Annotated in this window: 59 protein-coding genes and 1 tRNA gene (2 of these 60 cut by a window edge); 30 read left to right on the top strand and 30 right to left on the bottom strand. The window is 67.2% G+C overall.

What is annotated here, in order from left to right:
• Positions 1-432, top strand: the 3' portion of a protein-coding gene (locus tag BGO82_RS10760; RefSeq protein WP_291305550.1) for a MarR family transcriptional regulator. 168 nt of this gene lie to the left of the window's left edge; only the last 432 of its 600 coding nucleotides appear in the window; its start codon lies off the left edge, out of view; it ends in the stop codon at positions 430-432.
• 89 nt (positions 433-521) lie between these two features.
• Entirely contained in the window at positions 522-1,523 is a 1,002-nt protein-coding gene (locus BGO82_RS10755; RefSeq protein WP_291305549.1) for an alpha/beta hydrolase, read from the top strand.
• Between the two features lie 23 nt (positions 1,524-1,546).
• Here the strand turns inward: BGO82_RS10755 and BGO82_RS10750 are convergent.
• A tRNA-Pro gene (locus BGO82_RS10750) sits at positions 1,547-1,623 on the bottom strand.
• Positions 1,624-1,823: 200 nt separating this feature from the next.
• On the opposite strand from BGO82_RS10750, the gene BGO82_RS10745 reads away from it, so the two are divergent.
• Positions 1,824-3,119 (top strand): Gfo/Idh/MocA family oxidoreductase, encoded by a 1,296-nt coding sequence (locus BGO82_RS10745; protein WP_291305548.1) that lies wholly within the window; start codon positions 1,824-1,826, stop codon positions 3,117-3,119.
• A 156-nt stretch (positions 3,120-3,275) separates the two neighbouring features.
• Here the strand turns inward: BGO82_RS10745 and BGO82_RS10740 are convergent, their stop codons facing one another.
• From BGO82_RS10740 to BGO82_RS10710, 7 genes are all read right to left on the bottom strand, one after another.
• Positions 3,276-3,608 (bottom strand): cupin domain-containing protein, encoded by a 333-nt coding sequence (locus BGO82_RS10740; RefSeq protein ID WP_291305547.1) that lies wholly within the window; start codon positions 3,606-3,608, stop codon positions 3,276-3,278.
• On the bottom strand, positions 3,605-4,690 hold the full coding sequence (gene ugpC, locus BGO82_RS10735; protein WP_291305546.1) for a sn-glycerol-3-phosphate ABC transporter ATP-binding protein UgpC: 1,086 nt from the start codon (positions 4,688-4,690) through the stop codon (positions 3,605-3,607). The genes BGO82_RS10740 and ugpC overlap by 4 nt, the downstream gene beginning before the upstream one ends.
• Positions 4,687-5,766 (bottom strand): Gfo/Idh/MocA family oxidoreductase, encoded by a 1,080-nt coding sequence (locus BGO82_RS10730; protein ID WP_291305545.1) that lies wholly within the window; start codon positions 5,764-5,766, stop codon positions 4,687-4,689. The genes ugpC and BGO82_RS10730 overlap by 4 nt, the downstream gene beginning before the upstream one ends.
• On the bottom strand, positions 5,763-6,779 hold the full coding sequence (locus tag BGO82_RS10725; RefSeq protein ID WP_291305544.1) for a Gfo/Idh/MocA family oxidoreductase: 1,017 nt from the start codon (positions 6,777-6,779) through the stop codon (positions 5,763-5,765). The genes BGO82_RS10730 and BGO82_RS10725 overlap by 4 nt, the downstream gene beginning before the upstream one ends.
• Before the next feature lie 4 nt (positions 6,780-6,783).
• Positions 6,784-7,665 carry a carbohydrate ABC transporter permease gene (locus BGO82_RS10720; protein WP_291305543.1) on the bottom strand — a complete coding sequence of 294 codons (882 nt, stop codon included), beginning with the start codon at positions 7,663-7,665 and terminating at the stop codon, positions 6,784-6,786.
• Entirely contained in the window at positions 7,655-8,530 is an 876-nt protein-coding gene (locus BGO82_RS10715; RefSeq protein ID WP_291305711.1) for a sugar ABC transporter permease, read from the bottom strand. The genes BGO82_RS10720 and BGO82_RS10715 overlap by 11 nt, the downstream gene beginning before the upstream one ends.
• A 77-nt stretch (positions 8,531-8,607) precedes the next feature.
• Positions 8,608-9,912: an extracellular solute-binding protein gene (locus BGO82_RS10710; RefSeq protein WP_291305542.1), complete on the bottom strand. Its 1,305-nt coding sequence runs from the start codon at positions 9,910-9,912 to the stop codon at positions 8,608-8,610.
• Between the two features lie 225 nt (positions 9,913-10,137).
• On the opposite strand from BGO82_RS10710, the gene BGO82_RS10705 reads away from it, so the two are divergent.
• Positions 10,138-10,650, top strand: coding sequence for a hypothetical protein (locus BGO82_RS10705; protein ID WP_291305541.1), 513 nt, complete (start codon positions 10,138-10,140; stop codon positions 10,648-10,650).
• Position 10,651: 1 nt separating this feature from the next.
• Here the strand turns inward: BGO82_RS10705 and BGO82_RS10700 are convergent, their stop codons facing one another.
• From BGO82_RS10700 to BGO82_RS10685, 4 genes are all read right to left on the bottom strand, one after another.
• Entirely contained in the window at positions 10,652-11,935 is a 1,284-nt protein-coding gene (locus tag BGO82_RS10700; RefSeq protein WP_291305540.1) for an O-antigen ligase family protein, read from the bottom strand.
• A gap of 7 nt (positions 11,936-11,942) precedes the next feature.
• Positions 11,943-13,460: an undecaprenyl-phosphate glucose phosphotransferase gene (locus BGO82_RS10695; protein WP_291305539.1), complete on the bottom strand. Its 1,518-nt coding sequence runs from the start codon at positions 13,458-13,460 to the stop codon at positions 11,943-11,945.
• Between the two features lie 116 nt (positions 13,461-13,576).
• Positions 13,577-14,689 (bottom strand): glycosyltransferase, encoded by a 1,113-nt coding sequence (locus tag BGO82_RS10690; protein WP_291305538.1) that lies wholly within the window; start codon positions 14,687-14,689, stop codon positions 13,577-13,579.
• A 28-nt stretch (positions 14,690-14,717) separates the two neighbouring features.
• Entirely contained in the window at positions 14,718-15,269 is a 552-nt protein-coding gene (locus BGO82_RS10685) for a polysaccharide biosynthesis/export family protein (RefSeq protein ID WP_291305537.1), read from the bottom strand.
• A 155-nt stretch (positions 15,270-15,424) separates the two neighbouring features.
• On the opposite strand from BGO82_RS10685, the gene BGO82_RS10680 reads away from it, so the two are divergent.
• The 3 genes from BGO82_RS10680 (at position 15,425) to BGO82_RS10670 (ending at position 18,924) form a co-directional block, all read left to right on the top strand.
• Positions 15,425-17,683, top strand: a complete 2,259-nt coding sequence (locus BGO82_RS10680) for a GumC family protein (protein ID WP_291305536.1) — start codon at positions 15,425-15,427, stop codon at positions 17,681-17,683.
• Positions 17,683-18,720: a polysaccharide deacetylase family protein gene (locus BGO82_RS10675; protein ID WP_291305535.1), complete on the top strand. Its 1,038-nt coding sequence runs from the start codon at positions 17,683-17,685 to the stop codon at positions 18,718-18,720. The genes BGO82_RS10680 and BGO82_RS10675 overlap by 1 nt, the downstream gene beginning before the upstream one ends.
• Before the next feature lie 72 nt (positions 18,721-18,792).
• A complete protein-coding gene (locus BGO82_RS10670; protein WP_291305534.1) occupies positions 18,793-18,924 on the top strand; it encodes a hypothetical protein in 132 nt (43 codons plus the stop codon).
• Between the two features lie 351 nt (positions 18,925-19,275).
• On the opposite strand, the gene BGO82_RS10665 is transcribed toward BGO82_RS10670, so the two are convergent.
• Complete coding sequence (locus BGO82_RS10665) at positions 19,276-19,533, bottom strand: DUF2842 domain-containing protein (protein ID WP_291305533.1); 258 nt, start codon at positions 19,531-19,533, stop codon at positions 19,276-19,278.
• A gap of 72 nt (positions 19,534-19,605) precedes the next feature.
• Between BGO82_RS10665 and BGO82_RS10660 the strand changes: the two genes are divergently transcribed.
• From BGO82_RS10660 to BGO82_RS10620, 9 genes are all read left to right on the top strand, one after another.
• Positions 19,606-20,676, top strand: a complete 1,071-nt coding sequence (locus tag BGO82_RS10660; RefSeq protein ID WP_291305532.1) for a COX15/CtaA family protein — start codon at positions 19,606-19,608, stop codon at positions 20,674-20,676.
• Positions 20,677-20,731: 55 nt separating this feature from the next.
• The gene (locus tag BGO82_RS10655; RefSeq protein ID WP_291305531.1) at positions 20,732-21,061 is read left to right on the top strand and encodes a hypothetical protein; all 330 of its coding nucleotides are present in this window, start codon (positions 20,732-20,734) and stop codon (positions 21,059-21,061) included.
• The gene (locus BGO82_RS10650; RefSeq protein ID WP_291305530.1) at positions 21,058-21,636 is read left to right on the top strand and encodes a hypothetical protein; all 579 of its coding nucleotides are present in this window, start codon (positions 21,058-21,060) and stop codon (positions 21,634-21,636) included. The genes BGO82_RS10655 and BGO82_RS10650 overlap by 4 nt, the downstream gene beginning before the upstream one ends.
• A 152-nt stretch (positions 21,637-21,788) precedes the next feature.
• Positions 21,789-22,253: a 50S ribosomal protein L13 gene (gene rplM / locus BGO82_RS10645; protein WP_291305529.1), complete on the top strand. Its 465-nt coding sequence runs from the start codon at positions 21,789-21,791 to the stop codon at positions 22,251-22,253.
• Positions 22,253-22,735, top strand: coding sequence for a 30S ribosomal protein S9 (gene rpsI / locus BGO82_RS10640; protein ID WP_291305528.1), 483 nt, complete (start codon positions 22,253-22,255; stop codon positions 22,733-22,735). The genes rplM and rpsI overlap by 1 nt, the downstream gene beginning before the upstream one ends.
• A 180-nt stretch (positions 22,736-22,915) precedes the next feature.
• Positions 22,916-23,269 carry a hypothetical protein gene (locus BGO82_RS10635; RefSeq protein ID WP_291305527.1) on the top strand — a complete coding sequence of 118 codons (354 nt, stop codon included), beginning with the start codon at positions 22,916-22,918 and terminating at the stop codon, positions 23,267-23,269.
• 60 nt (positions 23,270-23,329) lie between these two features.
• Positions 23,330-23,599 carry a metalloregulator ArsR/SmtB family transcription factor gene (locus BGO82_RS10630; RefSeq protein WP_291305526.1) on the top strand — a complete coding sequence of 90 codons (270 nt, stop codon included), beginning with the start codon at positions 23,330-23,332 and terminating at the stop codon, positions 23,597-23,599.
• Positions 23,596-24,234 carry an SdpI family protein gene (locus BGO82_RS10625; protein WP_291305525.1) on the top strand — a complete coding sequence of 213 codons (639 nt, stop codon included), beginning with the start codon at positions 23,596-23,598 and terminating at the stop codon, positions 24,232-24,234. The genes BGO82_RS10630 and BGO82_RS10625 overlap by 4 nt, the downstream gene beginning before the upstream one ends.
• A 276-nt stretch (positions 24,235-24,510) precedes the next feature.
• Positions 24,511-25,731 (top strand): LL-diaminopimelate aminotransferase, encoded by a 1,221-nt coding sequence (locus tag BGO82_RS10620; RefSeq protein WP_291305524.1) that lies wholly within the window; start codon positions 24,511-24,513, stop codon positions 25,729-25,731.
• Here BGO82_RS10620 and BGO82_RS10615 read toward each other — a convergent pair whose 3' ends face one another.
• Both BGO82_RS10615 and BGO82_RS10610 read right to left on the bottom strand, forming a co-directional pair.
• On the bottom strand, positions 25,732-26,145 hold the full coding sequence (locus BGO82_RS10615; RefSeq protein ID WP_291305523.1) for a type II toxin-antitoxin system VapC family toxin: 414 nt from the start codon (positions 26,143-26,145) through the stop codon (positions 25,732-25,734).
• Positions 26,142-26,396 (bottom strand): plasmid stabilization protein, encoded by a 255-nt coding sequence (locus BGO82_RS10610; protein WP_291305522.1) that lies wholly within the window; start codon positions 26,394-26,396, stop codon positions 26,142-26,144. The genes BGO82_RS10615 and BGO82_RS10610 overlap by 4 nt, the downstream gene beginning before the upstream one ends.
• 290 nt (positions 26,397-26,686) lie before the next feature.
• Between BGO82_RS10610 and BGO82_RS10605 the strand changes: the two genes are divergently transcribed.
• Together BGO82_RS10605 and glpX are read left to right on the top strand one after the other, a co-directional pair.
• Complete coding sequence (locus BGO82_RS10605) at positions 26,687-28,027, top strand: homoserine dehydrogenase (RefSeq protein ID WP_291305710.1); 1,341 nt, start codon at positions 26,687-26,689, stop codon at positions 28,025-28,027.
• An 86-nt stretch (positions 28,028-28,113) separates the two neighbouring features.
• On the top strand, positions 28,114-29,091 hold the full coding sequence (gene glpX / locus BGO82_RS10600; RefSeq protein WP_291305709.1) for a class II fructose-bisphosphatase: 978 nt from the start codon (positions 28,114-28,116) through the stop codon (positions 29,089-29,091).
• A 99-nt stretch (positions 29,092-29,190) separates the two neighbouring features.
• Here glpX and BGO82_RS10595 read toward each other — a convergent pair whose 3' ends face one another.
• From BGO82_RS10595 to BGO82_RS10585, 3 genes are all read right to left on the bottom strand, one after another.
• A complete protein-coding gene (locus BGO82_RS10595; protein ID WP_291305521.1) occupies positions 29,191-29,586 on the bottom strand; it encodes a PIN domain-containing protein in 396 nt (131 codons plus the stop codon).
• Positions 29,576-29,806, bottom strand: a complete 231-nt coding sequence (locus tag BGO82_RS10590) for an AbrB/MazE/SpoVT family DNA-binding domain-containing protein (RefSeq protein WP_291305520.1) — start codon at positions 29,804-29,806, stop codon at positions 29,576-29,578. Before BGO82_RS10590 ends, BGO82_RS10595 begins: the two co-directional genes overlap by 11 nt.
• 107 nt (positions 29,807-29,913) lie before the next feature.
• The gene (locus tag BGO82_RS10585; protein ID WP_291305519.1) at positions 29,914-30,876 is read right to left on the bottom strand and encodes a TIM44-like domain-containing protein; all 963 of its coding nucleotides are present in this window, start codon (positions 30,874-30,876) and stop codon (positions 29,914-29,916) included.
• A 127-nt stretch (positions 30,877-31,003) separates the two neighbouring features.
• Here BGO82_RS10585 and recJ point away from each other — a divergent pair, with 127 nt between their 5' ends.
• Positions 31,004-32,791, top strand: coding sequence for a single-stranded-DNA-specific exonuclease RecJ (gene recJ, locus BGO82_RS10580; RefSeq protein ID WP_291305518.1), 1,788 nt, complete (start codon positions 31,004-31,006; stop codon positions 32,789-32,791).
• Positions 32,792-33,250: 459 nt separating this feature from the next.
• Positions 33,251-34,486, top strand: a complete 1,236-nt coding sequence (locus BGO82_RS10575) for a cyclopropane-fatty-acyl-phospholipid synthase family protein (RefSeq protein ID WP_291305517.1) — start codon at positions 33,251-33,253, stop codon at positions 34,484-34,486.
• 160 nt (positions 34,487-34,646) lie between these two features.
• Here the strand turns inward: BGO82_RS10575 and BGO82_RS10570 are convergent, their stop codons facing one another.
• The 4 genes from BGO82_RS10570 to araD1 are packed head-to-tail and all read right to left on the bottom strand — an operon-like array spanning position 34,647 to position 37,339.
• Positions 34,647-35,081, bottom strand: coding sequence for an EamA family transporter (locus BGO82_RS10570; protein WP_291305516.1), 435 nt, complete (start codon positions 35,079-35,081; stop codon positions 34,647-34,649).
• A 4-nt stretch (positions 35,082-35,085) separates the two neighbouring features.
• On the bottom strand, positions 35,086-35,379 hold the full coding sequence (locus BGO82_RS10565; RefSeq protein ID WP_291305515.1) for a putative quinol monooxygenase: 294 nt from the start codon (positions 35,377-35,379) through the stop codon (positions 35,086-35,088).
• Positions 35,379-36,347: a nucleoside hydrolase gene (locus BGO82_RS10560; RefSeq protein WP_291305514.1), complete on the bottom strand. Its 969-nt coding sequence runs from the start codon at positions 36,345-36,347 to the stop codon at positions 35,379-35,381. Before BGO82_RS10560 ends, BGO82_RS10565 begins: the two co-directional genes overlap by 1 nt.
• Positions 36,347-37,339: an AraD1 family protein gene (gene araD1 / locus BGO82_RS10555; RefSeq protein WP_291305513.1), complete on the bottom strand. Its 993-nt coding sequence runs from the start codon at positions 37,337-37,339 to the stop codon at positions 36,347-36,349. The genes BGO82_RS10560 and araD1 overlap by 1 nt, the downstream gene beginning before the upstream one ends.
• 307 nt (positions 37,340-37,646) lie before the next feature.
• On the opposite strand from araD1, the gene recA reads away from it, so the two are divergent.
• Positions 37,647-38,681, top strand: a complete 1,035-nt coding sequence (gene recA, locus BGO82_RS10550) for a recombinase RecA (protein WP_291305512.1) — start codon at positions 37,647-37,649, stop codon at positions 38,679-38,681.
• A 466-nt stretch (positions 38,682-39,147) separates the two neighbouring features.
• Positions 39,148-41,787 carry an alanine--tRNA ligase gene (gene alaS, locus BGO82_RS10545; RefSeq protein WP_291305511.1) on the top strand — a complete coding sequence of 880 codons (2,640 nt, stop codon included), beginning with the start codon at positions 39,148-39,150 and terminating at the stop codon, positions 41,785-41,787.
• 85 nt (positions 41,788-41,872) lie between these two features.
• Here the strand turns inward: alaS and BGO82_RS10540 are convergent, their stop codons facing one another.
• The 4 genes from BGO82_RS10540 to BGO82_RS10525 form a co-directional block, all read right to left on the bottom strand.
• Positions 41,873-42,871, bottom strand: a complete 999-nt coding sequence (locus BGO82_RS10540; protein ID WP_291305510.1) for a DMT family transporter — start codon at positions 42,869-42,871, stop codon at positions 41,873-41,875.
• A 75-nt stretch (positions 42,872-42,946) separates the two neighbouring features.
• A complete protein-coding gene (locus BGO82_RS10535) occupies positions 42,947-43,921 on the bottom strand; it encodes a glycerophosphodiester phosphodiesterase family protein (RefSeq protein ID WP_291305509.1) in 975 nt (324 codons plus the stop codon).
• Positions 43,922-43,982: 61 nt separating this feature from the next.
• Positions 43,983-44,720 carry a DUF2807 domain-containing protein gene (locus BGO82_RS10530; RefSeq protein WP_291305508.1) on the bottom strand — a complete coding sequence of 246 codons (738 nt, stop codon included), beginning with the start codon at positions 44,718-44,720 and terminating at the stop codon, positions 43,983-43,985.
• 1 nt (position 44,721) lies between these two features.
• Complete coding sequence (locus tag BGO82_RS10525; protein WP_291305507.1) at positions 44,722-45,933, bottom strand: NADP-dependent isocitrate dehydrogenase; 1,212 nt, start codon at positions 45,931-45,933, stop codon at positions 44,722-44,724.
• A 160-nt stretch (positions 45,934-46,093) separates the two neighbouring features.
• Between BGO82_RS10525 and BGO82_RS10520 the strand changes: the two genes are divergently transcribed.
• Positions 46,094-46,510: a MarR family winged helix-turn-helix transcriptional regulator gene (locus BGO82_RS10520; RefSeq protein ID WP_291305506.1), complete on the top strand. Its 417-nt coding sequence runs from the start codon at positions 46,094-46,096 to the stop codon at positions 46,508-46,510.
• 13 nt (positions 46,511-46,523) lie between these two features.
• The gene (fabF, locus tag BGO82_RS10515; RefSeq protein WP_291305505.1) at positions 46,524-47,792 is read left to right on the top strand and encodes a beta-ketoacyl-ACP synthase II; all 1,269 of its coding nucleotides are present in this window, start codon (positions 46,524-46,526) and stop codon (positions 47,790-47,792) included.
• On the opposite strand, the gene BGO82_RS10510 is transcribed toward fabF, so the two are convergent.
• Genes BGO82_RS10510 through BGO82_RS10500 form a run of 3 tightly spaced genes read right to left on the bottom strand, consistent with a single transcriptional unit; the run spans position 47,761 to position 48,937 of the window.
• The gene (locus BGO82_RS10510; protein ID WP_291305504.1) at positions 47,761-48,165 is read right to left on the bottom strand and encodes a TfoX/Sxy family protein; all 405 of its coding nucleotides are present in this window, start codon (positions 48,163-48,165) and stop codon (positions 47,761-47,763) included. The two genes, fabF and BGO82_RS10510, sit on opposite strands and share 32 nt — an antisense overlap.
• Positions 48,162-48,491 (bottom strand): TfoX/Sxy family protein, encoded by a 330-nt coding sequence (locus tag BGO82_RS10505; RefSeq protein ID WP_291305503.1) that lies wholly within the window; start codon positions 48,489-48,491, stop codon positions 48,162-48,164. Before BGO82_RS10505 ends, BGO82_RS10510 begins: the two co-directional genes overlap by 4 nt.
• Positions 48,488-48,937: a GFA family protein gene (locus BGO82_RS10500; RefSeq protein WP_291305502.1), complete on the bottom strand. Its 450-nt coding sequence runs from the start codon at positions 48,935-48,937 to the stop codon at positions 48,488-48,490. Before BGO82_RS10500 ends, BGO82_RS10505 begins: the two co-directional genes overlap by 4 nt.
• A gap of 78 nt (positions 48,938-49,015) precedes the next feature.
• Here BGO82_RS10500 and BGO82_RS10495 point away from each other — a divergent pair, with 78 nt between their 5' ends.
• The 6 genes from BGO82_RS10495 to BGO82_RS10470 all read left to right on the top strand — a co-directional run bounded on the left by BGO82_RS10495 (position 49,016) and on the right by BGO82_RS10470 (position 53,997).
• Positions 49,016-49,648: a GNAT family N-acetyltransferase gene (locus BGO82_RS10495; RefSeq protein ID WP_291305501.1), complete on the top strand. Its 633-nt coding sequence runs from the start codon at positions 49,016-49,018 to the stop codon at positions 49,646-49,648.
• 76 nt (positions 49,649-49,724) lie between these two features.
• Complete coding sequence (locus BGO82_RS10490) at positions 49,725-50,318, top strand: GNAT family protein (RefSeq protein ID WP_291305500.1); 594 nt, start codon at positions 49,725-49,727, stop codon at positions 50,316-50,318.
• Between the two features lie 32 nt (positions 50,319-50,350).
• Entirely contained in the window at positions 50,351-51,163 is an 813-nt protein-coding gene (locus BGO82_RS10485; protein ID WP_291305499.1) for an RNA methyltransferase, read from the top strand.
• Between the two features lie 35 nt (positions 51,164-51,198).
• Positions 51,199-52,443 carry an MFS transporter gene (locus tag BGO82_RS10480; RefSeq protein WP_291305498.1) on the top strand — a complete coding sequence of 415 codons (1,245 nt, stop codon included), beginning with the start codon at positions 51,199-51,201 and terminating at the stop codon, positions 52,441-52,443.
• 346 nt (positions 52,444-52,789) lie between these two features.
• Positions 52,790-53,407, top strand: a complete 618-nt coding sequence (rpsD, locus tag BGO82_RS10475; RefSeq protein ID WP_291305497.1) for a 30S ribosomal protein S4 — start codon at positions 52,790-52,792, stop codon at positions 53,405-53,407.
• Between the two features lie 185 nt (positions 53,408-53,592).
• Positions 53,593-53,997: a GFA family protein gene (locus BGO82_RS10470; RefSeq protein WP_291305496.1), complete on the top strand. Its 405-nt coding sequence runs from the start codon at positions 53,593-53,595 to the stop codon at positions 53,995-53,997.
• Between the two features lie 2 nt (positions 53,998-53,999).
• Here the strand turns inward: BGO82_RS10470 and sbmA are convergent, their stop codons facing one another.
• Positions 54,000-54,405, bottom strand: partial view of a peptide antibiotic transporter SbmA gene (gene sbmA, locus BGO82_RS10465; RefSeq protein WP_291305495.1) — the end only. 890 nt of this gene lie beyond the right edge of the window; only the last 406 of its 1,296 coding nucleotides appear in the window; its start codon lies off the right edge, out of view — the gene reads right to left on this strand; its stop codon occupies positions 54,000-54,002.

The following is a 54,405-nucleotide window of genomic DNA, read 5'->3' as shown; positions in this document are numbered from 1 at the left end:
GTCGCCGACGTGCTGCGCGAGATGGACGCCGGCATCGACCTGCAACTGCTCGACGTGATGGGCGCCGTCTCGCACTGGCACCCCGAGAACCTCGAGGACGCCGGCCGCGAAGTCACCGTGGGCACCGTGGCCGAACGGCTCCACATCGACCCGTCGCGGGCCAGCCGGCTGGTCTCCGAACTGGTCGACAAGGGCTATATCCGCCGCGTCGCCTCGCAGACGGATTCGCGCCGCATCGTGCTGGAGGCGACCGAGAAGGGCTGGGCCTTCGGCGAGGAATTCCGCCGTCGCAAGGGCGGCATGCTGGGCCGCGCCCTCAAATGCTGGACCGAGGACGAGCTTGTGACCTTCGACCGCCTGCTCGACCGCTACAGTCATTGGGGCAAGGAGGGCCTGAAGCCCACCCCGCCGCCGGACGCCGGCGAGGCCTGAGCCTCGCGGCGGCGCCGGCCTTTACTACACTTTGCATTAACCATCCTCGTCCGCCGCGCCCTGCGCTATGGGATTTTCGGGAAGCCGCAGTGCCGGCTTCGATGTGGCTCGAGGGTGCGGTGAACAGGCTCAAGCTTCTGGCGATCATCATTGCGGCCCTGGCGCTGGGCTTTGCCCTGCACGCCTCGGCCTCCGTCGCGGCCGACGGCGATGGCGGCGCGCTGGCGCCACCACCCGAGACCGAAACCTTCCGCCTGTGGGACGGGCGCGCGCCCGGCGCCACCGGCGACGACGCCGCGCAGAGTCCGACGCTGCGCATCGTTCGTCCGCCCGACGGCTGGGCCAACGGCACGGCGATCATCATCGCGCCGGGCGGCGCCTACGCCAGTCTGGCGGTGGCGCAGGAAGGCAGCGAGCCGGCGAGCTGGTTCGCCGCGCGCGGCGTCACCGCCTTCGTTCTCACCTATCGCGTCGGCAAGGCCGGCCGCCTGCCGCTGCCGCTCCTCGACGGCGCCCGCGCCATGCGTTTCGTGCGGGCGAAAGCCGGTGAGTTCGGCATCGATCCCGCGCGCATCGGCATGCTGGGATTTTCCGCCGGCGGACATCTTGCGGCGACCACCGCCGCCGAAGCCTCCGACGCTGCCGCCGAGCCGGCGGACGACATCGACAAGGTCAGCGACCGCCCCGATTTCCTGATCCTCGCCTATCCCTGGGTCGAAGGCCCCAAGCTCAACCCGAAGGGCAATTCCGACTACTGCATGTATTCGCAATTCCTGCTCGGCGGCCCATGCGAGCCGGCGGCCTATGCCGGCTATCTGCCGACCGGCAAGGTGGGCCCCGGCATGCCGCCGACCTTCCTGTTCAGCACCGACGAAGACACCATCGTGCCCGCCGACAGCGTCGTGCGCTTCTATACGGAACTGCACGCCAACGGCGTGCCGGCCGAGTTGCACATCTTCGAGAAAGGCCAGCACGGCAGCGGCCTCGGCGGCTCCAACCCGTCGCTGTCGCAATGGCCGCAATTGCTGCAGGAATGGCTGCGCAGCCACGGGCTGCTGCCCGATCCGGAACCCGGCGACAGCCGGCCGTAACCGCAAATCCAGATGGGGAGAGATGGTCGGAGTGGCCGGATTTGAACCGACGACCCTTTGTCCCCCAGACAAATGCGCTACCAGGCTGCGCTACACCCCGACATCGCCGGATGCCCTAGCGAACCGGGGGCCCGGAGGCAAGGGGTGATTTTGTGGCAGGGCCGCCGGGCCGAGCTCCGGCCCGTGCCTCAAACTCTTGATCGGAAAGCGCAAACTAGCGCTTGAGTTGGCCCGCCGCCTCGCGCCAGACTGGGCCTCGAGCGCCGCGCACGACCCCGGGGCGGCAAGGGAATTCTGTCAGTGAAATACGCAATCGTCGGCGTCGGCGGGCGCCACCAGATGTATCGCCGCGCGGTCACCGAGACCCATCCCAGGGACAACCGGCTGGTCGCGCTCTGCGACGTCAACGACAAGCGCCTGGCGCTGTCGGTGAGCGAGGCGCCGCCGCAGCCGGGCAACGGCATCGCCACCTACGAGGCCGCCGATTTCGACAGGATGATCGCCGAGCAGCGGCCCGATACGGTGATCGTCACCGTGCCCGACTATTTGCATCACGACTACATCGTCCGCGCCCTGCGCGCCGGCTGCAACGTGATGACCGAAAAGCCGATGACCATCGACCTCGGCAAGCTCAAGCAGGTGCTCGATGCGCAGCGCGCGAGCGGCAGGCACCTCACTGTCACCTTTAACTACCGCTACACGCCGGCGCGCACGCAACTGAAGGACATCCTGATGTCGGGCGCCATCGGCGACATCCAGGCGGTGGATTTCACCTGGTATCTCGACCGCGTGCACGGCGCCGACTATTTCCGCCGCTGGCACCGCTACAAGGACAAATCGGGCGGGCTGCTGGTGCACAAATCCACGCACCATTTCGACCTGATGAACTGGTGGGTCGCCTCGACGCCCAAGACCGTCAGCGCCAACGGCAAGCGCGTGTTCTACACGCCCGAAACGGCCAAAGAGCTCGGCCTCGAGAACCACGGGCCGCGCTGCCACGGCTGCCCGGTGTTCGACAAATGCGACTATCGGCTCGACCTCGAGGCTGACGAGAGCCTGCGCGACATGTACCTCGAGGCCGAGGACGCCGACGGCTACTACCGCGACAAATGCGTGTGGGCCGACGACATCACCATCGAGGACACCATGCAGGTGCAGGCGACCTACGCCAACGGCGTGTTCCTCAACTACACGCTGTGCGCCTATTCGCCCTGGGAGGGCCTCGAGATCACCTTCCACGGCTCCAAGGGCGAGCTCAGGCACAAGCATATCGAGGTGCACGGCGTGTTCGGCGGCAAGCGCGACAAGGCGCATGGCGACAACATGACCACGACGCTGCATCTCGCCGGCAGGCGGCCCGAGGACGTGCCGGTGTGGGCCGGCAGCGGCGACCATGGCGGCGCCGATCCGGTGATGCTGGGCTATCTGTTCGAGCCGGCCAGCATGCCCGCCGATAAATACAACCGTGCCTCGACGCAGAAGGAAGGCGCCTGGTCCATCCTCACCGGCATCGCCGCCAACGCCTCGATCGCCGGGGCCGGGCGGGTGGACGTCGACAAGATGCTGGCGAAGGCGGGGATCGTGCTGGAGCGATAGGCCGGGGCGGCGAACAGTAGAGCACTTTGCCCCCCCCCAGCCCCTCCCCGCAAGGGGGAGGGGAGCCCGACTGCAACACCGGAGAACGCGGTTCCATCGCTCCCCTCCCCCTTGCGGGGAGGGGCCGGGGGTGGGGGCCACAGCCGCCAGACTCGCTTACAGAAAATCCTCGCGCCGCGGCGTGAAGCAGTCGACCAGCCGGCCGGCGCTGAGCGCCCTGACGCCGTGCACCACATTGGGCGGCACGATGAAGCTGCCACCGGTGCCCAGCACCGTCACGCTGTCGCCGATGGTCACCTCGAACGTACCCTCGGCGACATAGCTCGCCTGCACATGCGGATGCGCGTGCAGCGCCCCGACGGCGCCTTCGTCGAAGGCGAACTCGACCTGCATCAGTTGCGGCTGGCTCACCAGCACGCGCCGCCGGTTGCCGGGCGCCACGGTCACCCACGGGTGGGCATCGGCCGCGGCAGTGAGGGCGTCGCTCATGTGAGCGCCAGCCCGTCCGGCCCGAACACGTGGTAGCGGTTGGGATCGATGTAGGTCGGCACCATGGTGCCCGGCGCGATGTGGCGCTGCCCCTCGAGCGCGATGGTGAGCGGCTGCCCGCGCAGCGTCGAGGCATAGACCATGGTGGTGTCGCCGAGCTGCTCGACCAGATCGACGCGCAGATCGGCGAGCTTGACGCCGGATGCTTCGGTCAGCCCGATATGCTCGGGCCGGATGCCGAAGGTCACCTTGTCGTCGACCTTGTAATTGGGCAGCGCCTGTCGCAGCCGGAACTCGCTGCCCGAGACATTGACCACGGCGCCGCCTTCCAGCGACTTCACCGTGCCCTCGACGAAATTCATCTTCGGCGAGCCGAGGAAGCCGGCGACGAATTTGTTGCGCGGGTTGTTGTAGAGCTCGAGCGGCGCGCCGACCTGCTCGATATTGCCCGCCGACAGCACCACGATCTTGTCGGCCATGGTCATCGCCTCGACCTGGTCGTGCGTCACGTAGATCATGGTGTTGCCCAGGTCGTTGTGCAGCTTGGCGATCTCGACGCGCATCTGCACGCGCAATTCTGCATCGAGGTTGCTGAGCGGCTCGTCGAACAGGAAGATGCGCGGCTCGCGCACGATGGCGCGGCCGATGGCGACGCGCTGCCGCTGGCCGCCCGAAAGCTGCTTGGGCTTGCGCTTCAGCAGCGGCTCGATGCGCAGGATCTCCGCCGCCCGCTGCACCCGCGGCTGGATCTCGGATTTCGGCACGCGCGCCGTCTCGAGCCCGAAGGCAAGGTTCTGGTACACCGTCATGTGCGGGTAGAGCGCATACGACTGGAACACCATCGCAATGCCGCGCTTGGCCGCCGGCACCTCGTTCATCGCCTGCCCGTCGATCAGCAGCGTGCCGCCGCTGATCGGCTCGAGCCCCGCGATCATGCGGAGCAGCGTGGACTTGCCGCAGCCCGATGGGCCGACGAACACCACGAACTCGCCTGGCTCGATGTCGAGGTCGACGCCGTGCACGACTTCGAAATCGCCGTAGCGCTTGACGATCTGCTTGAGACTGATGCTTGCCGCGCTCACACGAATCCCTCCGGCAGCCAGCTTTGATATTTCGGATGGTCGGTCCCGATCGGGAACACCACTTCCTGATGCGTCAGCGACGAATAGTAGAAGGCGGTGACGATCTCGAGCGCCTGCCGCGAATCCGCGGTGGTGACGGGCAGGGGGCCGCGCCCGAGCAGCGCATCGTAAAAGCGCGCCATCTGCGTGGTGAAGCGGGGCGGCACGTCTCGCCAGTCCTTCAGCAGGTCGGCGATGGCGCTTTTCGTGCCGTCGTTGCGCGGCAGGATTTTCCACAGCGCGGCGCCCGGATTGTACGGCGCATGGTCGCTCTCGATGGTGAGGTTGTCGAACACCAGCCGCAGCCGGGTGATCTCGTCGGCCGAGCCGAGCGAGGCGGTGAACGAGCCGAGCGCACCGGATTCGAGCTCCACCGAGGCCGAGATGCAGTCTTCCACCTCGATCGGGTTCACCCGCGTCGCCACCCGCCCGTAGAGCGATTTCAGCGGTCCCATCAGATAGCAGAACATGTCGTGCGGATGGATGGCGTGGCCCATCAGCACGCCGCCGAGCTCGGTCTTCCATTTGCCGCGCCAGGGGACGGCGTAATACTCGGCCTCGCGCCGCCACAGCGTTTCCACCGTGCCCACGAACGGCGTTCCCGCAAGGCCGGCGTCGATGATCGCCTTGGCCTGCTGGATGCCGTTGCCGAAGCGGTACTGGAACACCGGCATCAGCTTGCCCTTGGCGCGCTTTTCGACCGCGATCACCTCGTCGATCTGCTTGAGCGAGCCGACCAGCGGCTTTTCGCAGATGACGTGCTTGCCCGCGTCGAGCGCGGCCACGATCATCGGGTAGTGCACCATCGGCGGCGTGCAGATGTCGATGATGTCGAGATCGTCCATCGCCAGCAGGTCGTCGAAGCTGGCCGTGCGCCGCTCGACTCCGAATTCGTCGGCCAGCGCGTTCATCCGCGCCGGGTCGAGATCGCAGATCGCGATCACCTTGAACTTGTCGGCGTTGGGCACGTAGCCCTCGATCATGTGGCTGCGGCCGATACCGCCGCCGACGATCGCGACTGTAAAGATCTTGCTCATTGCGCCCATACCGTTCCGCGTTCCGCCATCCGCTGCGCCGTCAGCGCCAGCTCCATCGCCTTGTAGCACCGCGCCTGCGGCATCGCCGTCTCGGTGCGGTTCAGCACGTCGGCGATGAGCTGCCGGCCGTAGGGCAGGTCGACGTCCGAGCAGTCGATGTAGTGCGTGCCCTTGCCGTCGACGAGAAACAGATGGTCCTTGCCCGGCCGCCCGACGATGTCGATGTACTTCCTGAGCTCGATATAGCCTTCGCTGCCCACGATGGTCAGCCGCCCGTCGCCCCAGGTGCCGAGCCCCGCCGGCGTGAACCAGTCGACTCGGACATAGCCGGTCGCCGTCGGGCCCTCGATGTGCATGTCGCCCACGTCCTGCAGTCCCGGATATTGCGGATGCGTGCGGTTGGCGACGGAGGCGGAGACGATCTCGGCATCGTCGCTGCCGGAAAAGAACAGGAACTGCTCGACCTGGTGGCTGGCGATGTCGCACAGGATGCCGCCGTACTGTTGGCGGTCGAAGAAATACGGCGCCCGCTTGTTGTTGTTGAGCGCGTGCGGCCCGAGCCCCACCGTGTTCACCACCTGTCCGATGGCGCCTGCCTTGACCAGCTCGCCGGCTTTCACCGTCGAGCGCGTCTCGAAATGCTCGGAATAGCAGACGGAAAAGATGCGCTTCGTCGCGGCCTGCACGCGCTTGATCTCGTCGAGCTGGGCGAGGCTGGTCATTCCCGGCTTGTCGCTCATCACGTCCTTGCCCGCCTGCATCGCGGCGATGGCGATCTCGGCGCGCCTGGCCGGAATGGCCGAGGTGAGGATCAGCGCGATCGACGGATCGTCGAGCAGCTCGCGCCGGTCGGCGGCGCGCCTGGCCTGCGGATATTTCTCCGCGAAGGGGGCAGCGACGTCCTCCTCGTCCGACCAGAAGCCGGCGAGCGTCGCGCCTTCGCGCAGCAGGCAGTCCACCTGCCCGTAGATGTGATTGTGGGTCAGTCCGATGGCGGCGAATTTGATGGTCATTAGATCAGCGTTTCATGCCTGTCGTTGCGATACCCTCGATCAGGTAGCGCTGGAAGAAGAGGAAGATGACGAAGATCGGCACCAGTGACAGGATCGACATGGCGAAGAGCCCGCTCCAGTTCGATTCCGCCGTGGAGTCGACGAACGTCCGGAGGGCGATCGTCACGGTGTAGGTCGAGATGCTGTTGAGATAGATCAGCGGCCCGAAGAAGTCGTCCCAGGTGAAGATGAAGGTAAAGATGCCCGCCGTCGTCAGCACCGGCAGCGACAGCGGCAGCAGGATCTTGTAGTAGATGCGCCACGGCGAGCAGCCGTCCATCATTGCCGCCTCGTCCAGCTCGCGCGGCAGGCCGCGGAAGAACTGCACCATCAGGAAGATGAAGAAGCTGTCGGCGGCGAGGAATTTCGGCACCACCAGCGGCAGGAAGGTGTTCACCCAGCCGATGTTGAGGAACAGCACATATTGCGGGATCAGCGTCACCTGGTAGGGCAGCATCAGCGTGCCCAGCATCAGCGCGAACCACAAGTTCCTGCCCTTGAACTCGAGCCGCGCGAAGGCGAAAGCGGTCAGCGAGCAGGCCGCGAGATTGCCGGCCACGCACAACAGCGAGATGGTCAGCGAGTTGAGGAAGAAGGTGTCGAAGCTGCGGCTCAGCCCGAACCAGCCGCTGATGTAGCCGTGCAGGCTCACCGAGCTCGGGATCAGCGAATGCGAGTTGAAGATTTCGCTTTCGGGGCGGAACGACGCCGACAGCATCCACAGCAGCGGATAGAGCATCAGCACCGAGGCGCCGATCAGCAGCACATGCGCGATCACCGAACCGAGCCGCCGGCGCCAGGCCGGGGTCGCACTGCGCACCACCGTCAGGCCGGTGTCAGTTGTCATAGTGCACCCAGTAGCGGCTGGAGAGGAACGAAATGCCGGTGAACACGGCGACGATGATCAGCAGCACCCAGGCCAGCGCCGAGGCGTAGCCCATGCGGAAGAAGGCGAACGCCTCCTGGTAGAGATAGAGCGTGTAGAACAGCGTCGAGTTGACCGGGTTGCCGGTGCCGCCCGAGATGATGAAGGCCGGCGTGAAGCTCTTGAACCCCTCGATGGTCTGGATGATGGCGTTGAAGAACACCACCGGTGTCAGGAGCGGCAGCGTGATCTTCCAGAAGATGCGCCAGCGCCCGGCGCCTTCGAGGCTGGCGGCCTCGTACACGTCCTGCGGAATCTGCCTGAGCCCGGCGAGGAAGATGATCATCGGCGAGCCGAACTGCCACACCGCCAGCGCGACCAGCGTCCATAGCGAATAGCGCGGGTTGGAAATCCAGGCCGGCCCCTGGATGCCGATCAGCGCCAGGCCCTGGTTGACCAAGCCGTCGCCGGCGAACAGCGTCCGCCACAGCACCGCGATGGCCACCGAGGCGCCAAGCAGCGATGGCAGATAGAACACCGCGCGATAGATCGGCAGGCCCTTCATGCCGCGGTTGAGCAGCAGCGCCACCGCCAGCGCGAAGGCCAGCTTCAGCGGCACCGAGAAGGCCACGAACAGCAGCGTCACCCGCATCGACTGGTAGAATTTCGGGTCGTTCGTGAACATGCGGACGTAGTTGTCCATGCCCACCCATTGCGGTGGCGTCAGCATGTCGAAATTGGTGAAGCTCAGATACAGCGAGCTCAGGATCGGTGCGATCGTGAGCCCGAAGAAGCCGATGAACCAGGGCAAGAGGAACAGATAGCCCGGACCGTTCTCGGTCCAGATGCGGGACCAGAAAGAAGGAGTGACCGCGCGACCCGGCGGATCGCTCGCGGCGCCGACGGAGCGCGCGGTCACAGGGTTCAGGCCTTCTTGGCCGCGCGGTCGAGGATGTCCTGCGCTTCCTTGATGAAGGCGGCGCCGGCGTCCTCAGGCGTGGTCTGGCCGAAGGCGATCGACTGGGCGGTGGTGTTGAGCTGCGTGGCCACTTCGCCCGCCGCGGCGGGCGGGGAGGGCGGCAGCTTGCCCAGGAGGTCGCCGAGGTTCGACACGAAGTTGAGCGACAGCTGGTCCGGCGCGCTCAGCGTCGGCGCCAGCGCGTCGCGCACGTGCTTGGCGCACGGGATGCCGCGCTCGACGCCCAGGATCAGCCCCGACGGCACGTCGTTGATGAAGAAGCTCACATATTTGATCGACTCGTCGAGGTGCGCCGACTTCGGATTGACGCTCCAGAACTGGCTCGGCTTGCGGTAATGGCCGCCACCGACACCGGCCTTGGGGCGCGGGAAGTTGATCATCGTCAGCGGGTTCTTGTTGACCGCCTGGAAGCCGATGAGCTGGTTGGAGTTGGCATAGGTGGTCGCCGCCTTGCCCAGGGTGATCATCGTGGTGTCGATGGCCGCCGTGGCGTCGAGCGCCTGGTCGTCGGGGCCGACGCAGACATTGGCCTTGCGCAGATCGTCCCACATCTTGAACCATTCGATGAGGTCGTCCGCCTCGAAGGCGAGCTTGCCGTCGGCGGTATAGAGCGCCTTGCCGCGGGCGCGCAGCCAGTTCTCGAGCGGCGGATCGCCGCCCTGGCTGCCATCGGCCAGGAGCCGCATGCCGTTCGACTTGGAGTTGAAGGCGTCGGCCTTGGCCTTGTAGTCGTCATAGCTCCAGTCGCGGGTCGGCAGGTCCACGCCGGCGTCCTCGAACGCCTTGGTGTTGACCATCATGGCCACCGAATTGGCGCCCAGGCTGATCGCATAGAGCTTGCCGTCGACGCGTCCGCCTTCGATCTGGTCCTCGTCGAAATCGCTGAGGTCCAGCCCCTTGCCGATATACTCGTCGAGCGCCTGCACCGCACCGCGCTTGGCGTATTCGACGATATAGCGGTAATCCATCTGGAACACGTCAGGGGCGTTGCCGCCGGCCACCTGCGTGCCCAGCTTCGGCCAGTAGTCGTTGAAGGCGTTGAATTCCTTGTCGTAGGTGAAGCCCGGATTGGCCTTGGCGAACAGATCGCTCACCGCATTGGTGCGGTCGGCGCGGGCCTGGCCGCCCCACCAGTAGAGCCTGAGATGCACGTCGGCAGCCTGGGCCGGCGTGAGCCCGCCCATTGCGCCGGCGGCGGCGAGCGCGGTCGATCCCATCAGGAACTTCCGGCGGTCGAGGCTGATTGTCATGTTTAATCCTCCCTGCTGTGTCGGCTCGTCCTCCCGAGCCTGAGGCAACCCGTCCGTTCCGGAGCGCTAAGTCACCATCCGGTTACGAACGTCCACAATGGCGTCGCCGCTGTCAATACGATCGGCTTTTCGAGCAAACATGACGAAAAGTCTGTCTGACAGGTCCGGGAGAGGATTTTCCTCCGCCCGCCGTCATGGTCAAGTGACATCAGCGGGAGGATGGCGATGATCTGGCGGACGCTGATCGTGATACTGGGCGCGACCGTGGCCACGACGCCGGCCTGGGCGCAGGACGTTTCGTCGGCCAGTGCGTCTTCATTGTCGCCCGAGGCGCCGTCGTCCGAGCCGTCGCCCCTGCCGGCGGCGGGCCTGAGCGATGCCGAGCTCGAGCGCGCGGTGCGTGCCGCCTATACCGGGGCTGCTGCCTACGCCCTGGCGCACGGCAATTATTTCGCCCGCGACGGGGTGTTTCCACCGCTCCGCGATGCGATCGCCGCCGAACTGGCGGCCGAGGGGTTTTCCACCGTCGCGGTGCCCGAGCAGGCGGCCGCCGACCTCGCGGCGGCGCGCGTCTGCCTCGCGGCGCCGGCCACCGAACTCCGGATCGCGCCCAACCTCTTCGGCGACGGCGTCACCCTGGTGGCGGTGACCGACGCCCGCTATTTCGCCTATGTCTACGATCCGCATGCCGCCGACGACATCAAGGTGATCGCAGCGGCGGACTGCACCGCGCGCTGAGCTACACCAGCGCCGACAGGCGCTTGTCTTCGCCCGGCAGCACCTTGTTGTAGGCGGCGGTGACGCCCCAGATCAGCCCGCCCAGCAGATAGAAGTGCCGCCAGTGGTCGAGGTCGATGATCGCCGCCTCGACGCAGAGCGGGATGAAGGTCGAGATCAGCGGGATCAGCAGCAGCTTGTTGGGCGAGCGGCGCAGCACGAAGCTGACGCCGCGCCAGATGGTGATGCCGATGAACAGGTAGAACACCAATCCGCCGCCCCAGCCATAAACGTGCAGCACGTTGACATAGGCGTCGTGCGGCTCCTCCTTGACGCGCAGATTGCGGAACTCCAGCGGCCCGATCCCCCACGGATGGTTGAGCGCCAGCTCGAAGGCGAAGCCCTGCCGGCCGAAGCGCCCGGTTTCGCCCTCGTCGTAGTTCTGTGCCGAGGCGCGCGTTTCGAACAGTTTTTGCACCGAGGGGATCGACAGCATGCCGCCCAGCGCCACCACCATCATCAGCATGCCCAAGAGCAGCAGCACCAGCATGCGCACCTTCTCCCTGGCGTTGGCGACGCCGAAGAAGCAGAGGAAATACACCCCGAGGCACGAGGCGATGAGATGTGCCCACGCGGCGCGCGAGAAGCTCACGAACACCCCAATGCAGAGGATGCCGAAGGCGACGCCGGCGATGGCCGCCCGCCTGGGATGGTCGAGCAGGATGCGCTGCAGCGCGTAGCAGGCGGGCAGGATCAGGAACGGCCCGTAGACGTTGGGATCGTTGAACAGCGCCTTGGCGCGATCGTATTTGGTCAGCAGGTCGTGACCGTGCGGGATCAGCCCCAGATAGCCGACCGTGCCCAGCGCCGCCGACATCGTCGCCGTCAGGATGTAGGCGCCCACGATGATCCGCATGTGCTTTTGCGGCGCGTCGGCGACGTAGTTCGCCACCCAGAAGCTGGTGAAGAACAGAAAGATCGTCACTGCTTCGAACTGCAGGGCCGTCGGGATGGTGCTGAATTTTGGCTGGAATGCCGCGATCACCGCGAACGGGATCAGGCTGCCCCACAGGACGATCAAGCCCAGCGTCGAGCGGTGGAAGGCAAAGCTGCCCGCCAGCAGCGAAATGCCGAGCACGACGAAAAAGACAAGCTCGTAGGGCGATGGCTCGGTGATCACCACGCTGCCCGCGAAGATCCAGACCGCCACCGCCCAGTCGAGCAGCGTCGTGAACTTCGCCCGGATGTACGAGCGTCCGTCGGCGCGGCGCCGCGCGAGGTCGAGCGCCGGGGCCGCCGCCGTCATCGCCATCTTAGTAAGCGTTCTCGGATTTCGAGAACAGCGACACCGGGGTCATCAGCACGATGTAGAGGTCGAGCAGGATCGACCATTTCTCGATGTAATAGAGGTCGTGCTGCACCCGCTGCATGATCTTGTCGACCGTGTCGGTCTCGCCGCGCCAGCCGTGGATCTGCGCCCAGCCGGTGATCCCCGGCTTCACCTTGTGGCGGGCGAAATACCCCTCCACCGCCTCGTAGTAGAGCAGGTTGTCGGCCTTGGCCTGCGTCGCATGCGGGCGCGGGCCCACCACCGAGAGCTGCCCGGTCAGCACGTTGAAGAACTGCGGCAGCTCATCGATCGACGTCTTGCGGATGAAGCGGCCGACGCGGGTGACGCGCGGATCGCCCTTGGTCACCAGCTTGCTGGCCGTGGCGTCGGCCATGTCGGTGCGCATCGAGCGGAACTTGTAGACCTCGATCAGCTCGTTGTTGAAGCCGTGCCGCTTCTGCTTGAAGAACACCGGCCCCTTGCTGTCGAGCTTGATGGCGATGGCGGTGACCAGCATCACCGGCGACAGCAGGATCAGCGCCACCACCGCCACGATCTTGTCGAACAGCCATTTGAAAACGAGGTTCCAGTCCGAGATCGGCCGGTCGACCATGTCGAACACAGGCACGTCGCCGACATAGGAATACGCCTTGGAGGTGAAGCGCAGCTTGCTCATATGCGCGCTGAGCCGGATGTCGACCGGCAGCACCCAGAGCTGCGTCAGCATTTCCAGCACCCGCGTTTCCGCGCTCAGCGGCATCGACACGATCACCAGGTCGACGCGCGTCTGGCGCGCGAATTCGAGCAGGTCGGCGACGCGCCCGAGCTTGGGCACCTGCGCCACCGATTCCGGCGAGCGTTCGTCGTTGCGGTCGTCGAACAGTCCGAGCAGGCGCACATCGGCGCCGTCCGAGCGCTTGATCTGCTCGACCAGCACTTCGGCATCGTGACCGCCGCCGACGATCACCGTGCGGCGCTTGAGCCGGCCTTCGCGCGTCCACTGCAGCACCAGCGCCCGCAGCGACAGCCGGAACGCCACCAGCACCACGGCGCCGCTCAGATACCAGCCGACCAGCCAGACGCGCGACACGAGATCCGCGCCCTTGAGCAGGAAGATCAGGCTCATCAGCGTGATGAACATCACCGACCACGCCGCCAGCACCCGGCCGGTTTGCTGCACCAGCGTGCGATAGGCGGCGATGCGGTGCGTCCGCGCCGCATTGAACAGGATATTGGCGAACAGCGTGCCGAGCGCGATCGCCGGCAGGTAGATGAAGCCCTGGCTGCTGTCGATGTAGCTGGCGAACACCGCAAAGCCGAGCGTGGCCAGCAGCAACGCCTCGACGCCCTGGGCGAGGCCGACGATCACCGTCGACGAAAAGCTGGGCTCGATCGGGGTGGCGATGATCTGCCGCGCTTCGGCGCTGAGCTCCGCCGGGCCCGCGGCGCCCTTGCGTGCGACGTGGCTGAGAACGGCTTGGGTCGGATCGAGGCGGAACATCGGACGGCAGAACTCGGGCGAACTCTAACTGCTTTCAAAGATAGGAAGAAATGCATGAAGACCGAGTGAAAACCTGCGGTCATGATTAACCATGACAGCTTTATTCAACCGTGCGGTCAGCCGCGGCGTTTCGCCAGCGTTTCGTAGTAGAGCGCCTCGATCTGGTCGACCATGTGCGCGATCGAAAAGCGCGGACGGATGTAGTCGAGCCGTACCTTGGCCTCCGCCATCGCCGCCGCCGGATCGTTGATGAATTTCTGCATCGCGCCGCGCAGCGCCGCGGTGTCGGCGGCGGGAAACAGGCTGCCCGACGTCGGCCCGAAAATCTCGGAGATGCCGCCGACATTGGTCGAGATCACCGGCCGCCCGGCGGCGCTGCCCTCGAGGATCACATAGGGCAGCGATTCCGCCAGCGACGCCACCACGAGGCAATGGCCGCGGTTGAGCGCCTGCCGCACCGGCCGCACCCCGAGCAGCTCGATCCGGTCGGTGAGGCCGAGTTCCGCGATGCGCGCCTTTGTCTGCTCGAATTCGGGGCCGCCGCCGGCCATCGCCATCGTCGCCGGCCGCCCGTCCGCCGCCTTCACCTCGACCAGCGCCTCGATCAGATAGCCGATGCCCTTGGCGCCGCGGAACTCGCCGACATAGACGAAATCGTGCGCGTCCGGATCGCAGGGCAGGGGGTCGAATTCCTCCGGCGCGAGGCCGTTGTGGATCACCTCTTCGGCGCAGGGCGGCCGGCCGATCATCTCGTGGAAGCGCCGCTGCGCGAAGGCGCTTTCGAAGATGTAGGCGTCGGTGATGGCGCCGATGGCGTGCTCGATCGAGCGGAAGAAGCCGCCGACCAGCGTGCCCGGCTTGTAGTTGAGCACGCCGCCATGCGGGGTGTTGAGCGCCACCCGGTCGCCGCGTCCGAGGCGCGACAGCCGGGCATGTACGCCGCCCTTGGCGCCGTGCCCGTGCAGCACGTCGATCTTGAGCGTGTTGGCCAGCCGCCGCACCCGGAGCGGCGTGGTGACGTCGCCCACCCCCACGGTGCGCGGCATCGGGAAATAATAGGTGCCGAGCGCGATCGACGGGGCGAGCTCACGCAGCCGCTGCCCGGTCAATGCGTCCGAGGTCAGGCTGTCGGCGACCACGCCCACCTGGTGGCCGCGCCGCGCCAGCTCCTGGGTGAGGTCGTAGACGTGCCGGAACAGCCCGCCCACCGGCGCGCGCAGGACCTGCATGATACGGAGCGGCGGCGCGGGCAATTCGTCAGAGCCAGCGTTCGGCGATGACGATGGTGTCGCCCGGATAGATCGGGAAATCGAGGTCGACCGTGGCCTTCTGCATCTGGTCGCCGTCCTTGCGGTAGATCGTCGCCCGGCTGCGGTTGGCAGTGTCGGTGTAGCCGCCGGCGGTCGAGATCGCCGCCCGCACCGTCATCTGCGGCACATAAGCGAACTGGCCGGCGCTCTTGACCGCACCCTGGATGAAGAACGGCCGGTAGGTGTCGATCTGCACCGAGACATTGGGGTTGCGCATGAAGCCGCGGGCGAGGGCGGCGGCGATCTCGGCGGCCGCAGCATTGGTGGTCAGCCCGCGCACCGGCAGCGGCCCGACCAGCGGCATCGACACCATGCCGGCCTCGTCGATCTTGTAGGATTTGCTGATGGTGTCGTCGCCATACACCGAGACCGCGATCACGTCGCCGGCGTCGAGCGTGTACGGACCCCGCGTTTCCGCCTGATAGGTGCTGACGCGATTGATCGAGCACGCCGCCAGCGGCAGGAGAAGCAACAACAGACCGAGCTGCAGCCAGCGCATTCGAACGTACCATCTCGCGAGTCACCGCGGAGTGTCGGCCGGCTATGGTTAACAATGTGCTTATGCGCCCGGCCCGCCGATGCGTTTTGCAACCGCCTTAACCGATTGTTGACCACGTCCGCCCGATAACTCGTCCGACGATTGCGAGGCATAAGATGACGGTCGAGTCGGCATCTGCCGAAGATTTGCGGATGGACGTGGTGGCGCTCGTCGGCGCGCTGTGGGCGAGGGCGCTGCGCATCATCGTCGTCACGGCGCTGCTGCTGGTGGCGACCTTCCTCATCCTGATGTTCGTGCCCAAGCAGTATGAATCGGTCGCTGGCCTCCTCGTCGAGGATCGCTCCAACACCTACACCCAGGCCGCGACGCAGACCTCGAGCAGCAGCAATTCCGGCATCTCCATCGACGCGCTGCTGTCCAGCCAGATCGAGCTGATCAAGTCGCGCGATACGCTGCAGGCGGTCGCCGACCAGCTCAACCTGCGGTCGCTGCCCGAGTTCAACGGCGCCGGCAGCAGCAGTCCGCTGACCATGGTGCTCGGCCTCATCGGCAAGAAGCCCGAGCCCAAGAGCGTCGACGACACCGTGCTCAACACCCTCGCCGACCGGCTGACGGTGGTGCGCGAGCTCGACAGCGCCGTGATCTCCATCCACGTCCGCTCCTACGATCCCGATCTCGCCGCGAGGATCGCCAACGCCATCGCCGCCGAGCACGTCAAACGCCGCGCCGAGCAGTCGCTGGCCGACACCAAGGACGCCACCCTCTGGCTGCAGCAGCAGATCGACCAGCTGCGCGTCAAGGTACAGGCCGCCGATACCAAGGTCGCCGACTTCAAGTCGCAGAACGCCATCTTTGCCGGCTCCAACGGCACGACGCTGCCCGACCAGCAGATCTCCGACATCGGCAAGCAGATCACCGACGCGCAGTCCGCCAAGAACTCGGCGCAGCAGCGCGGCGACCTGATCCGCTCGCTGCTCAAATCCGGCGCCTCGGTCGAAAGCGCCGACGACGTGCGCAACAGCGCCGTGGTGCAGAGCCTGATGCAGCAGCGCGCCACGCTGCAATCGACGCTGGCCGAAAAATCGGCGCTGCTGCTGCCGGCGCATCCGACCATCAAGGCGCTGAACGCCCAGATCACCCAGACCAATGCGCAGATCCGGGCCGAGGCCAAGCGCATCGCCGATGGCCTTGCCGCCCAGGTCGACGTGCAGAACGGCATCATCGCCTCGCTCAACGACGACCTGAAGCGGGCCCAGTCCGCCGCCTCGACCCAGACCAGGGACGGCGTCACGCTCGACAGCCTGACCCGCGAGGCCAAGGCGCAGCGCGATCTGCTCGACTCCTACCTGCTCAAATACCGCGACGCCTCGGGCCGCACCGACACCGGCTCCGTGCTGCCCGACGTCCGCATCGTCACCCAGGCCGCGCCGTCGGTGTCGCCGGTGTCACCTAAAACCTCGCTCATCCTCGGCGCCGTGGGATTCGTCTCGCTGGCGCTGCAGATTGGAACGGTGCTCTTCGGCGAGCTGATGTCCGGCCGCGCCGTTTACGATCGCAACGCGCGGCCGCACGAACCGTCGTTCGGCCATGACGCCGGGCCCGCGGACGACGCCCCGCCCGATCACGACGCCGAGGACGGCCAGCCGGATCACGCCTTCGCCGACGAGCCGGCCGAGATCGAGCCGGAGGTCGCAGCGCCCGAGCTCGATCTCGGCGACATGCCCGAGCCCGATGTCGTCACCGCCTTCGACGCACCGGGGGTCGACGCGCCGGATGCTGACGCAGATGCTTTCGAGGCGGCCCCCACGGCGCCGGCCTGGGCCGTCGAGCCCGTTCCGGCGCCGCGCCATCGCGCCGCCGCCGCCAACGCCCTCGAGCTCTCCAACCTCAGCGCCGACCTCGCGCTCGGCCGCGTGCGCATCGTGCTGCTCGCCGGCGTCAGCGAGGCGCGCGACGCCGCGATCGTTGCCGACATTCTCGCCGGCGACGCCCTGCAGGCCGGCCTCAGCGTCTGCCGCGTCGATGCCGGCAGCGGCCGGATGTCGGCGGAGCCGGGGATCAGCGACCTCTGCGCCGGGCAGGTGAGTTTCGGCGACGTCGTGCACCGGCTGCGCGACGGCCTCGCCGAAGTGCCATGGGGCCAGCTCGCGACCCTCGACCGCCGCTCGCCGCGCGCCGTCACCCTGGTCGAGGCGCTGGCCGACATCTACGAAGTGGTGATCGTGCTGACCGGCCGCGTCGGCCTCAATTCCAACCTGCCGCTGTTCCAGGGCGCACCCGGCCGGCTGGTGCTGGTGCGCGGCGCCGGTACCCCCGCCTCGCTGGCCGAAGCGGCCGCCGCCGACGCCACCGCGCTCGGCTTCGACACCGCCCGCAGCGTCGCCGTGCCCGAGGCGCAATCCGAAGTCGCGTAATGGCGGGGCTGCGCTACGCCGCCATCCGCGGCATGTTCGAGGCCCTCTCTGCGAGCCGCATCACCGGGCTCGTCCGCGCCCTGTCGAGCGCCCGCGGCATCATCTTCACCCTGCACCGCGTGCTGCCCGACGATCCGGCCGACTTCGCCCCGAACGCGATTCTACAGGTGAAGCCGGACTTCCTTGACTATGCCATCCGCCGGGTGCGGGCGCTCGGCTTCGACATCGTCGATCTCGACGAGGCCATCCGCCGCGTCGAGGCCGATTTCCAGGTCAAGCGCTTCGCCGTCTTCACCTTCGACGACGCCTATCGCGACAACCTCAAATACGCGCTGCCCGTCCTCCGCCGCCAGCAATGCCCGTTCACCCTCTACGTGCCCACGGCGCTGGTCGATGGCGTCGGCGAGGTCTGGTGGCAGGCGCTCGAGGACATCGTCGCCGCCCGCGACGCGCTCGCCGTCGAGATCGCCGGCGAGACCGAGATCGTGCCCACCGCCACGCTGCGCGAAAAGCACGCCGCCTATGACGCGCTCTATCTCAGGATGCGCGCCATGCCCGAGCCCGAGCGCGTCGCGCTGATCCGCGACCTCGCCGCCAAATACGACTACGACCTCGCCGCGCAATGCCGCTCGCTGATCATGGACTGGTCCGAGCTGCGCGGCTTCGCCGCCGACCAGCTCTGCACCATCGGCGCCCACACCGTGCACCATTACGAACTCGCCAAGCTTCCCGCCGAGCAGGCGCAGAGCGAGATCGCCATGTCGCTGAAGGTGCTCGAGGCGCAGTTCGGCAGGCGCCCCATTCATCTGAGCTATCCGATCGGCGGCACCGCCTCGGCCGGTCCGCGCGAATACGCCATGGCCGCCGGCCTCGGCCTCCGCTCCGCCGTCACCACCATTCCCGGCGGCCTCTACCGCCGCCACCGCGACAGCCTCACGGCGCTGCCCCGCGTCTCGCTCAACGGCCTGTTCCAGGCCCGCCGCTACATGGACGTGTTCGCAACGCCCGCCGTGTTCACGATGCTGGGCAAGGGGTAGCTGCTGGCGCGATGCTAAGCTGGCAACATTGTTGTGCGGGAGGTCGGGATGGACGGCGGGTGGTGGCACGGCATGGCGATGAAGCTCGGAGTGAGCGATGGTCAGTTGATCTTGGTCATGTTCGCGGGGCTCGCTGTGCTCGGCATTCTGGGCACGCTAGGCGCTATCCACGGCAGTCTACGCGAAGCGATATTTCAGCTGTGAAACCTTAGGGACGACATTGATGAGATGCGGTCCGCAGAACTGCAGGCAATACAACACGACCTCGATGAATTGAGATCCGCAGCGGATCACATAGGCGGACGGTTTGATACGAATGACGTTTGCAGCCCATCGCACATGAGTGAATCCTCAGCAGTAGTGGCAGAATTGAAGATGATAAACTCTGCGCTCGCGTCCATCGAAGTCTCCTCGACAATCTTGGGTGATGCACTGCAGAGCATCGAGTCAGAGGTGAGTTCTCTCGCGCATACTCTTGCGCCGGAGATTCCCGATTATGATGATTAACTTTAAGCCAAGCGTTGATCCCTGCTCGCACCCACAAGAACAGGCGCCTCAGTCCGGCTTGCTCATCCAGCGCACCACCCAACTCGCCGGGTAGAACCACAACAGCCCCGCGATGCACAGCACCAGGATCGCGCCCCACCAGGGCAAATCCATCATCGTCGTCACGTAGATTTGCATGATCGCCAGCGGATAGACGATCAGCAGCACGATAATGGCCACGGTGCCCCAGAGCTTGCGGGTCTTTTGCTGCATGCGGGCGTCGGCTCCTTCGGGCCGGCGGGCGGCGGCGGCGATGGGCGGCGCCACGCGACAATGCGCCCTTATTGCGCGGGGCGGGGGACGGGGCTATTCCCTCGCCCGAATTTCCTTGTCCGGTCAATGCCCGTGGTTTCGCTCACTGCCGCCGAGTCCATCCCCAACGCCGCCCCGGCCGACCGCCTGAAGCCGGTGCGCATCTGGCTCTACGTCGTGGCGCTGATGGTGCTGGCGATGGTGGTGGTCGGCGGCATCACCCGGCTCACCGAATCCGGCCTGTCGATCACCGAATGGCAGCCGATCTCGGGCATCGTGCCGCCGCTCAGCGCCGCCGACTGGCAGGCCGAGTTCGACAACTACAAGAAGATCCCGCAATACACCGTCCTCAACCAGGGGATGAGCCTCGACGAGTTCAAGTTCATCTTCTGGTGGGAATGGGGCCACCGCTTCCTCGGCCGCGTCATCGGCTTCGTCTTCGCCGTGCCGTTCCTGGTCTTTCTGGTGCAGCGCCGCTTCACCTGGAACCTCGCGGTGCCGCTCGCCGTGCTGTTCCTGCTCGGCGGCCTGCAGGGCGCCATCGGCTGGTGGATGGTGTCGTCCGGCCTGCAGGACCTGACCTCGGTCTCGCAATACCGCCTCGCGACGCATCTGGGCGCGGCGCTGCTGCTGTTCCTCGCCCTGATCTGGGTGGCGCGGCGGCTGGGCCCGGCGCGGCCGATCCCCGCCGATGTGCAGCGCGGCCCGGTGCTGCTGCTGCTCGGCCTCGTCTACCTGCAGATCATCGCCGGCGCCTTCGTTGCCGGCCTCGACGCCGGGCAGGGCTACAACACCTGGCCGCTGATGGACGGCAGCCTCGTGCCCGACGGCCTCAACGTCATGGACCCCTGGTGGAAGAATCTGTTCGAGAACGCCCTCACCGTGCAGTTCATCCACCGCACCATCGCCTATGTCATCGTGCTCTACGCCGCCGCCTTGTTCCTATGGAAGCGCGGGGCAGGGGGTTTCGCCGGCGCCAATGGCTGGCTGCCGCGCATCGCGCTGCTGATCCTGCTGCAGGCCGTGCTCGGCATCTCGACGCTGGTGCTGCGCGTGCCGCTGCCGCTGGCCCTCGGCCACCAGGCCCTCGCCTTCATGCTCGCCGGCGCCACCATGGCCTGGCTCGCCGACATCACCCCGCGCCGCGTCGCAGCCTGATTTTTCGTTGGCGGCGGCGGCGGTCGGGGCCATACTGACCGGCGAAGGAATTCCCATGCCGACCGAAAAAGCCGACCACCGCGCCCTTGCCGCCCGCCTCGAGCAGCGCGTTTTCGCCGAACCCGCCGAGACCCCTCCGCAATTGCGGCAGGACATGGGCCGGCGCGCCGCCGGAGGTCCGCCGATTGCGCCGCCCTACGACGATCTCGCTCGCCAGATCGGCGCGGCCGCCTATCGCGTGACCGATGCGCAGATGGCGGCGGTGCGGCAATTGGCCGGGTCCGACCGGGCGGCGTTCGAGCTGGTCGCCGCCGCGGCCGTCGGCGCTGCGCTCGAGCGCTGGAAGGCGGGGCTCGCCGCCATCGACGAGGCCAGCCTTCCATGAGGCTGGCCGAAATCGACCGCGGCGACAGCCTCGGCAATCGCCTGCTGATCCACTTCATCTCGCTGGTCTCGGGCATGCGTCTCCCCGACGCCGCCCGGGCGGCCTTCTACCATCGGGATTTCCTCGGCATCCTCGGCGAGTGGACGCAGGTGGCGATGCGCGATCCGAGCCAGTGGAGCGTCGGCGAGCGCGAACTGATGGCGGCGTTGGTGGCCAAGTGGAATTCCTGCGCCTTCTGCGTCGGCGCCCACCGGGCGACCTCGGCGCGGGGGCTGACGCGGGCCACGGTCGATGCCGCCCTTGCGGACTACCATACGGCGCCGCTGCCGCTCGGCCTGATCGCCACGCTCGGCTTTCTCGAGAAGCTGACCCGCACGCCGGACGATGTCAGTGCGGCAGACGCCGCCGCCGTGCTGCAGGCCGGCGTCACGCGCGAGGCGCTGACCGACGCCGTGGCCGTGGCGACGGTGTTCGGCGTCATCACCCGCCACGCCGATACCCTCAAATTCGCGCTGCCCACCGAGGCGGAGTTCGACAAGGCGGCCGACATGCTGCTCCGGCGCGGCTATGCTTGAAAACGCAGGCGTCCGCGTCGAGGTATTATTATACCGAAAGCGCAAGTGACTGATTTTTCAGTAGAAATAATCTGCGCTTGACGGTAGCAGAATCCCTGCTACACACGCGCCACCAAAACCGGCGGACCCCGCCAGATTTCAAGGAAATTCCGATGTCGACTTACACGGCCAAGCCGGGTGACATCACGAAGAAATGGGTGTTGATCGACGCGACCGATTTGGTCGTGGGTCGCCTCGCTTCCATCGTGGCGCTGCGCCTGCGCGGCAAGCACCTGCCGACCTTCACGCCCAACATGGACATGGGCGACAACGTCATCGTCATCAACGCCGAGAAGGTGAAGCTGACCGGCAAGAAGCTCGATCAGCGCAAATTCTTCTGGCACACCGGCTACCCCGGCGGCATCAAGGACCGGACCCAGCGCCAGCTCCTCAACGGCCGCTTCCCCGAGCGCGTGCTCGAGAACGCCGTGCGCCGCATGCTCCCCGGCGGTCCGCTCGGCCGCCAGCAGCTGCGCAATCTGCGCGTCTATGCCGGCGACCAGCATCCGCATGAGGCGCAGTCGCCCGAAAAGGTCGACGTCGCCGCGATGAACTCCAAGAACGTGAGGGCCGATTAATGGCCGAGACCATCAATTCGCTCGAAGACCTCGGCACCACCTCGGCCGCCAGCGCCCAGCCGGCCGCCCCCGTGCACGTGCAGAAGCTCGACAAGGAAGGCCGCGCCTACGCCACCGGCAAGCGCAAGAACGCCATCGCCCGCGTGTGGGTGAAGCCCGGCAACGGCAAGATCACCGTCAACGGCAAGGACTTCAACCTGTTCTTCGCCCGCCCGGTGCTGCAGATGATCCTGCAGCAGCCGATCGTCGCCGCGGCCCGCAAGGACCAGTACGACGTGGTCGCGACCGTCTCCGGTGGCGGCCTCTCCGGCCAGGCCGGCGCCGTGCGCCACGGCATCAGCCAGGCGCTCACCCACTACGAGCCCGAGCTGCGCGCCGTGCTCAAGAAGGGCGGTTTCCTCACTCGCGACAGCCGCGTCGTCGAGCGCAAGAAGTACGGCAAGGCCAAGGCCCGCCGCTCCTTCCAGTTCTCCAAGCGCTGAGCTTCGGATCGATGCTACAAGGCCGGGAGCACTCCCGGCCTTTTTGTTTGCGCCGGCGAGACCAGCATCGGAGCCTGCCATGCCCTTCGATCGTGCCGTCGTCTCCACGCCCGGGTCCGAGCGGATCTTCAGCCTGTTCGGCGTTTCCGACAGCGCCTTCCTGCCGCCCGTGACCGCCTGATGCTGCGCAACCCCGTCAATCTCGTCCTGCTCGCGGTGCTGGTCGTCGCCACCATCGCCGGTGTCCTGCTGATCCCCGACGGCAAGCCGCTGCCGGTGCATTGGGGGCTCGACGGCCATGTCGACGCCACCCTGCCGCGCAATCTCGCCCTCCTCCAGATGCCGATCGCTACCGCCGCCGTCTGGCTGGTCGTCGCGGTCATCAGCCGTTTCGGCAATGCCGGGCGCGGGGCCGGCGCCGCGGCCGCCCTGCGGCTGATCCTGCCCGGCCTCACCACCCTGTTCCTGCTGCTGCAATTGGTGATCGTGCTGCTCGGCGCCGGCGTGGCGCTGCCGTTCTTCCAGGCCCATTAGGCAGCTTGACGATATTTAGTAGATTGACTAATTAGCAGAGCGACGAAAGAAGCTCTGCCCATGCCGATCAACGCCGTCTTCGAAGCCCTTGCCCATCCGGTGCGGCGGCAGGTCCTGGCGCTGCTGCGGCAGCGGCCGATGAGCGCCGGCGAATTGGCCGGCCATTTTCCGCTCAGCAAGCCGACGCTCTCGGCCCACTTCGCCAAGCTCCGCGACGCCGGGCTGGTGGTGGTGGAACGGCAGGGCACCACCCTCGTCTATCACCTCAACATGTCCATCCTCGAGGAAGCGCTGTCGGGCCTCCTCGCCTTCAGGGAGCGTGACCAATGACCCATCCCGTCGCAACGCCGTTCAACCTCGTCCTTGCCGTGGCGCTGGCCGTCGCCAGCATCGCCGGCTTCGTGTTGGTGCCGGCCGGCGTCGACCTGCCGGTGCATTGGGGCGTGACCGGCGCGGCCGACGGCTTCCTGCCGCGTGATCTCGCCCTGCTGCTGTTGCCGGCCATCGCCGTGCTGGTGCTGGGGCTGCTGGTCTGGGTCCGCCGCAGCGCCGCGGCGGCAGGCGGGCGTCAGGCGCTGACGACCGCCATGTCGGTGCTGCTCGGCCTGTTTGTCGTGGTGCAGACGGCCATCGTGATGATCGGCGTCGGCATCGCCGTCGACATGGTCCGCATCGTCGTCTTGGCGCTCGGGGTCGTGTTCGTCGTCCTTGGCAACATCATGCCCAAGACCCAGCCCAACGGCGTGGTCGGCATTCGCCTGCCCTGGACCCTCGCCGACGCCGCCAACTGGCAGGCCACCAACCGCCTCGGCGGCTGGCTGATGCTGCTCGGCGGCCTGCTGATGGCCTGCACCGCGCTGCTCTCCGGCCAGCCCGCGATCCTGCTGACCGCCACCGCCATCGGCGTGATCGTCCCCATCCTCGTCGCCACCCTCTTTAGCTACCGCCTCGCCCATCGCAAATGAGGGCAGGGCGCCAGCCACCCCGGCTGGACAATCGCATCATGCCTCCGTATGAGCGAAGCATGGTCCTTCGGAAGTACATCCGGCTGATTTGGGTGACGACTGCCGCGCCGGCAGCGGCCGCCCCCGCTCGCTAGCTCTCTCCACGGGTCGCCGGGCGACTGGAGAGAGCGGAACCGACCGAGCCGGGCTTAACCGGGCCCAAACCATAATTCCGCGATAATGCCTGCCGACAGTGCGCCGACGCGCCGCAGCCATCGCACCTCCCGCGAGGATCCCATGAACGACGATTTCCACCGCATCCGCCGCCTGCCGCCTTACGTCTTTGCGCACATCGATCCGATCAAGGCCAAGGCCCGCGCCAACGGCGTCGACGTCATCGACCTCGGCATGGGCAATCCCGACATGCCGACGCCGGCACACATCGTCGAAAAGCTGCAGGAGACGGTGAAGGACCCGCGCACCCACCGCTATTCGACCTCGCGCGGTATTCCCGGGCTGCGCAAGGCGCAGGCGAGCTATTACGGCCGCCGCTTCGGCGTGAAGCTCAACCCCGACACCCAGGTCGTCGCCACCCTCGGCTCCAAGGAAGGCTTCGCCAACATGGCGTCGGCCATCACCGCGCCGGGCGACGTGGTGCTGGTGCCCAACCCGACCTACCCGATCCATTCCTTCGGCTTCATCATGTCGGGCGGCGTGGTGCGCTCGATGCCGGCCGAGCCGGGCGAGGATTTCATGCGCGCGCTGGATCGCGGCGTCCGCCACTCCATCCCCAAGCCGATCGCGCTGGTGCTGAACTATCCCAGCAATCCGACGGCCTATACGGCGACGCTCGATTTCTACAAGGAGGTCGTGGCCTATTGTAAGGCGCACAGCATCTTCATCCTCAGCGACCTCGCTTATTCCGAGATCTATTTTGACGGCGAGGTGCCGCCCTCGGTGCTCGAAGTGCCGGGCGCCATGGACATTTCCGTCGAGTTCACCTCGATGTCCAAGACCTATTCGATGCCCGGCTGGCGCGTCGGCTTCGCCGTCGGCAACGAGCGGCTGATCGCGGCGCTGGCCCGGGTGAAGTCGTATCTCGACTATGGCGCCTTCACCCCCATCCAGGTGGCTGCCGCGGCGGCGCTCAACGGCGACGATTCAGTCATCGCCGAAGTCCGCGACATCTACCAGGCGCGCCGCGACGTCATGGTCGAGAGCTTCGCCCGCGCCGGCTGGCGCCTGCCGTCGCCCAAGGCGACCATGTTCATCTGGTCGCCCATTCCGGACCAGTATGCGCATCTGGGCTCGCTGGAATTCGCCAAGTTGCTGATCCAGGAGACCGGCGTTGCCGTCGCCCCCGGTGTCGGCTTCGGCGAATATGGCGACCAGTATGTCCGCCTCGCCCTCGTCGAAAACGAGCAGCGCATCCGCCAGGCCGCCCGCACCATCAAGAAGTTCCTGAGCGGCCACCAGGCCGGGCAGGGCAACGTGGTGCAACTCGCCAGCGCGAAGTAGTCAGGCTTCCCAGGGGTTGATGAGGTCGAGGCCGGTGTCGTCGAAGTCCTTGGTGTTTCTCGTGGCGACGACCGCCTTATGCGACAGGGCGATCGCCGCGATTTGGGCATCGAGTGGTTCGATCCGGCGCCCGAGCCGCTGGCGCTTGTTCACGACATAAGCGTAGCTCACTGCCTCGTCCGCGGAAAACGGCAGGACAGCTGCCAGCCGCCCGAGGATGGCGGCATTGAGCGCGACAAGTTGGGTTCTGCGCTTGCCTTCGGCCATTTTTGCGATGCCCAATTCCATCTCGGCAACGGTGATCGCCGTCGTCACCAGTTCGCTCGCCGCCTGCCGGTCCATCCAGGCAATGACATCTGCATTCGGGTGTGGCCGCACGAGCTCGCCGAGCACGTTGGTATCGACGATGATCATTCGTCGAAGACATCAGGCAGAGGCCTCGCCGGTCCGCGCGGGGGCAGATCGAGTTCGAAGCCGCCGCCATGCTCCTCCACCAGCTTGCGTATCGCGGTCCCTAGGCCTTTATCGGCGGCGGTTGGTCTCGAGAGCGCCTTTCGGAGGATCGTTCGCGCTTCTTCCTCCATAGACCGATCATTGGCAGCGGCCCGCTTGCGCAGCTCTCTCTTGAGCGTCTCGTCGATGTTTCGGATCGTCAAAGCAGCCATTTGAGCCTCCTGTCTGCATTGATATCGATGCAATCAAAGATAGCAATGCTATCACATCGCTTCAATCCTATTGACGAATAGGCAAATGCCTAGCATGACGCTCGCGCATTCCGGAGCGCGTCATGTCCGATATCCAGTCCTTCCGCGACACCATCGAATCCTTCATCGCCGCGCGCGGCTGGACCCCGACGCGCTTCGGCCGGCAGATCGCCGGCGACCCGCTGTTCGTCTTCGATTTGCGCGAGGGCCGGGAGCCGCGCTCGGAAACCCGCCAGCGCATCCTCAAGGCCATGCAGGACGCCGCCGAGGCCCCGCCCGCCCCGCCGCTGCGCATCGGCGTCGCCGGCCTCGGCAATGTCGGCGCCACCCTGGTGCGCATCCTGCAGCGGGACGGCGAGGAGCTGACCCGCAAGCTCGGCCGCTCGGTGGTCGTCACCGCCGTCGCCGCGCGGTCCCGCAGCAAGGACCGCGGCATCGACATTTCCGGCCTCGCCTGGTTCGACGATCCGGTGGCGCTCGCCAAATCCGACGGCATCGACCTGTTCGTCGAGCTGATCGGCGGCGAGGACGGCCCGGCGCTCGCCGCCGTGCGCGCGGCGCTCGAGATTGGCCGCCCAGTGGTCACCGCCAACAAGGCGCTCCTCGCCCGCCACGGCGTGGCGCTGGCGCGGCTGGCCGAGGAGAACGCGGCCCAGCTTGGCTTCGAGGCGGCCGTCGCCGGCGGCATTCCCGTCATCAAGACGCTGCGCGAGGGCCTCGGCTCGGCCCGTGTCGCCCGCGTCTACGGGATTATGAACGGCACCTGCAACTACATCCTCACCCGCATGGGCAACGAGGTCATCTCGTTCGACGATTGCCTCAAGGACGCGCAGCGCCTGGGTTACGCCGAGGCCGACCCGACCTTCGACGTCGGCGGCTTCGACACCGCCCACAAGCTCGCCATCCTGAGCTCGCTCTGCTTCGGCTGCGAGATCGCCCCCGACGAGATCTTCGTCGAAGGCATCACCTCGATCACCCAGGCCGACATCAAGGTCGCCGGCGACCTCGGCTACAAGATCAAGCTGCTCGGCATCGCCCAGCGCTCGCCCGAAGGCATCGAGCAGCGCGTCCATCCGACGCTGGTGTCCAAATCCTCGGCCATCGCCGGCGTCGACGGCGTGCTCAACGCCGTGGCGCTCGAGACCGACCACGTGCACGAGCTGCTGCTCGCCGGCCCCGGCGCCGGCGGTCCGCCCACCGCCTCGTCGGTGCTTTCGGACATCCTAGATATCGCCCGCGGCAACCGCGTGCCGCCGCTGGGCGTGCCGAGCCAGGAGCTGGTACCGTATCGGCAGGCGCCGATGAAGGCGCATGAGGGCGGCTACTATATCCGCCTCAACGCCCGCGACGTGCCCGGCGCCTTCGCCGCCATCGCCTCGCGCATGGGTGCCGCCGGCATTTCGCTCGAAAGCGTCATCCAGCGGCCGGATCTGCGGGTCACCGACGCCGGGCCCGCCGACGCCAGCATCCGGACCATCGTGCTGCTGACCCATTCGACTTTGGAACAGTCCGTGCGGGAAGCGCTTGCGCTGATCGCCGCCGACGGCTTCATAGTCGGCCAGCCGCAGCTCATCCGGATCGAGAGTCTCTAGCGCCTGTCGAGGACAGTCGGCGACGGCTCGCCGGCGCGGAATGGCGGCACATCGACAGCACTGAACCGAGGACGCCCGACGTGAAGCTGACCCAGACCGAGACCGGCGCCGCCACGGCCATCATCGACCGCTCGTTGACCCTCGAGCTGGTCCGCGTCACCGAGCGGGCCGCCATCGCGGCCGCCGGCTGGCGCGGCAAGGGCGACGAGAAGGCGGCCGACCACGCCGCGGTCGAAGCCATGCGCAACGAGCTCGGCAACGTCCGCATCGATGGCCGCATCGTCATCGGCGAGGGCGAGCGCGACGAGGCACCGATGCTGTTCATCGGCGAGGAGGTCGGCGGCAGGAACGGCCCTCAGGTCGACATCGCCGTCGATCCGCTCGAGGGCACCACGCTCTGCGCCAAGAACCAGCCCGACTCGATCTGCGTGCTGGCCATGGCCGAGCGCGGCGGGCTGCTCAACGCGCCGGACGTCTACATGCAGAAGATCGCCATCGGCTCCGGCTACGCCGCCGGCACCGTAGACCTCGACATGAGCCCGCGCGAAAATATCGAATCTTTGGCCCGCGCCAAGGGCGTGCCGGTCAGCGAGATCACCGCCTGCATGCTCGACCGCCCGCGCCACGGCGCGCTGCTCGAGGAACTGCGCTCGACCGGCTGCGCCATCAAGCTGATCAGCGACGGCGACATCGCCGGCATCATCCATGCCGTGAACACCGAGGACACCGGCATCGACATCTATATCGGCTCCGGCGGCGCGCCCGAGGGGGTACTGGCGGCGGCGGCGCTGCGCTGCATCGGTGGCCAGATGCAGGGCCGGCTGATGCTCGACAGCGAGGAAAAGCGCGAGCGCGCCCGCCGCATGGGCATCACCGATCCCAACCGCAAATATGCCACCAACGAGCTCGCCTCGGGCGACGTGCTGTTCGCCGCCACCGGCGTCACCGACGGCAGCCTGCTGAGCGGTGTCCGCTACAAGAAAAACGCCGTCCGCACCGCCACCGTCGTCATGCGCTCCTGGAGCCAGACCGTCCGCTGGATCACGGCGGAACATCACCGGTAAAGGATGGAGGGTGGCGCACCCGGCCACGATCCGCTGTTCCTGCTTCCGCAGCATCGTTGCAGACCGCTTGCCGTCACTTCGGCCTCGATGCCACCAGGGTTAGTGGAAGGGGTTGACGATCGTCAGCTCACCGACCTGCTGGCCATGCTGCATATCTTCGCTGAACAGGCGTGTGCAGTTTCCTTCGAGGGCGGACGCGATGATAACCGCATCATACCACGCGAAGCCGTAGCGCGCCGCCAGAGTCCTGGCGTTCCGATTGGTGGGCTCGCCGATCGGCAGCACCGTTGTTACGGACAGCAGCCCGTCGACAAAGCCGTTGATGACCGCCCAGTCCAGCCGCCGTTTCCTCAGCAGCACGTTGGTGACCTCGTTGAGAACCTGCGCGCTGATCAGCGGCTTACCTCGCAGCAGATCCTCGACGGTGAGCGCCTTCTGTTCATCTGTCCAGGCGAGGTAAAGAACGACGTTGCTGTCGAGGAAGTCAGCGCTCATTGGCCTCGCCGCGGTCGAATTTGAAGTCCGCAGGCAACAGGCCGCGATATTTGCGCAGGCGAGCGATCAGCTCGTTCCGGGTCGGCTTTTTGGCGACGTCGAACTCCCGGCTGTCAATAGCGTGAAGCTCGATCTCGTCGCCCTCCTTGATCTCCAGCGCGTCGACCACACCCGAGGGAAGTCGGATTGCCAGGCTGTTGCCCCACTTTGCGACACGCATGTCATCGCTCCGGATATACATTGTCTGAATGTATATCTGGGCGCAGTTGCGCCAAAATGCAAACGGGCGGCCCCTCGGTCGCCCGCGCCAATCCCCGGTCCCAGGGCTTACGCCCCCTGGATCGCGCTCAGCAGCCACTCGCCGCGGTTGTGGCGGACGAAGGTCCATACCTCCGAGTGCTGGTCGAGGCCGTCGATGCCCGAGACCAGCTCGCCCGTGGCGCGGTTGCGCATCACGTCGCGGCTCTCGTAGCGCAGGGCCACCGTTACATACTCGTCCGTTCCCTCGCGCCAGGCCTCGGCGATGTCGCCGCTCAGCAGCTTGACGTCGAACACCTCGTTGCGCAGGCCCTTGGCGGCGTTCTGCGCCAGCTCCTCGCTGAGGTAGCTCATCACCTCCGGCGTCGTGATCCGGCGCAGCGCGTCATGGTCCTCGCGGGAAAAGGCATCCTGCATCTGGCTCAGCCGCTGCTCGAACACGTTGAGGTCGGCATTGGTGACCCCGATCTCGTCCTTGCCGCCGCGGCTGCCACCGGCACCCGAGCCATAGCCGCCGCCGGACGGCTGCCAGTCCTGGCGCGGCGCGGAATAATTGTAGCCATTGCCGCCATAGCCCGGGCCACTCGCCGCCGGCTGCTGGCCCCAGCCGAAGCGGCGGAACACCCAGCGCAGCACGAAGTACAGGATCGCCACCTGGATGATCAGGCTGAAGATGCCGCCGAAGCCGCCGAATCCCATCAGCCCGCCATGGAACAGCATGCCGAACAGGCCCGAGAACAGCAGGCCGCCGAGCAGCCAGCCGCCCATGCCACTGAACAGTCCGCCGGTTCGCGCGTAAGGCGCGCCGAGGCCGCCGGCGTTGTTGTAGCCAGGCGTCGTCATCGAGCGCTGCACCGGCCCGGTGACGCCCGGCACTGTCGGCGTCGCCGGCACCGTCTGGTAGGTGCGCATGCCGCGGCTGCCGAAGCTGCCGCCGAACCGCGCCTCGGCCGTACTCACCGCCGACAGCGAAAACACCGTCAGCAGCACGGCGAACAGCGCCGAAAGTCGAAACCAGCGAGAACGGAGCATCTTGGTCCCCATCGTGAAAGATGGCGAAGATATGGGGGCCAAAAATCTGCGTGTTAGACCTTGAAATCGCGACGATGTCGCTTTTGCCCGCCTCGACGGCGCGCGCAATTGCGCTTACCTCCGGGCCATGGCCGAGCCCTTCCTCAACGTCATGAAATCGATCACCGGCCGCGCCTGGGTGGACCGGCTCGGGGACGCCGAGACGCGTATCGCGCAGGCGATCGCGCAGCGTCTGGGCGTCAGTGAAATCCTGGCGCGGATCATTGCCGGTCGTGGCGTCACCATCGAGGGCGCCGAGGAGTACCTGAACCCCACGATCCGCAACCTGATGCCGGACCCGTCCACCATGGCCGACATGGACCGGCTGGCCGCCCGTCTGGTGACGGCCATCACCAACAACGAGAAGGTTGCGCTGTTCGGCGACTACGACGTCGACGGCGCCAGCGCCTGCGCGCTGATGAGCCGGTATCTCAGGCATTTCGGCCTCGATCCCGAGGTCTACATCCCCGACCGCATCTTCGAGGGCTACGGCCCGAACGTCGCCGCCATCGACAAGCTGATCGACGCCGGCGCCACGCTCATCGTCACCCTCGATTGCGGCACCGTCAGCGCCGGGCCGATCGCCCACGCCAGAGGCCGCGGCACCGATGTGCTGGTGATCGACCACCATCTCAGCGACCACGGCCTGCCGGATGCCGCGCTCGCCATCGTCAACCCCAACCGGCCCGACGATATCTCCGGCCTCGGCTACCTCTGCGCCGCCGGCGTCACCTTCATGGTGCTGGTCGCGGCCAACCGGCTGCTGCGCCAGCGCGGCGACACCGGCCAGCCCGATCTGATGCAACTGCTCGACCTGGTGGCGCTGGCGACCGTCTGCGACGTCGTTCCACTCACCGGCCTCAACCGCGCCTTCGTCGTGCGCGGCCTCGACGTGGCGCGCCACGCGGCCAACCGGGGCATCGGCGCGCTGGCGCTCGCCGCCCGCGTCACCGGCCCGCTCAATCCCTACCATCTGGGCTATCTGGTCGGCCCGCGCATCAACGCCGGCGGCCGCATCGGCGATGCGGCGCTCGGCACCCGGCTGCTCACCCTCGACGACGAGCACGAGGCGCTGGTGATCGCCGCCCGCCTCAACGAGCTCAACGCCGAACGCCAGAAGATCGAGCTCGACGCGGTCGCCGAGGCCACCCGCGTCGCCGAGGAGGAGATCGGCGACGGCGAGGGGCCGCCGGTGCTGGTGCTCGCCTCCGCCAACTGGCATGCCGGGGTGGTCGGCCTCGTCGCCGCCCGCCTGCGCGAGCGCTTCGAGCGCCCGGCCTTCGCCATCGCGCTCTATCCCGACGGCACCGGCACGGGCTCGGGGCGCTCCATGCCCGGCGTCGACCTCGGCCGCGCCGTGATCGCCGCCGTCGAGGCCGACATCATCGAAAAGGGTGGCGGCCACGCCATGGCGGCCGGCGTCACCCTGAAGCCGGGCCAGCTCGGCCCGTTCCGCGCCCACATGAGCGACGCGCTGCGCGGCGCTGTCGGCACCGCCCGGGCGCTCACCGATCTCAGGATCGATGCCGCGCTCAGCGCCCGCGGCGCCACCGTCGATTTCGTCGAGGACATCGAGCGGGCCGGACCGTTCGGCGCCGGCAACCCGCAGCCGGTCTTCGCCTTTCCCGCCCATCGCGTGAAGTTCCCGCAGGTGGTGGGGGCAGGGGGCCATGTGAGCTTCCAGCTCAATTCCGGCGACGGCGCGCGGCTCAAGGCCATCGCCTTCCGCGCCGCCACCACGCCGCTCGGCCAGGCGCTGCTCGCCGCGGGCGACGACCGGCCACTCCACGTCGCCGGCACGCTGAGCCTCGACCACTACCAGGGCCAGACCAGCGTGCAATTGCGCGTCACCGACGCCGCGGAAAGTCCCGCTTAACGCTGATCGCCGCTATTTCCGGCGCGTGAACGCCGGATGAACTCCCGCTCCAGCATCTGTTCAATGGAGGCGGCCGAAAGAGCTGCCCAATGAGGGAGTTAACAAATGCTCAACCTTCTCGACTACATCGACGCCGCGATCTTCTTGCTGCCGATGCTGCTGGCTGCTTCGACGCTGACGCTCATCACCTGCAAGTTCATGCGCTGACCGGCGCGAGGACTGACGACATCTTTCCAGGCGCGCCGTCCGCCGTGGCCTCAGTCAGGGCTGGCGCGCGCCGATCGTGGCAAACCACCCACACTGCGCACTTGCAGCCGCGCTCCGGCTTGCATATCGCATTGTGGCCGCTAAATTATCGGCGACAGCCGATGGACGGCGGATCGACCGCCCAACCAGCGGCTGAAGGCGTGAGCGGCCGGCGCGGGGGGCGCTGGCGGCAGATTTCTGGATCGATGAACTATGGATAAGCTTGCCGACGAGCGCAGCCTGCGTGGTCCGACGCTTTGGAACCATCTGACCTCGGGCGTCGCCGCCTGGTTCGGGGAACGGCTGATCGGCCGCCCGAAGCGCGGCGCCGTGACCATCACCTTTCCCAACGGCCGGTCGAAGACCTTCGGGCGGCCCGGCACCGGCGAGCACCCCAAGCTCGTCGTCCACAATTTCTCGATGATTCCGGAAACGCTGCGCCGCGGCACCGTGGGCTTTGCCAACGCCTATATGCGCGGCGACGTCGAGGTCGAGGATCTGACGGCGCTGTTCCGCTATTTCCTGCAGAACCGCAACGAGTTCCAGCCCAAGGGCGCCGGCTGGTTCGGCCGCGCCACCCAGGACATCGCCTACCATCTGAGCCGCGCCAACACGGTCGACGGATCCAAGGAGAACATCTCCGAGCATTACGACCTCGGCAACGAGTTTTACGCCCAGTGGCTCGACCCTTCGATGACCTATTCCTCCGCGCTGTTTTCGTCCGACGACCAGGCGCTGGAGGCGGCCCAGCACGCCAAATACCGTGCCGTCGCCGACGCCGCCGGCGTCAAGGCCGGCGACAGCGTGCTCGAGATCGGCTGCGGCTGGGGCGGGTTCGCCGAAACGGTGGCCAAGGATTATGGCGCCTCGGTTTACGGCATCACGCTGAGCCGCGAGCAGCTCGCCTACGCCCAGCAGCGCATCGCCCGGCAGGGGCTTGACAACCTCGCCACCTTCCATTTCGAGGATTATCGCCACACCGAGGGCCAGTACGACCACATCGGCTCCATCGAGATGATCGAGGCGGTGGGCGAGGAGCACTGGCCGAGCTATTTCCAGACCGTGTTCGACCGGCTGAAGCCCGGCGGCACCGCCGCCATCCAGGCCATCACCATCAACGAGGCCGATTTCGAGGGCTACCGCTCCACCCCCGATTTCATCCAGCGCTACATCTTCCCCGGCGGCATGCTGCTGACCAAGACGGCCATGCGCGAGCAGGGCAGGCGCGTCGGCCTGATGCTCGAAAACGTCGAGAATTTCCGCCTGAGCTACGCCCGCACCCTGGCGCTCTGGCGCGAACGCTTCCTCGAGCGCTGGCACGAAATCCAGAAGCTCGGCTTCGACGAGACCTTCAAGCGCAAATGGGTCTACTATTTGAGCTACTGCGAAGCCGGCTTCGCCGAAGGCTCCATCGACGTCGGCATCTACCAGTACAAGAAGCCGGTCTGAGCCTGCAGTCAGCGCTCCTCTCCCGTTTACGGGGGAGGGGGACCAGCGAAGCTGGTGGAGGGGGCGGCCCCAAGCATCGGCGCAAGCGGCTCCCCCCTTCCGTCGCCTTCGGCGCCACCTTCCCCCGCAAGCGGGAGAAGGGTCCGACTGCACCATCGTCTTACACCCGCAGCGCCACCAGCACCGCGCCGACCCCGATCAGCGCCACGCCGGCCCAGTTGATCGGCGACAGCTTCTCGCCCAGCAACAGCGCCGCGATGATCGCCACCAGCACCACGCTCAGCTTGTCGATCGGCGCCACCTGCGCCGCGTTGCCGAGCTTCAGCGCGCGGAAATAGCAGATCCAGCTCAGCCCCGTGGCGATGCTCGACAGGATCAGGAAGGTCCAGGTCTTGGGCGTCACCGTCGCTGGCGCCTGCCAGTGCTTGGTGACCAGCACCATGGCGCCCGCCGCCGCCAGGATCACGATGGTGCGGATGAAGGTGGCGAAGTCGGAATTGACGTTCTCGACGCCCACCTTGGCGAGGATCGCCGTCAGCGCCGCGAACACCGCCGAGCCGAGCGCCCAGAACTGCCAGCTCGCCAACGGGTTCACCGCGCTATCCCTTGAGCCCGATGCCGCCGAGCACCCGCGTCGCGACGTGGCTGTCGACCCCGGCGACCAGCGGCCGCCCCTTGGCGATGGCCGCCTGCACCTGCGGCAGCGCCAGCGACGCCTTGTGCGCCGCCTCGTCCACCCACACTTCGGTGACCCACAGCACGTCGGCATCGGCCGGGTCCTCGGCCACGACGTAGCTCAGGCAGCCGGGCATCGCGCCGTCCTCTACCATTACCGCCGCCAGCGCGGCGCGCTGGCCCGGCACCGCCCGGATACGGCCGATCAGCCCGTACATCAGCGCGCGCCGTCGATGATGGTATCGCGGTAGAATCTGAGGAACGCCGCGGCATCCACCGTCACCGCCACGTTGCACGACGGCCTGCCGTCCCAGTCCCTGGCGCGGTCGTAATAGCCCTCGGGCCTGAGGATGGTCTGCCCGCTGGCGATGCCGTCGGCGATCACCCGCACCGGCCCGCGCGCATAGGTGAAGAATTCCGGGTGCAGCACCGCCGCCACGGCGCTCGAATCGTGCACGGCGAAGCCGTCGAGGTATTGCTGGCTCTTCGTGTAGAACCCCGCATAGAAGCGCGACACCTCCCACAGGAAGGCGCCGTCCGTGCCCGCCTCGGCGGCCAGCGCCCGCATATAGGCGTCGGTCATCACCGATTCATGCGTCACGTCGAGCCCGACGATGGTCATCGGCCAGCGGGCGCCGAACACGATGTCGGCCGCCACCGGATCGCCGATGATGTTGGCTTCGGCCACCGGCGTGACGTTGCCGAAATGCCCGTTGCGCCCGAACGCCCCGCCCATCACCGACACCGCCTTGACCAGCGGCGCGATGCCGGGGTCGAGCGCCAGCGCTTCGGCGAGGTTGGTCATCCGCCCCACCGCGACGATCGTCACCTCGCCCGGATGCGCCCGCACGATGTCGACGATGAACTGCGCCGCCGGCCGCGGATCGGCCTTGGCCGTCACCTCGGGGATCGGGATGTTGCCGAGCCCGTTGTCGCCGTGGACGAACGCCGCCCCCGCCGGCATCTCCGCCGACCCCAGCGCCTTGGCGGCGCCGCGCGCCACCGGCGCCGCGATGCCGAACAGCTGCTTGAGGTAGAGCGCGTTGCGCGTCGTGGTCTCGATCGGGGCATTGCCGAACACCGACGTGATGCCGACCAGTTCGACCTCGGGGTGCCGCGCCAGCAGCAGCAGCGCCATCGCGTCGTCGACGCCCGGATCGGTATCGTAGAGAATCTTCTGTGCCATCACAGCGAGTGTATCTTCACCGCCTCGGCTTTGTCCCATGCCACGGAGTTGCGGAGCGGCAAGCCGAACTGCGGCTCCGAAATCTCGAACACGTCGCCGGCTTGGGTTGTGATGCCGTCGGCAAAGCTCAGCGTCGCGGTGCCGAACATATGCACGTGCACGTCGCCCGGCTGCCGGAACAGCCGGTACTTGAAGTGGTGGTGCTCGAGATTGGCGATGCTGTGGGACATGTTGTCCTCGCCGCTGAGGAACGGCTTTTCCCACACCACCTTGCCCTTGCGCAGGATGCGCGAGGTGCCGCTGACATTGCCGGGCAGGGCGCCGAGCCTCAGCTCCGGCCCGAACGAGCACCAGCGCAGCTTGGAGTGGGCGAGCCACAGATAGTTCACCCGCTCGGTCACGTGGTCGGAAAACTCGTTGCCGAGCGCAAAGCCCACCCGGAACGGCCGGCCCTTCCTGTCGATCACATAGATGCCGGCCATCTCGGGCTCCTCGCCTGCATCTTTGGCGAAGGCGGGGGAGGGGATCGGCGCGCCCGGCGCCGCCACGATCGTGCCGTTGCCCTTGTAGAACCATTCGGGCTGCACGCCCTCCTGTCCCCTGGCCGGCTTGCCGCCCTCGAGCCCCATGCGGAACATCTTCATCGAATCGGTGAGCGGCGCTTCGGCCGCCTGCTGGTTCGCCTTGTGCATGGCGTCGCGCGTCGAGGCCGAGCCCAGATGCGTGAGCCCGGTGCCGGTCACGTAAAGATGCGCCGGATCGGGATGGTCGATCGGCGGCAGCATGCGGCCTTCCTTGAGGATCGCCGCCGCATCGATGGCCTTGCCCAGCCCCTTGTCGCCGACCAGCGCCTTGAGCTTCACCCCATCCGCCGCCGCCTTGAGCGCCAGCCGGTAGACGCTGTCGGCGCCCTTCACGACATGCGCCTTGCCCTTGTCGATCGCGCCGACCGCCCGGCCGCCATTGTCCTTGGTGAACTGGATCAAATTCATCGTCCGCTCCTCCGCGCTGGCGCGCACTAGTGCCAGACCACACCCAAAACGCAAGCGTCATAAGTATGATTTTACGGCGCACAGCCCCGCAATCCGGCCTATCGGACGTGACTTCCTGGCGTCATGACGCGGCTGGCGCAGGTGACAAAAGACGCGAAATGCCTCTTGACGATTTGGAAACAAAATGAGAACAAAGTAGGCACATACACCGCACGTACCGACGCGCTTTCCGCCCGTCCTCCGGCATGGAATAAGGAGAATCTCTATGGCTGCTGCAGCCGCACCGCTTCGCGTTATCGAGGGTTCCATGGACAAGGACAAGGCGCTTGCCGCCGCGCTCAGCCAGATCGAGCGCAATTTCGGCAAGGGCACCGTGATGAAGTTCGACCAGGGCGCGATCGTCCAGGTCGAGGCCATTTCCACGGGGTCGCTCGGGCTCGATATCGCGCTGGGCATCGGCGGCCTGCCGCGCGGCCGCATCATCGAGGTGTTCGGGCCGGAAAGCTCGGGCAAGACCACCCTGGCCCTGCACGTCGTGGCCGAAGCCCAGAAGAACGGCGGCATCTGCGCCTTCGTCGACGCCGAGCATGCGCTCGATCCGGTCTATGCCAAAAAGCTCGGCGTCAAGGTCGACGAGCTGCTGATCTCCCAGCCCGATTCCGGCGAGCAGGCGCTCGAGATCGCCGACACCCTGGTGCGCTCCGGCGCCATCGACGTGCTGGTGGTCGATTCGGTCGCCGCGCTCACCCCCAAGGCCGAGCTCGAGGGCGAGATGGGCGACGCGCTGCCGGGCCTGCAGGCCCGCCTGATGAGCCAGGCCATGCGCAAGCTCACCGCCTCGATCTCCAAGTCGAAGGCCATGGTGATCTTCATCAACCAGATCCGCATGAAGATCGGCGTCATGTACGGTTCGCCGGAAACCACCACCGGCGGCAACGCCCTGAAGTTCTACTCCTCGGTGCGCCTCGACATCCGCCGCATCGGCGCCATCAAGGAGCGCGAGGAGGTCATCGGCAACCAGACCCGCGTCAAGGTGGTCAAGAACAAGCTCGCCCCGCCGTTCCGCCAGGTCGAATTCGACATCATGTATGGCGAGGGCATCTCCAAGACCGGCGAATTGCTCGATCTCGGCGTCAAGTCCGGCGTCGTCGAAAAGTCCGGCGCCTGGTTCTCCTACGACAGCCAGCGGCTGGGCCAGGGCCGCGAGAACGCCCGCCAGTTCCTCAAGGACAACCCCCAGATCTCCGACGCCATCGAGGCGTCGGTGCGCGAAAGCTCGGGCCTGCTCAACGAGGCCCTGCTGTCCGGCCCGGAAGGCGACGAGGCCGCCGACAGCGAATAACCCATTCGAACCTGTCACGGGGTTCGGTCAGAGGGCGACGGGTCACCCCCGTCGCCCTTGTTGTTTTTTACGCCTCCCATCGGGTGTGAGGTGCGTCACACCCGATGGGTGTGGGAGCTAGGGAACAGCCTCATCCACCCGTGCCATCCCCGCGACAGCGGGGACCCAACCCGACATTGGCGCCAGGAGTGGCGTGGGTCCTGTTTTCGCAGGGACGACAGCCGAGCCGACGCCGGTCTGCACGCTCATCCAGGCGGCATGGGCTTCGCCAACGCGGGGACCCATGCCCCCCAGCGCCGGCCCCGAATTGGCTCCCCGCTGTCGCAGGGACGGCACCGGCATGCGGGAGCCTCCCGCGCGCCGCCGCCCTCATCGCAGTGGACATAGCCGCAAGCCCCGCGATAGAAGGCCTTTCCTGACGTTGCGGCGGCATTGAGCCGCCCTTTTTCTTGTGACGAGACGTGCCATGCAGAGCGTGAACGATATCCGGTCTTCCTTCCTCGGCTTCTTCGAGAAGAACGGGCACACCATTGTCCCCTCGTCGCCGCTGGTGCCGCGCAACGATCCGACGCTGATGTTCACCAATGCCGGCATGGTGCAGTTCAAGAACGTCTTCACCGGCGCCGAAAAGCGCGACTATGTGCGCGCCACCACGGCGCAGAAATGCGTGCGCGCCGGCGGCAAGCACAACGACCTCGACAATGTCGGCTTCACCGCGCGGCACCACACCTTCTTCGAAATGCTCGGCAATTTCTCCTTCGGCGACTATTTCAAGGAGCGCGCGATCGAGCTCGCCTGGAACCTGCTCACCAAGGAATGGGGCCTGCCGGCAGCCAAGCTCACCGCCACCATCTACCAGGATGACGACGAGGCGATGGCGCTGTGGAAGAAGATCGCCGGCCTGCCGGAGGAGCGCATCGTCCGCCTCGGCGCCAAGTCGAACTTCTGGCAGATGGGCGACACCGGCCCGTGCGGCCCGTGCTCGGAAATCTTCTACGACCACGGCGACAAATACTGGGGCGGCCCCCCGGGCACGCCCGAGGAGGACGGCGACCGCTTCGTCGAGATCTGGAACCTCGTCTTCATGCAGTTCGAGCAGCTGCCGGACGGCTCGCGCATCCCGCTGCCGAAACCCTCGGTCGACACCGGCTCCGGCCTCGAGCGCGTCGCCGCGGTGATGCAGGGCACCAACAACAATTACGAGATCGACCTGTTCCGGGCGCTGATCGCCTCGGCGCAGCAGGCCACCGGCTACACTGGCGACCCCGCCAACCCCAGCCTGCGCGTCATCTCCGACCATCTGCGTTCGATGAGCTTCCTCATCGCCGAGGGCGTGCTGCCCTCCAATGAAGGCCGCGGCTACGTGCTGCGCCGCATCATGCGCCGCGCCATGCGCCACGCGACCCTGCTCGGCGCCGCCGAGCCGGTGATCCACAGGATCGTGCCCACGCTGGTGCGCGAGATGGGCCAGGCCTATCCCGAGCTGGTGCGCGGCGAGCAGATGATCGAGGAAACCGTCCGCCTCGAGGAGCAGCGCTTCCTCAAGACCCTGAGCCGCGGCCTCGCCATCCTCGACGACGCCACCGCCGATCTCAAGCAGGGCGACATGCTCGAGGGCGTCACCGCCTTCAAGCTCTACGACACCTACGGCTTCCCGCTCGATCTGACGCAGGACGCGCTGCGCACCCGCGGCATCACCGTCGACCTGTCCGGCTTCGAGGACGCCATGGCGCGCCAGCGTGCCGAGGCGCGGGCGAGCTGGTCGGGCTCCGGCGAGGTCGGCGAGGACAAGGTGTGGTTCGCCGTCGCCGACAAGGTCGGCCCCACCGAATTTCTGGGCTACGAGACCGAAGCCGCCGAAGGCGTGGTCACCGCGCTGGTCAAGGACGGCCGCATGGTCGACGAGCTCAAGGCCGGCGAGGAGGGCTACGTCGTCCTCAACCAAACGCCGTTCTACGGGGAGAGCGGCGGCCAGGTCGGCGACACCGGCAGCATGTCGTTCGAGCAGAACGCCGCCGACGTGCTCGACACCGTCAAGAACCAGGGCGTCTTCGGCCATCGCGTCAAGGTCACCGCCGGCGCGCTGCGCATCGGCACGCCGCTCGGCCTGCTGGTCGACCACCAGCGCCGCTCGGCCATCCGCGCCAACCATTCGGCGACGCATCTGCTGCACGAGGCGCTGCGGCTGGTGCTCGGCGACCACGTCGCCCAGCGCGGCTCGCTGGTGACGCCCGACCGGCTGCGCTTCGACTTCGTCCACACCAAGCCGATCACGGCGCAGGAGCTGGCCGAGGTCGAGGACATCGCCAACGACATCGTGCTGCAGAACTCCCCGGTCGAAACCCGCCTGATGGGGGTCGAGGAGGCCAAGCAGTCCGGCGCCCGCGCTCTGTTCGGCGAGAAATACGGCGACGAGGTGCGCGTCGTGTCGATGGGCGATCCCACCGGCAACGCCGTCGGCTGGTCGGTCGAGCTGTGCGGCGGCACGCATGTGCGGCGCACCGGCGACATCGGCCTCATCACCGTGCTCGGCGACAGCGGCGTCGCCGCCGGCGTGCGCCGCATCGAGGCGCTCACCGCGCGCGGCGCCCGCCACCATGCGCGCAGCAACGCCAATCTGGTGCAGAGCGCCGCCGACGTGCTGCGCACCACGCCGGCCGACATGCTGCCGCGCATCGAGGCGCTGCAGGACAACCTCAAGAAGGCCGAGCGCGCGCTCAGCGACGCGCAGAAGAAGCTGGCGCTCGGCGGCGCGTCCGGCGCCGCGGCGACCGCGGCCGAGACGGTCAACGGCACCGCCTTCGTCGGCCGCGTCGTCGAGGGCGTGCAGGCCAGGGATCTGCGTGGCCTGGTCGATGCCGAAAAGAAAAAGCTCGGCTCCGGCGTCGTCGCCCTCGCGCTCCGGGGCGAGGACGGCAAGGGCACCGTCGCGGTCGGCGTCACCGACGATCTGACGAGAAAATTCTCGGCCGCCGATCTGGTGAAGCGGGCCACGGCGGCGCTGGGCGGGCAGGGCGGCGGCGGCCGTCCCGACATGGCCCAGGGCGGCGGTCCCGATGGCGGCAAGGCGGCGGATGCCGTGGCGGCGGTGCGCTCAGCGCTCTGACCCCACCCCCGCGGTTGGCCGAGCGGACGCTCTCGCGGCCGATCGGCCAGAGCAAATAGGGAAGCCTCCAGCCGTGGCGGCCGACTCAGCGCTCCGACGACGTCGCCTCGGCGGCGCCGGCGATCGGCGCCTCCAGCACCGCGCCTTCCTCGTCGATGGCGCGCAGCGGCCGCGTCGACTCGCGCAGCACCGACGGCCCCTCGCCGCCCTGCGACAGATGCGGCAGGAAGCGGATGCGCGTGCGGTCGTCGAGCACGTTGAAGATGCCGGCCACCACGATCGCGGCCAGCCCGATATAGGCGATGCCGTCGGGATATTCGTAGTAGAACACCGCCCCGAACAGGATGGCCCAGAAGATCTGGCTGTACTGGATCGGCGCCACGAGGCTCGCCGGCGCATGCCGCGTCGCGGCGATGAACAGCATGTTGCCGGTGCCGCCCAGCGCCCCCACCGTCAGCAGCAGCGCGAGCTGCCGCAGGTCCAGCAGGTGGAAGGCGCCGGTGATCACCATCATGGCGCCGTTGACCACAAGGATATAGAGCGAGGCGACGCCGATCAGGCTGATCCGCTGCTCCTCCTTGGCGATCCGCCGCAGCACGCTGGTGGTGACGGCGCCGCAGACCGCCGCCATGATCGCCGCGAGGTGCCCCAGATGCAGCTCGCGGAAGCCCGGCCGCACTACGATCAGCACGCCGATGAAGCTCGCCGCCAGCAGCGCCCAGCGCGGCACGCTGACCTTTTCGGCCAGCAGCCACACCGAGATGAACACGATGAACACCGGCGCGAGGAACGCCAGCGAATACGCCTCGGCCAGCGGAATCGTCACGAAGGCGTAGATGATGCAGAGGTTGCCCAGCATGCCGCTGACGCCGCGCATGTTGAGCAGCCACGGATGCTTGAGGTGGAACAGCCGCCACCAGCTTTCGCCCTTGGGCGTGGTGAAGATCACCGGGATCAGCGAGAACAGCGTGGTGAAGAAGGCCAGCTCGTAGACGGAAAGGCCGCTGCCCAGGCCCTTGATGATGGCGTCGCAGCACGAATAGAGCGCATACGCGCTAAGGGCGAAAAGGACGCCGGGAGGCATCTGGAACTCGAGGACTCGGGGTGGGAGCTTGGCTACCTATACGCTCGGCGGCGGGATGCGTCGATGGCTGACATGTCAGTTTCGGGCCTTGAGGAGCGGCGCGATCGTCGCGATCTCGTTGGTCCAGATGTAGCCTGAAAAGTCCGCCGGGATGGCCGCGGCCTCGGCGGCCGTGTCGATGCCGGAGGTGCCGGCGTCGCCCGGGCTGTAGGGGCCGATCAGGATCACCTCCGAGCCGGCCGCCTGCATGCGGTCGATGAAGCGGTTGGGCCAGCCCCACAGCAGCCAGGCGAAGTTGATCGGCACCATCACCATGGTGTCGCGGCACGGCGCCGGCACGATGCCGGTCCAGCCATAGCCCAGATATTGGGTTACGCAGCCGATCATCTGCTTGCCGCCCCAGGCCTTGATGTCGGGCAGCTTGGCCTTGGCCTCGAACACCGGCGCGTCGCCGCCATAGGCGCCCCACACCGCCGACGTCCACTCCGGATGCGCGGCCACGAAATCGGCCAGCATGTCGCCCTCGCGCTGCTCCTTGGACTTGAAATTGATGATGAAGTGCTTGTCGGGCATCGCCGCCATCACCTCCTCCAGCGACGGCATCATGCCCACGCCGGTGCCGCGCAGCGGAAACGTCTTGCCGCCGTCGGCGGTGTAGCCGTAGCCGACATCGAGCGTCTGGAGATAAGCGAGGTCGTGCGATCGCGTCTCGCCGGTGCCCTCGGTGCGGCAGTTGAGCGTCCAGTCGTGGAACACCGCGAAATGCCCGTCGGTGGTCGGATGCACGTCGAGCTCCACGGCATAGGCGCCGGCGGCGAAGGCGCCCTGCATCGCCGGCAGGGTGTTCTCGATCTCGGGCACGATCGGCTCGCGGATGCGCGTCGCCGTGCAGGTGTCGTTCTTGACGCCGGCAAGGTCGAACGCCTGGTGCATGCCGCGATGCGCGATGAGGCGGATGCCGCCGTCCGGCGCCGGCGCCAGCCACGACGCGTTCCACAAATAGATCGCGCCGATGACCACCACCAGCCCGACGAGAATCCGCTTGATCATGCTGCCCTCCGCCCTCCACCTCGGATGCGCAAGCTATGTGGCGAGGACATGGCGGCCGCCGCTACTCGACGCGAATGCTGCCGCCGTTCTTCGACACGGTATGGGTGCGCGCTGGCCTGCCGCGCACGGTGATGCTGGCGCCGTTGCTGGCCTCGGCATCGACCGAGCGGCTGGCGCCGATGCCGAGCGCCGCGCCGCCCGTGGCGCGCGCCACCACGTCGGCGCAGGCGAGGGCCACGGCGTCGAGGCGCCCCCCGGCGCTGGAGCTGGCGTCGGCGCTGTCGCAGGCGCCCGAAATCACCAGGCTGCCGCCGCCATTGGCGCGCAGCACGAAGGCGGTGCCGCGCGCCTCGTGCGCCGTGATCGACGCGCCGCCGTCGGCTTCCGCGCTCAGCGCCTCGCCGGTCCAGTTGGAGATGTCGATGGAGGCGCCGCCGCTGGCAAGCATCGCGCCGAGCTCTGCCACGCCGATGTCGAGCGTCACCCGATGCTTTCCGGCATCGAGCGCTTTCGTCTCCATCCAGGCGCGCAAAATGCCGTCCTTGACCTCGGTGCGCAGCGCAGCGAGCCCCGGCGCATCGCCATGCGCCACCACCGAAATGGCGCCGCCCGTATGGACGACCGCGGCGATGTCGGAGGAAACCTCGATTGCGGTGAAGGCCGGGGCGTCGATGCGCTTGTCGTCGGCGCCCGCCATGGCCGGCGCCAGCATCGCCAGCGCCAAGAGGCTCGCGCCGATGGACCGCCGTTCCAGCCGGCGGCCGGCGCCGGGATCGCGTGGAACCCGGCGGCGCGCCATGTCAGGCCATCGCCGTCTTGAGGTTGGCGTCGATCGCATCGAGGAACCCCAGCGTGCTGAGCCATTGCTGGTCGGGACCGACGAGCAGGCTCAGATCCTTGGTCATCTTGCCCTCCTCGATGGTTGCCACGGTGACCTTCTCGAGCGTATCGGCGAACTTGCCCAGCTCGATATTGTGGTCGAGCTTGGCCCGGTGCGCGAGGCCGCGGGTCCAGGCGAAGATCGAGGCGGTGGAATTGGTCGAGGTTTCCTTGCCCTGCTGGTGCTGCCGGTAGTGGCGGGTCACCGTGCCGTGCGCCGCCTCGGCCTCGACGATCTTGCCGTCGGGCGTCATCAGCACCGAGGTCATCAGGCCGAGCGAGCCGAACCCCTGCGCCACGGTGTCGGACTGCACGTCGCCGTCGTAGTTCTTGCAGGCCCACACATAGCCGCCGCTCCACTTCAGCGCCGAGGCCACCATGTCGTCGATCAGCCGATGCTCGTACCAGATCTTCAGCTCTTCGAACTTGGCCTTGTACTGGCTGTCGTAGATCTCCTGGAAGATGTCCTTGAAGCGCCCGTCATAGGCCTTGAGAATGGTGTTCTTGGTGCTGAGGTAGCACGGCACCTTGCGGTTGATGGCGTAGTTGAACGAGGCATGCGCGAAGTCGCGGATGGAGTCGTCGAGGTTGTACATCGCCATCGCCACGCCGCCGCCCGGATAGTCGAACACGTCGTGCTCGATCACCTTGCCGTCCTCGCCGGTGAACTTGATCGTCAGCTTGCCCTTGCCGGGAACGACGAAATCGGTGGCCTTGTACTGGTCGCCGAAGGCGTGGCGGCCGACGATGATCGGCTGCGTCCAGCCCGGCACCAGCCGCGGCACGTTCTTGCAGATGATCGGCTCGCGGAAGATCACGCCGCCCAGGATGTTGCGGATGGTGCCGTTGGGCGACTTCCACATCTTCTTGAGCTTGAACTCTTCGACGCGCGCCTCGTCCGGCGTTATGGTCGCGCATTTGATGCCGACGCCGTATTTCTTGATGGCGTTGGCGGCGTCGATCGTCACCTGGTCGTTGGTCTTGTCGCGGTTCTCGACGCCGAGGTCGTAATATTCGATCGGCAGGTCGAGATAGGGAAGGATCAGCTTGTCCTTGATCGCCTGCCAGATGATGCGGGTCATCTCATCGCCGTCGAGGTCGACGACAGGGTTGGCGACTTTGATCTTGGACATAGAGGTCTCCTCAGGGAATGCTGCGGCGCGCTATAGCACGAAACAGCAAGCGGAGAAGGGGACTAGGCGGCCTCGACGCCGTCTGCCGAGGCTGCCCGGATGGAGACAGCGCAGCCGAGCCGACCTTGACACCGTGTAGATACACGCTATCTCTCGCCCCATGCCGGACGATTTCAGCCAGTGCCTGGTGTCCAATTCGCGCATGGCGGCGCGCGCGGTCACCCGCCGCTACGACGCCTATCTGCGGCCGTTCGGCATCACCGCGACGCAGCTCTCGCTGCTCGGGGGCCTGGGCGAGATGCCCGGAGTCACCGTCAGCGCCCTGGCCGAGGCGCGCGGCTTCGACCGCACCACGCTGACCCGCAATCTCGACAAGCTCGAGGCCATGGGGCTGGTCGCCTCCCGGCACCCCGACCGCGGCAATGGCCGCATCCCGGAAGTGACGCCCAAGGGCGCGGCGCTGGTCGCCGACGTGCTGCCGTCGTGGCGGCGGGCGCAACTCGACATGCAGGCCGAGCTTTCATCCACAATCTTCGACGACAGCATCAAGATGCTGCAGCGTCTCGCCAAAGTCTGAAAGGGATTTTGACATGGCCGATTCCGATCCGATTGTCGTCACCGGCATGGGCGCCGTCTCGCCGCTGGGGGTTGGCGTCGACGCCAACTGGCAGGCGCTGATGGCGGGCCGCAGCGGCACCGTCGTCAACACGCGTTTCGACACCACCGAATTCGCCTGCAAGATCGCGGGGCTGGTGCCCGGCAAGGAGCAGCCCGACGGCTTCGACCCGACGCGAGTCATCGATCCCAAGGACATCAAGAAGATGGACCTGTTCATCCAGTACGGGCTGGGCGCCGCGGCCGAGGCGCTGGCGCAGTCCGGCTGGGTGGCCGACACGCCGGAAAAGCAGGCGGTGACCGGCACCATCATCGGCTCGGGCGTCGGCGGCTCGCCGGTGATGGCCGAGGCGGTCAACATCATCAACGACAAGGGGCCGCGGCGGCTGTCGCCGTTCACCGTGCCGAGCTTCCTCGCCAACCTCGCGGCCGGCTGGATTTCCATCAAATACGGCTTCAAGGGACCGATCGGCGCGCCGGTCACCGCCTGCGCCGCCTCGGCCCAGGCCATCGGCGACGCCATGCGGCTGATCCGCACCGGCGAGGCCGAAGTGATGGTGTGCGGCGGCGCCGAGGGCTCGGTCGATCCCATCTCGATCGGCGGCTTCGCCGCGAGCCGCGCCCTCGACACCAGCCACAACGACACCCCCACCGAGGCCTCGCGCCCTTTCGACAAGGGCCATGCCGGCTTCGTTTTGTCGGAGGGCGCCGCGGTCATCGTCATCGAAAAGCTGAGCCACGCGCTCGCCCGCGGCGCCACCCCGCTCGCCATCGCGGCCGGCTACGGCACCTCGGCCGACGCCTACCATCTGACCGCCGGCTCGCCCGACGGCGCCGGCGCCCAGGTCGCCATGAACCAGGCGATCCGCAGCGCCGGCCTCCGCCCCGACGATATCGGCTACGTCAACGCCCACGCCACCTCCACCGAGGTCGGCGACAACGCCGAAATCAACGGCATCCGCGCCGTGTTCGGCGACCGTGGCCAATCGCTGGCGGTGAGCTCGACCAAATCGGCCACCGGCCATATGCTGGGAGCCGCCGGCGCCATCGAGGCGGTGTTCTCCATCCTCGCGCTCCGCCACCAGATGCTGCCGCCCACGCTCAACCTGCACGACCCGGAAGAGGTGGCGAAACAGTTCGACCTGGTGCCGCTCGAGGCCAAGCCGAAGACACTGAAGCACGCGCTCAGCAACTCCTTCGGCTTCGGCGGCGTCAACGCGTCGCTGGTGTTTTCCGCGGTTTAGCCGCCCGCCTGGCCGGCTTCGGCGCCTCGATCGGCATCTGCGCCACCCAGCGCTCGGCGGTGCGCACCCAGTCGGCCAGGTCGTCGTCGTCCTCGATGGCGTCGGCGTCGATCCACACGAAGCCGGTCATCGGCCGGTCGCGATGCATCATCTGCGTGGCGCCGGGCCGGGCCAGCGCCGCGTCATTGTGCTCGCGGCCGACGCTGAGGAGGATGCGGCCGTCCTTCTTGCAGCCGACCAGGATGTGGCCGTTGAGCAGGAAGGTCAGGCCGCCGAACATCTGCTTTTCGCTGATCCGCGGATCGCCCTCGAGCAGCAGGCGGATGCGGTCGACGAGGTGGTCGAGCGTCGAACTCCTCGCGGCGGTCTTCATTTTGGCGGCAGGCTCCTGACGTAGGCGCGGGCGGTGGCGATCCAGTCCTTGAGCGCGGCGGCGTCGGGCAGGGCGTCCGGATCGACCGCGACGAAGCCGCTCATCGTCCGCGAGCCCATCTGCATCCGGGACGTCCCGGGCCGCGCCAGCGCCGCCTCCATCTTTTCGGGATCGATCCGCACCAGCAAATCCCCGTTGGCCGTGGTCGCCACCAGCATGTTGCCGTCCAGCATGAAGCCGATGCCGCCGAACATGGCCTTTTCGGCCAGCCCCTTGGGCAGCAACGGCCGGAGCCGCACGGCGAGCGCATCTGAGGCGGCGGTCACATCATCGCTCCGCCGTCGCGATAGGTCTGGTGCTGCGGCAGGGCGGCGTCGATCACATCCCACTCGCGGTGGCTGCGCGCAAAGATCAGCTGGTTGGGCGCGTACCACGCCGCCGCCGCGGCGCCGAACAGGCCGACCGGCAGCATCGCGAGCTCCGCCGCCCGGCTCGATTGCGCCAACAGCGGCGTGCCGCAATCGGGGCAGAAGCTGCTGGTCAGCGTCGCGCCGGAATTGGCGGGACGGCTGAAGCTGCGCGTTTCGCCGGTGACGCTGACATCGGCCCGCCGCGCCAGCACGATGGCGGCATGGCCGGTGCCGGTGGCGCGCTGGCAGTCCTCGCACGAGCACAGGAACATCGACAGCACCTTGCCGGCAAAGTGCAGCGAAACGCCGCCGCAGGCGCAGCGGGCCGTAAGGTCGACGACAGGGCGGGGCGCGCGGTCCATGCGCCGGAGGCTGCACCGGCGGACGTTGCGCCGCAAGCGGTTGATTTGCCGGCGCGACGGGCTTACCTCCGGCCAGCCATGAGCCAGAGCCAGCCGCTTCCTATCCCGGCCGCCGTCCTCTACGTGCCGCGCTACCCCATCGAGACGGCGCGGCTGCGGCTTCGGCCGTTCAACCGCGGCGACGTCGACGCCGTCTATTCCTACCGCAGCCGGCCGGACGTGGCCGAATATCTGTTCGACGAGCCGATGAACCACGAGGAATGCGCCGAAGCGGTGCGGGCCCGCACCACGCAGGTGGCGTTCTCGGGGGAGGGCGACAAGATCCTCCTGGCCGTGGAGCGCCGCGACGACAGCCGGCTGATCGGCGAGGTGTCGCTGATCTGGCGCAGCGTCGCCGACCGGCAGGCCGAGATCGGCTACATCTTCCACCCCGACGTGCACGGCCGGGGCTATGCTACCGAGGCCGCGTGCGGGCTGCTGGCGTTCGCCTTCGCCGATGCCGGCATGCACCGCGTCTACGCGCGCTGCGACGCCCGCAACACCGCTTCGTTCCGCGTCATGCAGCGGCTGGGCATGCGCCAGGAGGCGCATTTTCGCGAGCATGCGCATTTCAAGGGGCGCTGGGACGAGGAGCGAATCTTCGCCATCCTCGATCGCGAGTGGGGCGGCGCGCAGCGCTGCGACGGATTTGTGACGATCACGAAAATTTAGTTCAGATGGCGGCCGGAACTGGGCCGTCGCGGGTCACGTTTTGTGGTCAGGGCTTAGCGCGCAGCGGAGGGCGCCAATGGCTATATCTGACCAGACCATCAAAACCGAACGATTGATCCTGCGGCCCTTCGAGAAATCCGATCTCGACGGGGTGCTGAGCTACTATTCGCTGCCCGACGTGCAGCGCTACCTCGACTGGAAGGCGCGCGACAAATCGGAGGCCAAGGCGGCCTTCGAATCGATGCGCAAGCAGACCCGCCTCACCCGGCCGGGTGAAGTGCTGACCCTCGCCATCGTGCGCAAATCCGACGGCAAGGTGATGGGGCACGTGTCGCTGCGCTACACCGACTCCACCGCCGCGCAGGGCGAAATCCGCTTCGCCATCGGACCGCTGTTCCGCAACAAGGGTTATGCCTCCGAGGCGGTGAAGGCGGTGGTGACCCTCGGCTTCGAGGAGTTCCGCCTGCATCGCGTCTATGCCCGCACCGCCGGCCAGAACGAGGCCTCGGCCCGGCTGCTGAAGCGGCTCGGCATGCGGCTCGAGGCGCATTATCGCGAGCACGCGCTGTTCCAGGGCGAGTGGGACGAGGAACTGCACTTTGCCGTGCTCGACCGCGAATGGAGCCGCGGCGCCAAGGTGCACGAGATCACCCGCCACAAGGTCGCTTGATCTTCCCGCGGCTTCCGCCGTAAGTGCCGGCCATGGCCGGCACCGACAAGACCCAGAAATTCGAGTATCGCCCGAGCCCCGCGATCATCCTGTGCGAACCGCAGCTCGGCGAGAACATCGGCACCACGGCGCGGGCCATGGCCAATTTCGGCCTGTGGGATCTGCGGCTGGTCAACCCGCGCGACGGCTGGCCCAACGAGAAGGCGGTGGCCGCCGCCTCGCGCGCCGACCACGTGATCGAGCGGGTGCGGGTGTACCCGAGCACCGAGGCGGCGATCGCCGATTTGTCGCTGGTCTACGCCACCACCGCCCGCCGCCGCGACCTGCAGAAGCCGGTGCTGGGTCCGGAAGAGGCCTCGCAGCGGGTGATCGCCCATATCGAAACCGGCGCCGGCGGCGCCGGCATCCTGTTCGGCCGCGAGCGCTGGGGCCTCTATAACGAGGAGGTGGCGCTCGCCGACGCCATCGTGACGCTGCCGGTCGAGGCCGCCTTCGCCTCGCTCAACATCGCCCAGGCGGTGCTGATCATGGCCTATGAGTGGCGGCGCCAGACCGACCTCGGCAACAGGCTGCTGTTCTCCGAAACCGTCGCCGAGCCCGCCACCAAGGGCGAATTGCTGAGCCTGTTCGAGCATCTCGAGCGCGCGCTCGACGAGGCCGGGTTCTTCACCGCCCCCGACAAGCGGCCGCACGTGGTCAACAACCTCCGCGCCATGCTGAGCCGCGGCACCCTGTCGGGCCAGGAGGTGCGCACCCTGCACGGGGTGATCTCCGCGATCGAGCGCAAGCACGAGCGCCCCAAGGCCAACCGTCCGAACCGGGGGCAGGCGGGCGAGCCGATTTGACCGCATCGGGCCGGCGTGCGATGGGCTCGGCTGCCATGTCCTCTCCCGCCGGTTCGGCCGCTCCTGCCACCAGGGCCTTCGCCTATCGCGACTACCGCCTGTTCTGGGCCACCTCGCTCTGCTCGAGCTTTGCCGCGCAGATCGCCTCGGTATCGCTGGGCTGGCAGGTCTACGACATTACCCGTTCGCCGCTGCTGCTCGGGCTGGTCGGGCTGGCGCAGTTCCTGCCGGCGCTGCTCCTGGTGCTGGTGACCGGCCTCGCCGCCGACCGCTTCCCGCGCCGCCGCATCATCCAGGCGGCGCTGGCGGTGGAAGCGTGCTGCGGCCTCGCCTTCCTCGCCTTTTCGCTCCAGCATCTGCACATCATCTGGCCGTTCTTCGTGGTGCTGGTCTGCCTCGGCACCGCCCGCGCCTTCATCGGCCCCGCCGGTGCCTCGCTGGCGCCCAACCTCGTGCCGCCGCAGGCGCTCGCCAACGCGGTGACCATGAACGCCACCGCCTGGCAGCTGGCCGGCATCGTCGGCCCGGTGGTGGGCGGCCTGCTCTACGGCGTCGGCCCGGCCGTCGCCTACGGCACCGCCGTGGCGCTGGTGGGCGTCGCCGCCATCGCCATTGGCCAGGTGCACCAGCAGCCGCGCAGCAGCAGCGAGCCGAGCAGCGTGCAGACGCTGCTGGCCGGCTTCCGCTACATCTTCGACCAGAAGGTGGTGCTGGGCGCCATCTCGCTCGATCTGTTCGCCGTGCTGATGGGCGGCGCGGTGGCGCTGCTGCCGGTGTTCGCCCGCGACATCCTCGAGGTCGGCCCCTGGGGCCTCGGCCTGCTGCGAGGCGCCCCCGGCGTCGGCGCCATCGCCACGGCGCTCCTCCTCGCCCGCTTCCCCATCCGCGACAATGCCGGGGTGATCCTCTTCGTCTTCGTGGGCGGCTTCGGCCTGTTCACGCTGCTCTTCGGCCTCTCCACCAGCGTCTGGTTGTCGGTGCCGCTGCTCGCTTTGATCGGCGCCTGCGACATGGTGTCGGTGTCGATCCGCGAGACCATCATGCAGCTGTGGACCCCCGACAGCGTCCGCGGCCGGGTGAACGCCGTCAATTCGGTGTTCATCGGCGCCTCCAACGAGCTCGGCGAGTTCCGCGCCGGCGTCATGGCGGCCTGGATCGGCGCCCAGGCGGCAGTGGCGCTCGGCGGCGCCGCGACCATGGCGGTGGCCGCCATCTGGAGCCAGAGCTTCCCCGGCCTCCGTCGCCAGCGCACGCTGGACCGGGCGATGGTCGAGGGCTGACGGAGCGTTTCGCGTCTTGGTGGACGCGCCTCTGCGCTTGGGCCGCTCGCCCCCGGAAGGGGAGGCGATGGAACCGATACAACGATGGTTCAGTCAGGCTCCCCTCCCCCTTGCCCTTGCGGGGAGGGGACGGGGTGGGGGCCACGTCCACCGGAGTCGATCTCGTCGTGAAATACCCTACCGCGTCAGCTTGACTTTGCCGGGCTTTGCCCGTATCCGACCGCCACTTTCGGGGCTTGACCCCAAAAGCGCACCCGGGATCGTTGTTTCAATGGTCTGTCGGTCCTGCCGCAAGGCAGGGCAGAGGAGGGCGCAATCTCTTTCGACGTTCCATGAAAGGATTACGATGTCGAAGCGCATTGAAGCCAAGCACAAGATCGACCGCCGTCTGGGCGAGAACCTGTGGGGCCGTCCGGCCTCGCCGCTCAACGCCCGCGCCTACGGCCCCGGCCAGCACGGCCAGCGCCGCAAGGGCAAGACCTCGGACTACGGCCTGCAGCTGCGCGCCAAGCAGAAGCTCAAGGGCTATTACGGCTCGATCACCGAAAAAGCCTTCCACAAGCTCTATGTCGAGGCCGCGCGTATCAAGGGCGACACCGGCGAGCGCCTGATCGGCCTGCTCGAGAGCCGTCTCGACGCCATCGTCTACCGCGCCAAATTCGTGCCGACCGTGTTCGCCGCCCGCCAGTTCGTCAGCCACGGCCACATCCTGGTCAACGGCAAGCGCGTCAACATCCCGTCCTACCAGGTCAAGCCGGGCGACAAGGTCGAGGTGAAGGAGAAATCCAAGCAGCTCGGCATCGTGCTCGAAGCCAACCAGCTCGCCGAGCGCGACGTGCCGGAATATGTGGAAGTCGACCACGGCAAGCAGGTCGCCACCTACGTCCGCGTCCCGGCCCTGGCCGACGTGCCGTACCCGGTGCAGATGGAACCGAACCTGGTGGTCGAGTTCTACTCGCGCTGACCGCGTTCTGCTCCGAAATTCAAAGGCCGCCCTCAGGGCGGCCTTTTTGTTTGTGAGGGCTCCCCCATCCACCGGGTCATTCCCGCGAAAGCGGGAACCTCTGTTTTTTCGGGTTCCTGCTCCGACGCCACCTGCGGCCCCTTTGCTTTGGTGCTAGCCTTGGCTTCGGAAAGCCGGGAGAAATCATGCACGTAGACGGCCAATGCCATTGCGGCGCCATCGCCTTCGCGGCGGAGATCGATCCTGACCGCGTCCGCATCTGCCACTGTACCGATTGCCAGCAGCTTTCGGGCACGGCGTTCCGGGTGACAGCGCCCTGCGCCGAACAGGATTTCCGGCTGCTGCGCGGCGAGCCGCGCATTTACATCAAGGTGGCCGACAGCGGCAAGCGGCGACAGCAGGCCTTTTGCCGTGACTGCGGCTCCCCGCTCTGGGCCACCAGCGACGAGCCGGCGGGGTCGAGGAAGCTCGGGCTCAGGGTCGGTGCGTTGGCCCAGCGCGCCAGTCTGGCGCCGAAGCGCCAGTATTTCTTCCGCTCTGCGCTGCCCTGGCTACCGACGCTTCCTGGCCAAGTCTTCCACGACGACTGAGCCTACTCCGGCATCACCTGCGGTGCCGCCCCCGCCGGCACGGAGGCCGTCGCCAGGTAGCGCGGGTCGTTGTAGTCGTTGGCGAAGATCTTGGAGCTCAGCGGGATCTGCCGCTCGAAGCCGCGCAGGCGCTGGTAGATCGAGATCAGATTGATGATCGTCGTCCACGAATTCATCAGGAAGCTGAACGAATCCGCCACCTGCCCGAAGGCGTTCAGCACCTGGTTGAAGATGCCGAAGGTGATGGCGCCGGCGACGATCGTCGGTCCCATCGCCAGGTACGGGAAGAACTGGCTGGCGTTGATGAAGGCGTACCGGAAGACGTTGAAATAGGTGTAGTGGAAATAGATGCGGAAATAGTTGCGCTGCACGTTCTTGAACAGCTCGCGCACCGTCACCGGCTGCGCC

Source organism: Devosia sp. 67-54, from assembly GCF_001899075.1.
Taxonomy (GTDB): domain Bacteria; phylum Pseudomonadota; class Alphaproteobacteria; order Rhizobiales; family Devosiaceae; genus Devosia_A.
This window is presented reverse-complemented; position numbering and strand designations above follow the sequence as displayed.

What these genes read in the sequence shown, in the direction of transcription:
- BGO82_RS10740 (WP_291305547.1), bottom strand. Translation starts at nt 3,608, where the DNA reads ATGAGCGACGCCCTCACTGCCGCGGCCGATGCCCACCCGTGGGTGACC.
- BGO82_RS10730 (WP_291305545.1), bottom strand. Translation starts at nt 5,766, where the DNA reads ATGAGCAAGATCTTTACAGTCGCGATCGTCGGCGGCGGTATCGGCCGC.
- BGO82_RS10725 (WP_291305544.1), bottom strand. Translation starts at nt 6,779, where the DNA reads ATGACCATCAAATTCGCCGCCATCGGACTGACCCACAATCACATCTAC.
- BGO82_RS10720 (WP_291305543.1), bottom strand. Translation starts at nt 7,665, where the DNA reads ATGACAACTGACACCGGCCTGACGGTGGTGCGCAGTGCGACCCCGGCC.
- BGO82_RS10710 (WP_291305542.1), bottom strand. Translation starts at nt 9,912, where the DNA reads ATGACAATCAGCCTCGACCGCCGGAAGTTCCTGATGGGATCGACCGCG.
- BGO82_RS10705 (WP_291305541.1), top strand. Translation starts at nt 10,138, where the DNA reads ATGATCTGGCGGACGCTGATCGTGATACTGGGCGCGACCGTGGCCACG.
- BGO82_RS10700 (WP_291305540.1), bottom strand. Translation starts at nt 11,935, where the DNA reads ATGACGGCGGCGGCCCCGGCGCTCGACCTCGCGCGGCGCCGCGCCGAC.
- BGO82_RS10695 (WP_291305539.1), bottom strand. Translation starts at nt 13,460, where the DNA reads ATGTTCCGCCTCGATCCGACCCAAGCCGTTCTCAGCCACGTCGCACGC.
- BGO82_RS10690 (WP_291305538.1), bottom strand. Translation starts at nt 14,689, where the DNA reads ATGCAGGTCCTGCGCGCGCCGGTGGGCGGGCTGTTCCGGCACGTCTAC.
- BGO82_RS10685 (WP_291305537.1), bottom strand. Translation starts at nt 15,269, where the DNA reads ATGCGCTGGCTGCAGCTCGGTCTGTTGTTGCTTCTCCTGCCGCTGGCG.
- BGO82_RS10680 (WP_291305536.1), top strand. Translation starts at nt 15,425, where the DNA reads ATGACGGTCGAGTCGGCATCTGCCGAAGATTTGCGGATGGACGTGGTG.
- BGO82_RS10675 (WP_291305535.1), top strand. Translation starts at nt 17,683, where the DNA reads ATGGCGGGGCTGCGCTACGCCGCCATCCGCGGCATGTTCGAGGCCCTC.
- BGO82_RS10670 (WP_291305534.1), top strand. Translation starts at nt 18,793, where the DNA reads ATGGCGATGAAGCTCGGAGTGAGCGATGGTCAGTTGATCTTGGTCATG.
- BGO82_RS10660 (WP_291305532.1), top strand. Translation starts at nt 19,606, where the DNA reads ATGCCCGTGGTTTCGCTCACTGCCGCCGAGTCCATCCCCAACGCCGCC.
- BGO82_RS10655 (WP_291305531.1), top strand. Translation starts at nt 20,732, where the DNA reads ATGCCGACCGAAAAAGCCGACCACCGCGCCCTTGCCGCCCGCCTCGAG.
- BGO82_RS10650 (WP_291305530.1), top strand. Translation starts at nt 21,058, where the DNA reads ATGAGGCTGGCCGAAATCGACCGCGGCGACAGCCTCGGCAATCGCCTG.
- rplM (WP_291305529.1), top strand. Translation starts at nt 21,789, where the DNA reads ATGTCGACTTACACGGCCAAGCCGGGTGACATCACGAAGAAATGGGTG.
- rpsI (WP_291305528.1), top strand. Translation starts at nt 22,253, where the DNA reads ATGGCCGAGACCATCAATTCGCTCGAAGACCTCGGCACCACCTCGGCC.
- BGO82_RS10635 (WP_291305527.1), top strand. Translation starts at nt 22,916, where the DNA reads ATGCTGCGCAACCCCGTCAATCTCGTCCTGCTCGCGGTGCTGGTCGTC.
- BGO82_RS10630 (WP_291305526.1), top strand. Translation starts at nt 23,330, where the DNA reads ATGCCGATCAACGCCGTCTTCGAAGCCCTTGCCCATCCGGTGCGGCGG.
- BGO82_RS10625 (WP_291305525.1), top strand. Translation starts at nt 23,596, where the DNA reads ATGACCCATCCCGTCGCAACGCCGTTCAACCTCGTCCTTGCCGTGGCG.
- BGO82_RS10620 (WP_291305524.1), top strand. Translation starts at nt 24,511, where the DNA reads ATGAACGACGATTTCCACCGCATCCGCCGCCTGCCGCCTTACGTCTTT.
- BGO82_RS10615 (WP_291305523.1), bottom strand. Translation starts at nt 26,145, where the DNA reads ATGATCATCGTCGATACCAACGTGCTCGGCGAGCTCGTGCGGCCACAC.
- BGO82_RS10610 (WP_291305522.1), bottom strand. Translation starts at nt 26,396, where the DNA reads ATGGCTGCTTTGACGATCCGAAACATCGACGAGACGCTCAAGAGAGAG.
- BGO82_RS10605 (WP_291305710.1), top strand. Translation starts at nt 26,687, where the DNA reads ATGCAGGACGCCGCCGAGGCCCCGCCCGCCCCGCCGCTGCGCATCGGC.
- BGO82_RS10595 (WP_291305521.1), bottom strand. Translation starts at nt 29,586, where the DNA reads ATGAGCGCTGACTTCCTCGACAGCAACGTCGTTCTTTACCTCGCCTGG.
- BGO82_RS10590 (WP_291305520.1), bottom strand. Translation starts at nt 29,806, where the DNA reads ATGCGTGTCGCAAAGTGGGGCAACAGCCTGGCAATCCGACTTCCCTCG.
- BGO82_RS10585 (WP_291305519.1), bottom strand. Translation starts at nt 30,876, where the DNA reads ATGCTCCGTTCTCGCTGGTTTCGACTTTCGGCGCTGTTCGCCGTGCTG.
- recJ (WP_291305518.1), top strand. Translation starts at nt 31,004, where the DNA reads ATGGCCGAGCCCTTCCTCAACGTCATGAAATCGATCACCGGCCGCGCC.
- BGO82_RS10575 (WP_291305517.1), top strand. Translation starts at nt 33,251, where the DNA reads ATGGATAAGCTTGCCGACGAGCGCAGCCTGCGTGGTCCGACGCTTTGG.
- BGO82_RS10565 (WP_291305515.1), bottom strand. Translation starts at nt 35,379, where the DNA reads ATGTACGGGCTGATCGGCCGTATCCGGGCGGTGCCGGGCCAGCGCGCC.
- BGO82_RS10560 (WP_291305514.1), bottom strand. Translation starts at nt 36,347, where the DNA reads ATGGCACAGAAGATTCTCTACGATACCGATCCGGGCGTCGACGACGCG.
- araD1 (WP_291305513.1), bottom strand. Translation starts at nt 37,339, where the DNA reads ATGAATTTGATCCAGTTCACCAAGGACAATGGCGGCCGGGCGGTCGGC.
- recA (WP_291305512.1), top strand. Translation starts at nt 37,647, where the DNA reads ATGGACAAGGACAAGGCGCTTGCCGCCGCGCTCAGCCAGATCGAGCGC.
- alaS (WP_291305511.1), top strand. Translation starts at nt 39,148, where the DNA reads ATGCAGAGCGTGAACGATATCCGGTCTTCCTTCCTCGGCTTCTTCGAG.
- BGO82_RS10540 (WP_291305510.1), bottom strand. Translation starts at nt 42,871, where the DNA reads ATGCCTCCCGGCGTCCTTTTCGCCCTTAGCGCGTATGCGCTCTATTCG.
- BGO82_RS10535 (WP_291305509.1), bottom strand. Translation starts at nt 43,921, where the DNA reads ATGATCAAGCGGATTCTCGTCGGGCTGGTGGTGGTCATCGGCGCGATC.
- BGO82_RS10530 (WP_291305508.1), bottom strand. Translation starts at nt 44,720, where the DNA reads ATGGCGCGCCGCCGGGTTCCACGCGATCCCGGCGCCGGCCGCCGGCTG.
- BGO82_RS10525 (WP_291305507.1), bottom strand. Translation starts at nt 45,933, where the DNA reads ATGTCCAAGATCAAAGTCGCCAACCCTGTCGTCGACCTCGACGGCGAT.
- BGO82_RS10520 (WP_291305506.1), top strand. Translation starts at nt 46,094, where the DNA reads ATGCCGGACGATTTCAGCCAGTGCCTGGTGTCCAATTCGCGCATGGCG.
- fabF (WP_291305505.1), top strand. Translation starts at nt 46,524, where the DNA reads ATGGCCGATTCCGATCCGATTGTCGTCACCGGCATGGGCGCCGTCTCG.
- BGO82_RS10510 (WP_291305504.1), bottom strand. Translation starts at nt 48,165, where the DNA reads ATGAAGACCGCCGCGAGGAGTTCGACGCTCGACCACCTCGTCGACCGC.
- BGO82_RS10500 (WP_291305502.1), bottom strand. Translation starts at nt 48,937, where the DNA reads ATGGACCGCGCGCCCCGCCCTGTCGTCGACCTTACGGCCCGCTGCGCC.
- BGO82_RS10495 (WP_291305501.1), top strand. Translation starts at nt 49,016, where the DNA reads ATGAGCCAGAGCCAGCCGCTTCCTATCCCGGCCGCCGTCCTCTACGTG.
- BGO82_RS10490 (WP_291305500.1), top strand. Translation starts at nt 49,725, where the DNA reads ATGGCTATATCTGACCAGACCATCAAAACCGAACGATTGATCCTGCGG.
- BGO82_RS10485 (WP_291305499.1), top strand. Translation starts at nt 50,351, where the DNA reads ATGGCCGGCACCGACAAGACCCAGAAATTCGAGTATCGCCCGAGCCCC.
- BGO82_RS10480 (WP_291305498.1), top strand. Translation starts at nt 51,199, where the DNA reads ATGTCCTCTCCCGCCGGTTCGGCCGCTCCTGCCACCAGGGCCTTCGCC.
- rpsD (WP_291305497.1), top strand. Translation starts at nt 52,790, where the DNA reads ATGTCGAAGCGCATTGAAGCCAAGCACAAGATCGACCGCCGTCTGGGC.
- BGO82_RS10470 (WP_291305496.1), top strand. Translation starts at nt 53,593, where the DNA reads ATGCACGTAGACGGCCAATGCCATTGCGGCGCCATCGCCTTCGCGGCG.